At 69.2% G+C, this 57,671-nt stretch carries 46 protein-coding genes and 2 tRNA genes (1 of these 48 running past the window's edge); 8 read left to right on the forward strand and 40 right to left on the reverse strand.

The annotated features are described in order from the left end of the window. Window positions 1–206: 206 nt before the first annotated feature. Window positions 207–2,096, reverse strand: coding sequence for an AMP-dependent synthetase/ligase (locus ACF08M_RS00340; protein WP_392183005.1), 1,890 nt, complete (start codon window positions 2,094–2,096; stop codon window positions 207–209). A 385-nt stretch (window positions 2,097–2,481) separates the two neighbouring features. After that, window positions 2,482–4,356 (reverse strand): translation elongation factor 4, encoded by a 1,875-nt coding sequence (gene lepA, locus ACF08M_RS00345; protein ID WP_392183006.1) that lies wholly within the window; start codon window positions 4,354–4,356, stop codon window positions 2,482–2,484. 215 nt (window positions 4,357–4,571) lie between these two features. Here lepA and rpsT point away from each other — a divergent pair, with 215 nt between their 5' ends. Further along, entirely contained in the window at window positions 4,572–4,838 is a 267-nt protein-coding gene (gene rpsT / locus ACF08M_RS00350) for a 30S ribosomal protein S20 (protein ID WP_392183007.1), read from the forward strand. 260 nt (window positions 4,839–5,098) lie between these two features. On the opposite strand, the gene holA is transcribed toward rpsT, so the two are convergent. Beyond that, window positions 5,099–6,085, reverse strand: a complete 987-nt coding sequence (gene holA / locus ACF08M_RS00355; protein WP_392183008.1) for a DNA polymerase III subunit delta — start codon at window positions 6,083–6,085, stop codon at window positions 5,099–5,101. 77 nt (window positions 6,086–6,162) lie between these two features. Here holA and ACF08M_RS00360 point away from each other — a divergent pair, with 77 nt between their 5' ends. Further along, entirely contained in the window at window positions 6,163–6,408 is a 246-nt protein-coding gene (locus tag ACF08M_RS00360; RefSeq protein WP_392183009.1) for a hypothetical protein, read from the forward strand. A gap of 235 nt (window positions 6,409–6,643) precedes the next feature. On the opposite strand, the gene ACF08M_RS00365 is transcribed toward ACF08M_RS00360, so the two are convergent. The 15 genes from ACF08M_RS00365 to ACF08M_RS00435 form a co-directional block, all read right to left on the reverse strand. Beyond that, window positions 6,644–7,528 carry a YceI family protein gene (locus ACF08M_RS00365; RefSeq protein ID WP_392183010.1) on the reverse strand — a complete coding sequence of 295 codons (885 nt, stop codon included), beginning with the start codon at window positions 7,526–7,528 and terminating at the stop codon, window positions 6,644–6,646. A gap of 232 nt (window positions 7,529–7,760) precedes the next feature. Beyond that, window positions 7,761–10,340, reverse strand: a complete 2,580-nt coding sequence (locus ACF08M_RS00370; protein WP_392183011.1) for a ComEC/Rec2 family competence protein — start codon at window positions 10,338–10,340, stop codon at window positions 7,761–7,763. Next, on the reverse strand, window positions 10,337–10,765 hold the full coding sequence (locus tag ACF08M_RS00375) for a helix-hairpin-helix domain-containing protein (protein ID WP_392183012.1): 429 nt from the start codon (window positions 10,763–10,765) through the stop codon (window positions 10,337–10,339). Before ACF08M_RS00375 ends, ACF08M_RS00370 begins: the two co-directional genes overlap by 4 nt. Before the next feature lie 974 nt (window positions 10,766–11,739). Further along, entirely contained in the window at window positions 11,740–12,585 is an 846-nt protein-coding gene (locus ACF08M_RS00380) for a DegV family protein (RefSeq protein WP_392183013.1), read from the reverse strand. A 108-nt stretch (window positions 12,586–12,693) separates the two neighbouring features. Beyond that, complete coding sequence (locus ACF08M_RS00385) at window positions 12,694–13,467, reverse strand: hypothetical protein (protein ID WP_392183014.1); 774 nt, start codon at window positions 13,465–13,467, stop codon at window positions 12,694–12,696. A 222-nt stretch (window positions 13,468–13,689) separates the two neighbouring features. Then, on the reverse strand, window positions 13,690–16,563 hold the full coding sequence (gene leuS / locus ACF08M_RS00390) for a leucine--tRNA ligase (protein ID WP_392183015.1): 2,874 nt from the start codon (window positions 16,561–16,563) through the stop codon (window positions 13,690–13,692). A 360-nt stretch (window positions 16,564–16,923) separates the two neighbouring features. Continuing rightward, a tRNA-Ala gene (locus tag ACF08M_RS00395) sits at window positions 16,924–16,996 on the reverse strand. Window positions 16,997–17,191: 195 nt separating this feature from the next. Further along, on the reverse strand, window positions 17,192–17,425 hold the full coding sequence (locus ACF08M_RS00400) for a hypothetical protein (RefSeq protein WP_392183016.1): 234 nt from the start codon (window positions 17,423–17,425) through the stop codon (window positions 17,192–17,194). A gap of 818 nt (window positions 17,426–18,243) precedes the next feature. Further along, window positions 18,244–18,316, reverse strand: a tRNA-Ala gene (locus ACF08M_RS00405). 163 nt (window positions 18,317–18,479) lie between these two features. Next, window positions 18,480–19,133 (reverse strand): histidine phosphatase family protein, encoded by a 654-nt coding sequence (locus ACF08M_RS00410; RefSeq protein ID WP_392183431.1) that lies wholly within the window; start codon window positions 19,131–19,133, stop codon window positions 18,480–18,482. After that, a complete protein-coding gene (gene rsfS, locus ACF08M_RS00415; protein ID WP_362194100.1) occupies window positions 19,130–19,561 on the reverse strand; it encodes a ribosome silencing factor in 432 nt (143 codons plus the stop codon). Before rsfS ends, ACF08M_RS00410 begins: the two co-directional genes overlap by 4 nt. Window positions 19,562–19,675: 114 nt before the next feature. Beyond that, the gene (locus ACF08M_RS00420; RefSeq protein ID WP_392183017.1) at window positions 19,676–21,430 is read right to left on the reverse strand and encodes an LCP family protein; all 1,755 of its coding nucleotides are present in this window, start codon (window positions 21,428–21,430) and stop codon (window positions 19,676–19,678) included. Window positions 21,431–21,449: 19 nt separating this feature from the next. After that, complete coding sequence (gene nadD / locus ACF08M_RS00425) at window positions 21,450–22,067, reverse strand: nicotinate-nucleotide adenylyltransferase (RefSeq protein WP_392183018.1); 618 nt, start codon at window positions 22,065–22,067, stop codon at window positions 21,450–21,452. A 38-nt stretch (window positions 22,068–22,105) separates the two neighbouring features. Continuing rightward, window positions 22,106–22,270, reverse strand: a complete 165-nt coding sequence (locus ACF08M_RS00430; protein WP_392183019.1) for a hypothetical protein — start codon at window positions 22,268–22,270, stop codon at window positions 22,106–22,108. Between the two features lie 84 nt (window positions 22,271–22,354). After that, window positions 22,355–22,507 (reverse strand): hypothetical protein, encoded by a 153-nt coding sequence (locus ACF08M_RS00435; protein WP_392183020.1) that lies wholly within the window; start codon window positions 22,505–22,507, stop codon window positions 22,355–22,357. 110 nt (window positions 22,508–22,617) lie between these two features. Between ACF08M_RS00435 and ACF08M_RS00440 the strand changes: the two genes are divergently transcribed. Beyond that, on the forward strand, window positions 22,618–23,775 hold the full coding sequence (locus tag ACF08M_RS00440) for a M48 family metallopeptidase (protein WP_392183021.1): 1,158 nt from the start codon (window positions 22,618–22,620) through the stop codon (window positions 23,773–23,775). Here ACF08M_RS00440 and ACF08M_RS00445 read toward each other — a convergent pair. The 5 genes from ACF08M_RS00445 to proB all read right to left on the reverse strand — a co-directional run bounded on the left by ACF08M_RS00445 (window position 23,699) and on the right by proB (window position 29,164). Further along, on the reverse strand, window positions 23,699–24,847 hold the full coding sequence (locus ACF08M_RS00445; protein ID WP_392183022.1) for a hypothetical protein: 1,149 nt from the start codon (window positions 24,845–24,847) through the stop codon (window positions 23,699–23,701). The two genes, ACF08M_RS00440 and ACF08M_RS00445, sit on opposite strands and share 77 nt — an antisense overlap. Window positions 24,848–25,238: 391 nt before the next feature. Next, window positions 25,239–25,841: a hypothetical protein gene (locus tag ACF08M_RS00450; RefSeq protein WP_392183023.1), complete on the reverse strand. Its 603-nt coding sequence runs from the start codon at window positions 25,839–25,841 to the stop codon at window positions 25,239–25,241. 67 nt (window positions 25,842–25,908) lie between these two features. Then, a complete protein-coding gene (locus ACF08M_RS00455) occupies window positions 25,909–27,192 on the reverse strand; it encodes a glutamate-5-semialdehyde dehydrogenase (RefSeq protein ID WP_392183024.1) in 1,284 nt (427 codons plus the stop codon). A 193-nt stretch (window positions 27,193–27,385) separates the two neighbouring features. Beyond that, entirely contained in the window at window positions 27,386–27,886 is a 501-nt protein-coding gene (locus ACF08M_RS00460) for a hypothetical protein (protein ID WP_392183025.1), read from the reverse strand. 144 nt (window positions 27,887–28,030) lie between these two features. Continuing rightward, complete coding sequence (proB, locus tag ACF08M_RS00465) at window positions 28,031–29,164, reverse strand: glutamate 5-kinase (RefSeq protein WP_392183026.1); 1,134 nt, start codon at window positions 29,162–29,164, stop codon at window positions 28,031–28,033. Between the two features lie 410 nt (window positions 29,165–29,574). Here proB and ACF08M_RS00470 point away from each other — a divergent pair, with 410 nt between their 5' ends. Both ACF08M_RS00470 and rfbC read left to right on the forward strand, forming a co-directional pair. Further along, the gene (locus tag ACF08M_RS00470; RefSeq protein ID WP_392183027.1) at window positions 29,575–31,614 is read left to right on the forward strand and encodes a glycosyltransferase family 2 protein; all 2,040 of its coding nucleotides are present in this window, start codon (window positions 29,575–29,577) and stop codon (window positions 31,612–31,614) included. Window positions 31,615–31,718: 104 nt separating this feature from the next. Next, window positions 31,719–32,318, forward strand: a complete 600-nt coding sequence (gene rfbC / locus ACF08M_RS00475) for a dTDP-4-dehydrorhamnose 3,5-epimerase (protein WP_392183028.1) — start codon at window positions 31,719–31,721, stop codon at window positions 32,316–32,318. 114 nt (window positions 32,319–32,432) lie between these two features. Here rfbC and ACF08M_RS00480 read toward each other — a convergent pair whose 3' ends face one another. The 11 genes from ACF08M_RS00480 to ACF08M_RS00530 form a co-directional block, all read right to left on the reverse strand. Next, window positions 32,433–33,227 carry a class I SAM-dependent methyltransferase gene (locus tag ACF08M_RS00480; protein ID WP_392183432.1) on the reverse strand — a complete coding sequence of 265 codons (795 nt, stop codon included), beginning with the start codon at window positions 33,225–33,227 and terminating at the stop codon, window positions 32,433–32,435. Between the two features lie 157 nt (window positions 33,228–33,384). Beyond that, a complete protein-coding gene (gene rfbD / locus ACF08M_RS00485; protein WP_392183029.1) occupies window positions 33,385–34,269 on the reverse strand; it encodes a dTDP-4-dehydrorhamnose reductase in 885 nt (294 codons plus the stop codon). Then, window positions 34,266–35,252 carry a dTDP-glucose 4,6-dehydratase gene (gene rfbB, locus ACF08M_RS00490; protein WP_392183030.1) on the reverse strand — a complete coding sequence of 329 codons (987 nt, stop codon included), beginning with the start codon at window positions 35,250–35,252 and terminating at the stop codon, window positions 34,266–34,268. Before rfbB ends, rfbD begins: the two co-directional genes overlap by 4 nt. Continuing rightward, on the reverse strand, window positions 35,249–36,319 hold the full coding sequence (locus tag ACF08M_RS00495) for a glucose-1-phosphate thymidylyltransferase (protein ID WP_392183031.1): 1,071 nt from the start codon (window positions 36,317–36,319) through the stop codon (window positions 35,249–35,251). The genes rfbB and ACF08M_RS00495 overlap by 4 nt, the downstream gene beginning before the upstream one ends. A gap of 170 nt (window positions 36,320–36,489) precedes the next feature. Continuing rightward, the gene (locus ACF08M_RS00500; RefSeq protein WP_392183032.1) at window positions 36,490–37,716 is read right to left on the reverse strand and encodes a glycosyltransferase family 2 protein; all 1,227 of its coding nucleotides are present in this window, start codon (window positions 37,714–37,716) and stop codon (window positions 36,490–36,492) included. Between the two features lie 141 nt (window positions 37,717–37,857). Beyond that, window positions 37,858–39,882, reverse strand: a complete 2,025-nt coding sequence (locus ACF08M_RS00505) for a hypothetical protein (protein WP_392183033.1) — start codon at window positions 39,880–39,882, stop codon at window positions 37,858–37,860. 153 nt (window positions 39,883–40,035) lie between these two features. Further along, window positions 40,036–41,535 (reverse strand): D-ribitol-5-phosphate cytidylyltransferase, encoded by a 1,500-nt coding sequence (locus tag ACF08M_RS00510; RefSeq protein ID WP_392183034.1) that lies wholly within the window; start codon window positions 41,533–41,535, stop codon window positions 40,036–40,038. Between the two features lie 332 nt (window positions 41,536–41,867). Further along, window positions 41,868–43,304, reverse strand: a complete 1,437-nt coding sequence (gene obgE / locus ACF08M_RS00515) for a GTPase ObgE (RefSeq protein WP_392183035.1) — start codon at window positions 43,302–43,304, stop codon at window positions 41,868–41,870. Between the two features lie 161 nt (window positions 43,305–43,465). Further along, window positions 43,466–43,723 (reverse strand): 50S ribosomal protein L27, encoded by a 258-nt coding sequence (rpmA, locus tag ACF08M_RS00520; RefSeq protein WP_018103204.1) that lies wholly within the window; start codon window positions 43,721–43,723, stop codon window positions 43,466–43,468. A gap of 14 nt (window positions 43,724–43,737) precedes the next feature. Further along, window positions 43,738–44,058 (reverse strand): 50S ribosomal protein L21, encoded by a 321-nt coding sequence (rplU, locus tag ACF08M_RS00525; protein WP_030921216.1) that lies wholly within the window; start codon window positions 44,056–44,058, stop codon window positions 43,738–43,740. 283 nt (window positions 44,059–44,341) lie between these two features. Continuing rightward, window positions 44,342–44,707, reverse strand: a complete 366-nt coding sequence (locus ACF08M_RS00530; protein ID WP_392183036.1) for a hypothetical protein — start codon at window positions 44,705–44,707, stop codon at window positions 44,342–44,344. A 289-nt stretch (window positions 44,708–44,996) separates the two neighbouring features. On the opposite strand from ACF08M_RS00530, the gene ACF08M_RS00535 reads away from it, so the two are divergent. The 3 genes from ACF08M_RS00535 (at window position 44,997) to ACF08M_RS00545 (ending at window position 49,351) form a co-directional block, all read left to right on the forward strand. Further along, entirely contained in the window at window positions 44,997–45,593 is a 597-nt protein-coding gene (locus ACF08M_RS00535) for an acyltransferase (protein ID WP_392183037.1), read from the forward strand. A gap of 192 nt (window positions 45,594–45,785) precedes the next feature. Further along, entirely contained in the window at window positions 45,786–47,120 is a 1,335-nt protein-coding gene (locus tag ACF08M_RS00540; RefSeq protein WP_392183038.1) for a glycosyltransferase, read from the forward strand. After that, window positions 47,117–49,351: a glycosyltransferase family 4 protein gene (locus ACF08M_RS00545; RefSeq protein ID WP_392183039.1), complete on the forward strand. Its 2,235-nt coding sequence runs from the start codon at window positions 47,117–47,119 to the stop codon at window positions 49,349–49,351. Before ACF08M_RS00540 ends, ACF08M_RS00545 begins: the two co-directional genes overlap by 4 nt. Before the next feature lie 102 nt (window positions 49,352–49,453). Here the strand turns inward: ACF08M_RS00545 and galU are convergent, their stop codons facing one another. The 6 genes from galU to ACF08M_RS00575 all read right to left on the reverse strand — a co-directional run. Further along, the gene (gene galU, locus ACF08M_RS00550) at window positions 49,454–50,347 is read right to left on the reverse strand and encodes a UTP--glucose-1-phosphate uridylyltransferase GalU (protein ID WP_392183040.1); all 894 of its coding nucleotides are present in this window, start codon (window positions 50,345–50,347) and stop codon (window positions 49,454–49,456) included. A gap of 86 nt (window positions 50,348–50,433) precedes the next feature. Further along, the gene (locus tag ACF08M_RS00555) at window positions 50,434–51,717 is read right to left on the reverse strand and encodes a nucleotide sugar dehydrogenase (RefSeq protein ID WP_392183041.1); all 1,284 of its coding nucleotides are present in this window, start codon (window positions 51,715–51,717) and stop codon (window positions 50,434–50,436) included. A 2-nt stretch (window positions 51,718–51,719) separates the two neighbouring features. Then, entirely contained in the window at window positions 51,720–53,366 is a 1,647-nt protein-coding gene (locus ACF08M_RS00560; RefSeq protein WP_392183042.1) for a glycosyltransferase, read from the reverse strand. A 66-nt stretch (window positions 53,367–53,432) separates the two neighbouring features. After that, complete coding sequence (locus ACF08M_RS00565; protein WP_392183043.1) at window positions 53,433–54,452, reverse strand: Gfo/Idh/MocA family protein; 1,020 nt, start codon at window positions 54,450–54,452, stop codon at window positions 53,433–53,435. Then, a complete protein-coding gene (locus ACF08M_RS00570) occupies window positions 54,449–55,567 on the reverse strand; it encodes a DegT/DnrJ/EryC1/StrS family aminotransferase (RefSeq protein WP_392183044.1) in 1,119 nt (372 codons plus the stop codon). Before ACF08M_RS00570 ends, ACF08M_RS00565 begins: the two co-directional genes overlap by 4 nt. A gap of 385 nt (window positions 55,568–55,952) precedes the next feature. Further along, window positions 55,953–57,671, reverse strand: the 3' portion of a protein-coding gene (locus ACF08M_RS00575) for an Rne/Rng family ribonuclease (protein WP_392183045.1). 2,505 nt of this gene lie beyond the right edge of the window; the window shows 1,719 of its 4,224 coding nt (coding positions 2,506–4,224); its start codon lies off the right edge, out of view — the gene reads right to left on this strand; its stop codon occupies window positions 55,953–55,955.

The following is a 57,671-nucleotide window of genomic DNA, read 5'->3' on the forward strand; positions in this document are numbered from 1 at the left end:
CCCGCCGCCCCCCCCCTCGCGGGCGTCGTGGTGTGGTCGTTGTGGGGGGGGGGGGGGGGGGGCGGGGGGGGGGGGGGGGGGCCCCGGGGCCCCCCCCCCCCCCCCCCCCGCCACATGCGCCGACCCGCGCAACGGACTGCCGCACGGCCTGTGCTGACAGCCCGTGGCAACGACCTCGCCCGCGATTCGTAAGCCTCGTACGCCTCTTACGCCTCGCGGGCCCCCGCGTACATGTCGTCGATGAGGCCCTTGTACTCACGCTCGACGACCGGCCGCTTCAGTTTGAGACTGGGCGTCAGTTCGCCGTGCTCGATGTCGAGATCGCGGGGCAGCAGCCGGAACTTCTTGATGGTCTGCCAGCGCTGCAGCCCCTCGTTGAGCCGCTTCACATAGCCCTCGATGAGCTCGACGGCCTGCGGGGAGGCCACTACGTCGGCGTACGACTTCCCGCCCAGGCCGTTCTCGGCGGCCCAGCCGAGGATGGTCGGCTCGTCGAGCGCGATCAGGGCGGTGCAGAAGTTGCGGTCCGCGCCGTGCACCAGGATGTTGGAGACGAACGGGCAGACCGCCTTGAACTGCCCCTCGACCTCCGCCGGGGCGATGTACTTGCCGCCGGACGTCTTGATGAGGTCCTTCTTGCGGTCGGTGATCCGGAGGTAGCCGTCCACGGACAGCTCTCCGATGTCACCGGTGTGGAACCAGCCGTCCGCCTCCAGCACCTCGGCGGTCTTCTCCGGCAGCCCCTGGTAGCCCTCCATCAGGCCGGGGCCGCGCAGCAGGATCTCGCCGTCGTCGGCGATCCGTACCTCGGTGCCGGGGAGCGGCTTGCCGACGGTGCCGGTGCGGTATGCCTCGCCCGGGTTGACGAAGGAGGCGGCGCTGGTCTCGGTGAGGCCGTAGCCCTCCAGGATGTGGATGCCGGCGCCCGCGAAGAAGTAGCCGATGTCGGGGGCGAGCGCCGCGGAGCCGGAGATACAGGCACGCAGCCGACCGCCGAAGGCCTCGCGGATCTTCGCGAAGACGAGGGTGTCGGCGACCTTGTGCTTGGCGCCGAGCGCGAAGGGGACGGAGGCCGTGCCGGTGTGCCGGAAGTTGTCCTGCGAGACGGTCGCGTACTCGCGGGCGACCCCGGCCGCCCACTGAAAGATCTTGTACTTGGCCGCGCCGCCGGCCCGCGCCTTGGCGGCGACGCCGTTGTAGACCTTCTCGAAGATACGGGGGACCGCGGCCATGTACGTCGGCTGGACCACCGGCAGGTTTTCGATGATCTTGTCGACCCGGCCGTCCACGGCGGTGACGTGGCCGACCTCGATCTGGCCGGAGGTGAGGACCTTGCCGAAGACATGGGCGAGCGGCAGCCAGAGGTACTGGACGTCGTCCTTGGTGATCAGCCCGGTCCCGGCGGTGGCCTTGGCCATGTACGACCAGTTGTCGTGCGGCAGGCGTACGCCCTTGGGGCGGCCGGTGGTGCCCGAGGTGTAGATCAGGGTGGCCAGCTGGTCGGCCGTGATCGCGGCGATCCGCTCCTTGACGACGTCGGGGTTCTTCGCCAGGTGCTCGGCGCCGCGGGCCTCCAGGTCGGCGAGGGTGAGCATCCAGCCCTCGGGGTCGCCCTCGGCGGGCCCGGCGCCCTCGGGGTCGATGACGACGACATGGGCGAGGTTCGGCAGCTCGGCGCGGCGCTCACGGGCCTTGGCCAGCTGGCCGGCGTCCTCGGCGATCAGCACCCGGCTCTCGGAGTCGGAGAGGATGAACGCCGATTCCTCGGCGTTGGTCGACGGGTAGATCGTGGTGGTGGCGGCGCCCGCGCACATCACACCGAGGTCGACGAGGATCCATTCCACCCGGGTACTGGCGGCGAGCGCGACCCGCTCCTCCGGCTGCACGCCCAGACCGATCAGCCCGGCCGCGACGGCGTACACCCGCTCGGCGGCCTGCGCCCAGCTCAGCGACCTCCACTCGTCGGGCCCCTCGCCGGCGGCCGAAGGGACCGGGTAGCGGTAGGCCTCCTCGTCCGGGGTGGCCGCCACGCGGTCGGCGAAGAGGTTCGCCACGGAGGGCGGTCGGTTCTCGATCAGGGTCTGTGCGTCGCTCACGACATCCTCCGGGCCTGCGGCAGTGCTTCACGACCGGCTGCTGGTTGCTGCTTGCTGCTTGTTCCTGTGCGTGTTCCTGCGTACGTCTGCGGGTCTGTCCTGTGGAGTCCGGCCCGCGATGCTCGATCCCGCTTGTTTAACTGGCGAGTAACTACGAGGCCGTGATCAGGGTAGAGCGCCCGCGTCCGCCGCGTAAGAGGCAACGGGCCGTCGCTTCATAACGAACGGGCCCCTGTGCCGCAGTGCGCTGCGTCACAAGGGCCCGTTGGGCTACCACCGAGTAGGGTCAAGCCGGAGCCGGGACGGAAGCCGGTCCGGAGCCCCTCGTTCCGCGGCCTCGCGGAAGCCGGCGCGGAACGCGTCCCCCCAGCCTCGCGGCGGCGGGCTACTTCTTGCCCTTGCCGTCCCCGCCCGACTCGTCCGTCGACAGCACGGCGATGAAGGCCTCCTGCGGCACCTCCACATTGCCGACCATCTTCATCCGCTTCTTGCCTTCCTTCTGCTTCTCCAGCAGCTTCCGCTTACGGGAGATGTCACCGCCGTAGCACTTGGCGAGGACATCCTTGCGGATGGCGCGGACGGTCTCACGGGCGATGACCCGGGAGCCGATGGCGGCCTGGATCGGCACCTCGAAGTTCTGCCGCGGGATCAGCTCGCGCAGCTTGGCGACGAGCCGCACGCCGTACGCGTACGCCTTGTCCTTGTGCGTGACCGCGGAGAACGCGTCGACCTTGTCGCCGTGCAGCAGGATGTCGACCTTGACGAGCTGGGCGGACTGCTCGCCGGTGGGCTCGTAGTCGAGGGAGGCGTAGCCCCGGGTCTTGGACTTCAGCTGGTCGAAGAAATCGAAGACGATCTCGGCGAGCGGCAGGGTGTAGCGGATCTCGACCCGGTCCTCGGAGAGGTAGTCCATGCCGAGCAGGGTGCCACGCCGGTTCTGGCAGAGCTCCATGATCGCGCCGATGAACTCGCTGGGTGCCAGGACCGTGGCGCGCACGACGGGCTCGTGCACCTTGTCGATCTTGCCCTCGGGGAATTCGCTCGGATTGGTGACGGTGTGCTCGGTGCCGTCCTCCATATCCACGCGGTAGACCACGTTGGGGGCGGTGGCGATGAGTTCGAGACCGAACTCGCGCTCCAGCCGCTCGCGGATCACATCGAGGTGGAGCAGCCCGAGGAAGCCGACGCGGAAGCCGAAGCCGAGCGCGGCGGAGGTCTCCGGCTCGTACACCAGGGCGGCGTCGTTGAGCTGGAGCTTGTCGAGCGCCTCGCGCAGGTCCGGGTAGTCCGAGCCGTCCAGCGGGTACAGGCCCGAGAACACCATCGGCTTCGGGTCCTTGTAGCCGCCCAGAGCCTCGGTCGCGCCCTTGTTCAGGGAGGTGATGGTGTCACCGACCTTGGACTGCCGGACGTCCTTCACGCCGGTGATGATGTAGCCGACCTCACCCACGCCGAGGCCGTCGGCCGGGGTCATCTCCGGGGAGGAGACCCCGATCTCCAGCAGCTCGTGCGTGGCGCCGGTGGACATCATCCGGATCCGCTCGCGCTTGTTGAGCTGGCCGTCGACGACTCGGACGTACGTGACGACGCCCCGGTAGGAGTCGTAGACCGAGTCGAAGATCATCGCGCGGGCGGGGGCGTCGGCCTTGCCGATCGGGGCCGGAACGTCCTGGACCACCCGGTCGAGCAGGGCGTCCACGCCCATACCGGTCTTCGCCGAGACCTTGAGGACGTCCTCCGGCCGGCAGCCGATGAGGTTGGCCAGTTCCTCGGAGAACTTCTCCGGCTGCGCGGCCGGCAGGTCGATCTTGTTGAGCACCGGGACGATGGTGAGGTCGTTCTCCATCGCCAGGTAGAGGTTGGCCAGCGTCTGGGCCTCGATGCCCTGCGCGGCGTCGACCAGCAGGATCGTGCCCTCGCAAGCGGCGAGCGAACGGGAGACCTCGTAGGTGAAGTCCACGTGGCCCGGGGTGTCGATCATGTTGAGGACATGGGTGCGGCCCTGGTCCTCGCCCGTGTTGGGCGCCCAGGGCAGACGTACCGCCTGGGACTTGATGGTGATGCCGCGCTCGCGCTCGATGTCCATCCGGTCGAGGTACTGAGCGCGCATCTGCCGCTGGTCGACCACGCCCGTCAGCTGAAGCATCCGGTCGGCAAGGGTCGACTTGCCGTGGTCGATGTGCGCGATGATGCAGAAGTTGCGGATCAGCGCCGGGTCGGTACGACTCGGCTCGGGCACGTGGGTAGGAGTCGCGGGCACGCAGGGTCCTGATTCTTGAGACGCCGAACGCCGTGTCTCGGGTCGATGTCGGTTCGGTCGGATCGATACGTAGCCTCCATCGTCCCATGGTTGCGGGGCAGGGACCGGTTTGGGCCGGTCGGAGCGGGACTGGTACCGTTGACAGCTGTGCCTCGCGACCCTCTCGGGCCATGGGGCGCACATCGAAGATCCAACGAACCTGAAAAGGCTCTTTCGTGGCGAACATCAAGTCCCAGATGAAGCGGAACAAGACGAACGAGAAGGCGCGCCTGCGCAACAAGGCCGTCAAGTCCTCGCTCAAGACCGCTATCCGCAAGGCCCGTGAGGCTGCCGTCGCCGGTGACGTCGAGAAGGCCACCACGGCCGCTCGCGACGCCTCCCGTGCGCTGGACAAGGCCGTCTCGAAGGGTGTCATCCACAAGAACGCCGCCGCCAACAAGAAGTCGGCGCTGGCCTCCAAGGTTGCCTCCCTCCAGGGCTGAGCATTCTGATGTGATCGCCGGAACGGACCAGCGGGCCCTCTCTCCCGCCCCTGCCCGGCCCCCGCGCCGCACACCGAACCTGCGTTCGCCACGCGGGTGCGGCGCACCGAGTGTGATCCGAAGGCCCCGGCCGCCGCTCTCCCCAGAGCGAAGGCCGGGGCCTTCGGCGTACTCGCTGTCCGGCCCGTCCGGCACGTGAGGACGCCCCCGAGCCCGCACTCCGTCCGGAGCCCTCGCCCCATCCAGCCGGCGCACCCCTCCTACCGCCCGGACCGCGCCGCCCGCGCCACCGCGACCACGGCCTTCTCCAACGCGTACTCCGGGTCGTCGCCGCCTCCCTTGACCCCCGCGTCCGCATCCGCGACCGCCCGCAGCGCCACGGCCACGCCGTCCGGCGTCCAGCCACGCATCTGCTGGCGTACCCGGTCGATCTTCCACGGCGGCATGCCCAGCTCACGGGCGAGGTCCGCGGGACGGCCCCCGCGGGCCGAGGACAGCTTGCCGATCGCCCGTACACCCTGCGCCAGCGCGCTGGTGATCAGCACGGGCGCCACCCCGGTCGACAGCGACCAGCGCAGCGCCTCAAGCGCTTCCGCCGCCCGCCCCTCCACCGCGCGGTCGGCGACCGTGAAGCTCGACGCCTCGGCGCGGCCCGTGTAGTAGCGGGCGACGACCGCCTCGTCGATCGTGCCCTCGACATCCGCGACGAGCTGCGAGGCCGCACTCGCCAGCTCCCGCAGATCGCTGCCGATGGAATCGACCAGCGCCTGGCACGCCTCGGGGGTCGCCGAGCGCCCCAGCGCCCGGAACTCCGAGCGTACAAACGAGAGCCGCTCGGCCGGTTTGGTCGTCTTCGGACAGGCGACCTCCCGTGCCCCGGCCTTGCGCGCCGCGTCCAGCAGGCCCTTGCCCTTGGCGCCGCCCGCGTGGAGCAGAACGAGGGTGATCTCCTCGACCGGATCGCCGAGGTACGCCTTGACGTCCTTGATCGTGTCGGCGGAGAGATCCTGTGCATTGCGCACGATCACCACCTTGCGCTCGGCGAAGAGCGACGGGCTCGTCAGCTCGGCGAGGGTGCCGGGCTGGAGCTGGTCGGAGGTGAGGTCGCGGACATCCGTGTCGGAGTCGGCGGCACGGGCCGCCGCCACCACCTGTTGCACGGCACGGTCGAGGAGCAGGTCCTCCTGCCCCACGGCGAGCGTGAGGGGGGCGAGCGGATCGTCGGTGGAATTCCTTCTGGTGGCCATCGCCCTCCAGCATCCCACGCGCCACCGACAACCCCGCCGCCGGAGCAACGACGCACGCCGTACGGAAGAATGGGCCGGTGAGCGATGTGAGACATGTGCTGGTGCTGCCCGACCGCGACGCCGCGGAGGAGGTGGCCGGAGAGCTCGGCGACCGCTTCGGGGTCTCCGAGGAACCCCAGCTCGTACGCGACGCACTGGCCGGCGAGGACGACGCCGAGGACGCCCAGTGGCTGGTGGTCGTGGAGGACCCGTCGGGGCGGCTGGACTCCGCTGCGCTCGACGCGTTCGCCGCGGAGTACGACGGGTGGCTCGAAGCGCCCTAAGGGCTGTCCCGTAATCCCTGGTGGATCAGCGCGCGGCGTCAGATGCGGTGCATCGCAAGGCGGAGGAACATCCGCATACTGGATGTATTCGGACGTTCCGACAACGCGGCGAGGATGGAGCCTCCCCTGCTCGAGCGCAGCCGAGAGCTTGGGGAAGTAGCTGTCGTCGTGCGCCCGCCAGGGATTACGGGACATCCCTTAGCGGGGCAGCGGGACAGCGGGACGCCTTGCCGGCTCAGCTCTTGGGGACGATCTGGATGTCCATGTCGATGGAGATGCTGGAGCCGACGGCCGCGATGCCGCGGGCCAGCATGGTCTGCCAGGTCAGGGTGAAGTCCTCGCGGTGCAGCTCCGTGGTGGCCCGGCAGGCGGCGCGGGTCTCGCCCTCCAGGCCGTTGCCCAGGCCGAGATACTGGGTGTCGAGCGTGACCGTGCGGCTGACGCCGTGCAGCGTGAGCGCGCCGGTCACACCCCAGCGCGTGCCGCCGCGGTGGACGAAGCGGTCGCTGTAGAACTCCAGCGTCGGATAGCGGCCCACGTCGAGGAAGTCGCCGGAACGCAGATGGTCGTCGCGCATCTGGACGTTCGTGTCGATCGACGCGGCGTCGATGATCACGTGCATGGCCGAGTTCTCCATGCGGTCGGCGATCCGGACCGCGCCGGCGAAGGTGTTGAACCGGCCGTGGATGCGTGCCATGCCGATGTGCCGGGCCGTGAAGCCGATCTGCGAGTGCATCGGCTCGACTTCCCACTCGCCCGGGTCGGGCAACTGCGGGGGCGCGGAGAGCTGCAGCGTCACGTCACCGAGGCCGGCGTGGCCGCCCTCGACGACCGTGGCCGCACCGTGGAACGGGGTGAACCCCTCGGCCGTGACGGCCACTCGGTACTCGCCGACCGGAACGGTGGCGAGTACGTTGCCGTACGGGTCCGTCTCACCACTGACGACCTTACGGCCCGCGCTGTCCGTGACGACGAACTCGGCCTGCGGCACGATCGCGTTGGCGGGGTCGAGCACCCGGCAACTGAGCACTCCGGCGGTGTGTGGGACCTCCAGCCCGGCGAGGGCGTTGCCGCGCCCGGCATCCGTCGCTCTCCTGCTTCCCAGCCAACGGCCGAACATCTTCTACCTACCCTCGGAGGCGATTCACCTTGGGCCCTGACGGCTGGACGTCCTCGTCGGAGCAGCGGCCCACCGACGAGCATGCATTCGATCACCATTGTGGCGTTCGAGGCAAACGGAGCAGCTCGCAGGGGCTTGAGTAGAGGTGTTACCGATGGTCCGAATTGGCCACCCCACTTTCGGCCGCCATCGGCTCGTGCGTGCTGCCGGTGCCCCACCGACGGAGCGGGGCTCATGAGCTGCCCACCGCTCTCAGTCCCGTCCCGGCACCCGCCACGGCGATCGCACCGTCCGTGTCCGTGCGCAGCACCACCGCTCCGCCGGCTCGGAGCGCGTCGAGGGTGCGCGGGGCCGGGTGACCGTACGGGTTGTCCCTGCCCACGCTCACCAGGGCGAGTCTCGGGTGCGCACTGCGCAGCAGAGCGGGGTCCTGATGGGCGGAGCCATGATGGGCGACCTTGAGAACGTCCACCCGTGGCAGGACGGGATACCTGCGCAACACCCCCTGCTGGGCCGGGGGTTCGAGGTCGCCCAGGAGCAACAGGGTCAACCGGCCCGCCCGGACGTACAGGGTGACGCTGGCATCATTCGGCTCCTGCGGTACGGGACCGTATCCGGCTCCCCGGACCATCGGCGCACCGACCGCCCCCGTGCCGCCCGCGGGCCACAGGACTCGCCAGTCGAGGGGACCGATCCGGCGGCGTTCACCGGGGACGGCCCGCACCAGCGGGACGTCGGCCGCGGCGGCCGTTCTCCGTACGAACGCGACCTGATCCGGCGGTTCGTCCAGGTTCGTCGTCTGGATCGCCCCCACCGCTCTGCCCCGCAGCACACCGGGCAGCCCTCGGACATGGTCCGCGTGGAAGTGCGTGAGGACCAGGAGCGGCACCTCGGTGATGCCCAGCTCGCGCAGGCACCGGTCGGCGAGCCGGGGATCGGGACCGGTGTCGACGACCACACCCTTGCGGCCCCCCGCGGCCAGCACGAGGGAATCGCCCTGACCGACGTCGCACATCGCGAACGCCCAGTCCGGCGGCGGCCATCCGGTCAGTATCCGGGTGAGCGGCACCGGACGCAGCACCACGAGAATCAGCAGCAGCGCGGCGGCCGAGCAGATCCAGGGATGGCGCACGACACGACGCGCGGCCGGCACCACCGCCACCGTCAGCGCGGCGAGCAGGAGCGCGCCCTTCCCGCCGTCGGGCCAGTCGATCTCCGCCCCGGGCAGCGCCGCCCCGGTACGCGCCACCGAGGCGATCCACCCGGCCGGCCACCCCGCGATCCGGGCGAGCAGCTCCGCCACCGGCATGGCCATCGGCGCCAGGGTGAGTACGGCGAACCCGAGGACCGTGGCCGGCGCCACCGCGAACTCGGCCAGCAGATTGCACGGGATCGCCACCAGGCTGACCCGGGAGGCGAGCAGCACGACGACCGGTGCGCACACCGCCTGCGCAGCAGCGGCCGCGGCGAGCGCCTCGGCGATCCGGGGCGGCATTCGGCGCCGTCGCAGTGCGTCGCTCCACTTCGGGGCGATGGTGAGCAGGGCGCCGGTGGCCAGGACGGAGAGGATGAAACCGTAACTGCGCGCCATCCACGGGTCGTACAGCACCAGCAGAAGGACCGCGGCGGCCAGCGCGGGGATCAGTGATCTGCGGCGCCCCGTGCCGATGGCGAGCAGGGTGATCAGTCCGCAGGCCGCGGACCGCAGCACGCTCGGCTCCGGTCGGCAGACGATGACGAAGGCGAGCGTGAGTCCGCCGCCGAGCAATGCGGTCATCCGCAGCGAAATCCCCAACCGGGGTGCCAGACCGCGGCGTTCGACGCGCGTGGCGGTGCCCGGCGGCCCGATCAGGAGAACGAGCAGGATCGCCAGGTTGGCGCCGGAGACCGCCATCAGGTGGGTGAGGTCGGCCGCCTGGAAGGCGTCGTGCAGTTCCGGCGTGACCCGTGACGTGTCGCCGACCACCAGGCCAGGCAGGAGCGCCCGCGCATCGGGATCGAGCCGCTCGGTCGCCTGCCGCAGGCCCCCACGCAGAGCACCCGCCATACGCTGGACCGGCGAAGGGGGACCGGTGATGTGCGGCGGGCCCTTGCCCTCCGGCCGCAGTACGGCGGCATTGCGCTCCCCCTCGTGCAGCGGTGGCGCCAGCCGGCCTCCGACGCGCAGCCGGGTGGAGGGGAGCAACTGCTGCCACCGTGCCATCGATCCGCCGGGCGAGACGATCAGCAGTACTGGCGTATGCAGCCGGGTGACCGCACCATCGGGCCCGGTCAGTCGGGTGATCTCGGCATCCATGAGGAGGGCTGCGGGCGTGCTGTGGTCGCCCCGCACCCGGGGCACGGTCCGCCGGGCGTCGGTCGTCACCGTCACCTCCGCGTCGACCCTCGCGAACCGCTGAGCCAGCTCGCGGACCGGTCCCTGCCGTACATCCGCGCCGTGCCACCCGGCCGAAGCGGCCCCGGCCGCGGCACAGAGCAGCACGGCAGCGGTCGCGGTTGCGGTGGTGTGCGGCCGCCACCGGTTGCGTACCGCACTCTCGTCATCCGCCGCCCCTCCCCCGGCGTCGGCCGACGAACCACGCACTGCACGGGCAGCCGAGACTCCGGACATCGCCAGAAGGACCATGGCGGCGCCGACGCACAGCAGCACGCCCGCCGTGGTCCACCGTCCAGGCGCACTGATCGCGAGCGCCGCTCCGGCCCAGGCCGCCGAGGCCGGTGGAACCAGCCGAAGGTCGAGCGGCCCCTCCTGCCTGGGGTCGGAGGAACCCAGCCGTCGGCCCGAGGCCGCGTGGACATCCAGGTGATTCACGGCCCCACCAGCGGTTGGAGATCGGCGAACCGGCGATCGCCGATCCCGTTGACCTCGCGGAGTTCGTCGACAGAACGGAAACCGCCGTGCTGTGTGCGGTAGTCGACGATGTGCTGGGCGAGGACCGGGCCGACACCGGGCAGGGTGTCGAGTTGTTCGACGGTCGCCAGGTTGAGGCTGACCGGCCCTGCCGCGGGACCGCTGCTGCCGGTGCCGCCCGCAGCGGCTCCTCCCGTGCCGCCGGTGGCTTGAGGGCCCGGGGGAACACCCACCACGATCTGTTCCCCGTCCATGAGCACCCGCGCCCGGTTGAGCCCGGCGAGGTCGGCACCGGGCCGGGCGCCACCGGCGGCCCTGATCGCATCGGCGACCCGTGCGCCGGACGGCAGTTGGTGGATTCCCGGCCTCCGCACCTTCCCGCTCACATCGACGACGATGTGCCCACCCGGCCCTGTCGCGGGTGGCGGCCCCGGTGACGGCTCGGGTGCTCCGGCCATCCCCGGCGTCGGTTCCGATGCCCTGGCGCCCACAGCTTCGTTGACCGGATCGGGAGCTTTTACGGAGTGGGGGCGCGCGGACCAGAAATGCACCGCGGCGAAGACCGCGGCCGCGATCAGGACAACGGTCAGCGCGGCAAGGGTCCTTGGCTCCACTCCGCATCTGAGCTGGAGCCACACCGGAATCCGCTCCCTCAGCGCGGGAACCACCCTCTCCCACAACCCCGGGGCCGATGTCGCACTCGGCGCCGAAACCGGCGTCGAGGCCTGCGCGGAAGCGGTAGCCATCGCCGTGGCTCCGCCAGTGGCCGGGTTCGGGTTCGGTGTCAGGCCCGGAGCCGAGGCCGAAGCCGGAACCGGAGCCGGAATCGAGGCCGAGGCCGAGGCCGGAGCGAACACCGAAAAGGAAGCCGGAGCCGGAGCCGGATCGGGAGCCCGAGCTGGGGCCGGAGCCGGATCGGGAGCCCGAGCTGGGGCCGGAGTGGAATCGGGAACGGGAGCCGAAGCCGGAGCCAGGGCCGGGTCCGGAGTTGCGGCAGCCCCGAGGACAGGCTGCGCGCCCCGTCCGCAGCATGCCCCTCCCATGAGGGCGTCCGCCCGACGACGCGAAACCGCCGCCACGACGTCCGCACGCCCACGCAGGGACCGTCGTCGTCCGGGGCCGAGGCCGGGACCGCTACGAGCACGGCCGGGGCCACTGCCGCTTCCACTGGTTTCACGATGTGATCGGGGAGCCATGCCTCACGACGGTAGGCACATCCGTCCGAACCCGCTGAGCGGACCCGATTCCGGTGGACAACCGACCAGTTGTGGATAACTCGGCCACCTCCAGGAGTGAGATCCGAGGGCCGAGATCCAGGAAGCAAGGGCCGGGACCCAGGAACCAAGGGCCGTGAACCGGCTCAGCGCGGTGAGACCACAGCTCCGAGCAGCCCGGGCCCGGTGTGCGCACCGATCACCGCGCCCACCTCGCTGACGTGCAGATCGACCAGGCCCGGCACCCGCTCGCGCAGCCGCTCGGCGAGTCGCTCGGCCCTCTCGGGTGCCGCCAGGTGATGCACGGCGATGTCCACCTGGTCGAGGCCCGCATGTTCCGCGACGATCTCCTCCAGGCGCGCGATCGCCTTCGAGGCCGTCCGGACCTTCTCCAGCAGTTCGATACGGCCGCCGTCCAGTTGGAGCAGCGGCTTCACGGCGAGCGCCGATCCCAGCAGTGCCTGCGCCGTACCGATGCGACCGCCGCGGCGCAGATAGTCCAGCGTGTCGACGTAGAAGTACGCGGAGGTGCCCGCGGCCCGCTTCTCCGCGGCCGCGACCGCCTCGTCCAGGCTCCCACCCGCCTCCGCCGTCTCCGCCGCCGCCAGGGCGCAGAATCCGAGGGCCATGGCCACCATTCCGGTGTCCACCACCCGTACCGGAATCGGCGCGTCCTTCGCCGCGAGCAGGGCGGCATCGTAGGTGCCCGAGATCTCGGCCGAGAGGTGCAGCGAGACGACGCCGTCTGCTCCGGCCCCGGCCGCCGCCCGGTACGCGGCGGCGAAGACCTCCGGGCTGGGGCGGGAAGTTGTCACGGGACGACGCTTCTGGAGTGCCAGTGCGAGGGAGCGGGCCGAGATCTCGGTGCCGTCCTCCAGCGCCTGATCACCGAGGACGACGGTCAGCGGCACCGTGGCGATGCCGTGCCGTTCCATCGCCTCGGGCGGCAGGTAGGCCGTGGAGTCGGTCACGATCGCGACATGGCGGGACATGAGCGGGAGGTTACCTGGCAAGTCCTCGGCCCGGCAGTCCGACCCCGACCGAATGATCGCTCCGGACCGCTTCGGACCGCATCAGGTCACCGCCGGTCATCGAGCGCCTCAGTTCGTCGCTTCCGGCCGAGCCGCCTTCTGCCACGGGTACGGGGTCTGCTGCAGCGGGTCCGCAGCCGTGATCGCCTGCGCCGTATCGCCGGCGGGCCGGCCTTCCTGCCCCGGCCGGCTCGCCCATCCCTGTTTCTGTCCCTGCCCCGGCGCGGTCTCCCGGCCCTGTCCCTGATCGCGGCCGTCGCCCTGGGGCTGTCCCTGCCCGTGGACCGGTCCGTCCGGCTCCACCGTCCAGTGCCGCAGCGCCCCGGCCTCCACATCGATCTGGGCGTTCAGCGCGTCCAGATCGTCCTCGGTGAACCGCCGCGCCCGGTCCCGGGCGGCCCACCGCAGCGAATCCGCGGAGTGGGTGATCCGCTCCGTACGCTGCTTCAGGCCCGGCAGCATCGAGGCAACCGTCGCACGGTCGGGCTCGCGCTCCAGTCTCTTCAGGTCGTCGTCCAGCTCTCGCCCGTGCACACTCAGCCGCTGGAAGAGGCCCAGTGACTCCGAGAGCGAGGCATCCTCGGCGACTCCCGCCTGCAACGCCTCCTGCGTGGCCCGCATGGATGTGCGCAGCACGAGCCGCAGCTGCGCCAGCTCTCCGCCCACACCCATCTGGCCGTAGCTCTTGGCCCGCAGCGTGGTGTCCTCCACGGTCCGGCGCGCCTGCGTGATCGTACGGTCCACACCCCGCTTCGCCACGCCGATGGCCTTGACGCCCACATACACGCCCAGGGCCACGAACGCGAAAAAGAGCAACCCCAGAATCAGGATCACGGCTTCCATGAGCGCCCCTTGCATGTCGTTTCGGCTGCCGGGTGCCGGCCCCTCCACCGTAAACGGAAAGGGCAGGCCGAGGGTTCCTTCGAAACCCCCAACCTGCCCGTAGGGGAATGCCCCCACACCGTCGTGGGACAGCCGACGGCTGTCCCACGACCGTCACGTGGGGACGCCGGCCGCCCTCGTACGGAGAACGATCAGCGCCTTCGCTCCAAGACGACAGCGCCGTCACGCAGGGACGATGTTGACCAGCTTCGGCGCCCGCACGATCACCTTGCGGATGCCCGCGCCGTCCAGCGCGGCGATCACGGCCGGATCGGCCAGGGCCAGTGCTTCCAGCTCCTCGTCCGCGATCGACGGGGAGATCTCCAGGCGCGCCTTGACCTTGCCCTTGACCTGCACGACACAGGTCACGGTCTCGTCCACGACGTACGCCGGGTCGGCGACGGGGAAGTCCTGGTGCACGACCGACCCGGTGCGGCCCAGCCGACGCCACAGCTCCTCGGCGATGTGCGGCGCCAGCGGCGCCACCAGCAGCACCAGCGACTCGGCGACGCTCCGGGACAGCGGGCCACCCGCCTTGGTCAGGTGATTGTTCAGCTCGGTGACCTTGGCAATGGCCGTGTTGAAACGCATCCCGGCCATGTCCTGGCCGACTCCGTCGATCGCCTTGTGCAGCGCCCGCAGCGTCTCCTCACCGGGCTCGGTGTCGACGACGGTGACCTGGCCGGTCTCCTCGTCGACGACATTGCGCCACAGCCGCTGCAGCAGCCGGTACTGGCCCACGACAGCACGCGTGTCCCACGGCCGCGAGACATCCAGGGGACCCATCGCCATCTCGTACAGGCGCAGCGTGTCCGCCCCGTACTCGGCGCAGATCTCGTCCGGTGTGACGGCGTTCTTCAGGGACTTGCCCATCTTGCCCAGGACGCGGCTGACCTTCTCGCCCTGGTGGTAGAACTGTCCGTCGCGCTCCTCGACCTCGGCCGCCGGGACCGCGATCCCGCGGCTGTCCCGGTAGACGAACGCCTGGATCATGCCCTGGTTGTACAGCTTGTGGAACGGCTCGGTGGACGAGATGTGTCCCAGGTCGTGCAGCACCTTGGACCAGAAGCGGGCGTACAGCAGGTGCAGGACGGCGTGCTCGGCGCCGCCGACGTACAGGTCGACACCGCCGGCCGGCTGCCCCTCGCGCGGGCCCATCCAGTACTGCTCGATCGCCGGGTCGACCAGCTTCCGGTCGTTGTTCGGGTCCAGATAGCGCAGCTCGTACCAGCAGGAGCCGGCCCAGTTGGGCATGGTGTTGGTCTCGCGGCGGTACTTCCTGGGACCGTTTCCGTCGCCCAGGTCCAGGGTGACGTTGACCCAGTCGGCGTTCCGGGACAGCGGGGTCTCGGGCTGGGTGTCGGCGTCGTCGGGGTCGAAGGTACGCGGCGAGTAGTCGTCGACCTCCGGCAGCTCCAGAGGCAGCATCGACTCGGGCAGCGGGTGCGCGATGCCGTCCTCGTCGTAGACGATCGGGAAGGGCTCGCCCCAGTAGCGCTGACGGCTGAACAGCCAGTCCCGCAGCCGGAAGTTGACGGTGCCCTCACCGACGCCGTGCTCCTTCAGCCACTCGGTGATCTTCGTCTTGGCGTCCACGACGCCCAGACCGTTCAGCGAGATCTCGTCATTGGCGGAGTTGACCAGCTTCGCCTCGTACGAGGAGAAGGCGTCGTCCCACGTCGAGGGGTCCGTACCACGGTCGTCCGACGGCTGGACCACGCAGCGCATCGGCAGCTCGAAGGCGCGCGCGAAGGCGAAGTCGCGTGCGTCGTGCGCCGGCACGGCCATGATCGCGCCGGTGCCGTAACCCATCAGGACGTAGTCGGCGATGAAGACGGGCACCTTCTCGCCGCTGACCGGGTTGGTCGCGTACGCACCGGTGAAGACCCCGGTCTTGTCCTTGGCCTCGGCCTGCCGCTCCACGTCGGACTTGGCGGCGGCCAGCTTGCGGTACGCGGTGACGGCCTCGGCCGGGGACGCGTGTCCACCGGTCCACACCGGGTGGGTGCCCTCGGGCCAGGCGGCCGGAATGATCCGCTCGACCAGCTCGTGCTCGGGTGCCAGCACCATGTAGGTGGCACCGAACAGGGTGTCCTGGCGGGTGGTGAAGACCGTGACGGCACCGGCGCCGTCGACCGGGAAGTCGACCCGCGCGCCCTCGGAACGCCCGATCCAGTTGCGCTGCTGCAGCTTGATGGCCTCGGGCCAGTCCAGCCCGTCCAGGTCGTTCAGCAGCCGGTCGGCGTAGGCCGTGATGCGCATGTTCCACTGGCGCAGCTTGGCCTTGAAGACGGGGAAATTGCCGCGCTCGGAGCGGCCGTCGGCCGTCACCTCTTCATTGGCCAGTACCGTACCCAGGCCCGGCGACCAGTTGACGGGCGCATCGGAGGCGTACGCCAGGCGGTACTCGCTCAGGACGTCCGCGCGCTCGACGGCGCTCAGGGCGCTCCAGTCACGGCCGTCCGGGGTGGCACGCGAACCGCTCTCGAACTGCGCGACCAGCTCACCGATCGGGCGGGCCCGGTCGGCCTCGGCGTCGTACCAGGAGTTGAAGATCTGCAGGAAGATCCACTGAGTCCACTTGTAGTACTCCGACTCGATCGTGGCGAACGAGCGGCGCTTGTCGTGACCCAGGCCCAGCCGGCGCAGCTGGGCAGTCATGTTCTCGATGTTGGCCTCGGTGGAGACCCGCGGGTGCGTGCCGGTCTGCACGGCGTACTGCTCCGCGGGCAGGCCGAAGGCGTCGAAGCCCAGGGTGTGCAGCACATTGTGCCCGGTCATCCGCTGGTGGCGGGCGAAGACGTCGGTGGCGATGTAGCCCAGCGGGTGACCGACGTGCAGGCCCGCACCCGAGGGGTACGGGAACATGTCCATGATGAACTTCTTCGGCTTGGCGGCCAGATCCGGATCGCCTGCCAGGTCACCGGTCGGATTCGGCGCCTCGTACGTGCCCTCGGCGTCCCAGAAGTCCTGCCAGCGTGCCTCGATGTCGGCGGCCATCGCCGCCGTGTAGCGGTGCGGCGCAGCCGTCTCGGCTGCGGAATTCGTCTCGCTCATGATCCTCAAAGCTCCATCGATCGTCATCTGCCGGCGCCCACGTCTACGGACACGCGTCTACGGAAACGAAAAATCCCCTCGCACAGGAGGGGACGCCGCGCCGATTCCGACCAGGCATTCTCACCGGTCGGGACTGATCAGCGCGGCTCGCTAAGCAGAAGGCGTACGGCACGCATGGCGCCAGGGTACCGCACGGGTCCGGAGCCGGTCAGGACACGGCCGATCCATGGACGGGGCAACGAGTGTGACCGTACGGCGGAGCCCCCGCGAAACAATCGACGTCGACGCGGATGCAGTCGACACGGAGACATGAAAAACGAGACACCCTGTATGGATGACCCGTTTCCCACTTCTTCACTGTGGAGCTAAGGAGAATTGAACTCCTGACCTCCTGCATGCCATGCAGGCGCTCTACCAACTGAGCTATAGCCCCGTGTTGTGTGTCACCCGGTTTCGCTTGCCCCTGGCGACATCGAGAACATTACCGGTGACCCCGCCCGTCCACCAAATCGTTTCCCGCCTGCCCGCATTTGACCGATTTCGCGGCACCTCGGTCAGGGGCGACGCACGGGCGCACGGGGGCACCGTGAGCACCGGGAGCACATGGAATACGGGAGCGTGCCTGGGCTCATGCAGTGGCGAAGGAGTAGAAGCGCTTGAGCGTGCAGTGCTCCTCCAGCAGGCGCCCGTAGATCGGCTCCCCTTCGAGTTCCCGGTAGGTCTCGATCGGGTCGCCCTTTATGACCAGCGCCCGCGCACACTCCTCGCACCAGTACTGGTACTCGGGATTGACCGGATCCATGTCCCTGACGATGGGCGTACCACTGCCGCACCAGTCACATTTCCGCCTGTGCGCACCCATGAATCAGCTCCGGCTTCGGCCACGGGCAGTGCACACGCGGGAGACTCCACCGTTCCCGCCGAGCACGTGGGTGGCACGGAACGGACCACCGTCAAGGCGAACGGCGCGGGCGTGGCGTTCGGGGACAAGGAGCAGGTCCGGGACCTCGTGGCGACTCGCATGCATCGCGCGCTCCCTCCCGTTCGGTCCGTCGCCCCCTCCGGCGTTCCGATTCTGCCATGACCCCGCAAGGGGGTCAGCCCGGTGGATATCCGGTCGATCGCCGATGCCGCACGAGACCCGCCGACGCACCCGTCGGTGCGGCCACCGACAACGCGGGAGCACGTGCTCACACCGCGGGCCCCGGCCCCTGCACCCCGGCGCAGCAAGGCGGTTGGGACGGATCCTGCCGAGCGGCGAGACGCCCACGCGAAGAGGAGGCCGCGTCGACCGCCATCACCACGAGAACCCGCAACACCGCCCGAGCGGCACCCCGTTGACGGATCCGACTGCCGGAGCCCGCGGAACGGCAGGCTGTGAAGCATGAGTTCACGGCCCGTCTCCGGCTGACGTCGGCGTACCCGATGGTGTTGGTCAACCAGGAATCGTCCGCCCGATCGGGAGCGGCGGCCGTTCGCCGGGAAAAGCCAGTCGCGTCCACCTCGGCGGGCAGAGGCGGTCTGCTCGGCCCCGGAGAGGGACCCGTCACGGATCCCCGCCTGCGAATACCGGAGCACCGGGAGGCGTGAGCGCGCGCACGGCCGGCGGGAACGTGTCGGAGGAAACGGTCAGGGAGAACACAAAGATCCCGCCCTCTGATGAGGACGGGATCTTGATTGTGGAGCTAAGGAGAATTGAACTCCTGACCTCCTGCATGCCATGCAGGCGCTCTACCAACTGAGCTATAGCCCCGCTGTTCGCTGTGTTTCCCTGCGTTTCCGCCCCGCGAACAAGAAGAACTTTAGCCTGTGACCAGCCAGAAAGTGAAATCCGGCCGACACCGCCCCGCAGGCGGCCCAAACACTCTCGCCACCCCGGTGCTCGCAGGTGCTGTCACAGCTGGGGCTGGGGGCCCTTAGGTGTCGTCGCCGAGCACCGGCTCGGGCAGCGTGCCTGCGTTGTGCTCCAGCAGGCGCCAGCCGCGCGCGCCCTCCCCCAGCACCGACCAGCAGCAGTTGGAGAGCCCGCCGAGCCCTTCCCAGTGGTGCGACTCCAGGCCCAGCAGCCGACCGATGGTGGTGCGGATGGTGCCGCCGTGGCTGACCACGACGAGCGTGCCGCTGTCGGGCAGCTTGTCGGCATGTCCGAGCACGACCGGGGCGGCCCGGTCGGCGACCTCGGTCTCCAACTCGCCGCCGCCGCGCCGCACGGGCTCGCCGCGCTTCCACGCGGCGTACTGCTCGCCGTACTGCCCGACGATCTCCTCATGAGTGAGGCCCTGCCAGGCGCCGGCGTAGGTCTCCCGCAGCCCCTCGTCGTGCGCGACTTCGAGGCCGGTGATCGCGGCGAGCTCGGCAGCCGTTGCGGCCGCCCGCTGCAGATCGGAGGCGACGATCGCGTCCGGCCTCAGCGAGGCGAGCAGCCGGGCGGCCCGCTGGGCCTGCCCGATACCGGCGTCGGTGAGCGCGATGTCCGTGGAGCCCTGGAACCGGCGCTCCAGATTCCATGCCGTCTGGCCGTGTCGCCAGAGAACGATCCGGCGGCCCCTGCCGCTTCCGCTGCCGTTCAGCTCTGCTCACCGTCCGTGCTGCCGGTGAGCTGGGCGTGCTCCGCGGCCTTGCCGCGGGTCTTGACGGCGTCCTCGGGGAGCGCGATCTCGGGGCAGTCCTTCCAGAGACGCTCCAGCGCGTAGAAGACGCGCTCCTCGCTGTGCTGGACGTGAATGACGATGTCGACGTAGTCGAGGAGGATCCAGCGCGCGTCGCGGTCGCCCTCACGGCGTACCGGCTTCGCGCCGAGCTCCTTCTGGAGCCGCTCCTCGATCTCGTCGACGATCGACTTGACCTGGCGGTCATTGGGGGCCGAGGCCAGCAGGAAGGCGTCCGTGATCGACAGCACATCGCTGACGTCGTACGCAATGATGTCGTGCGCGAGCCGGTCGGCGGCCGCCTGGGCGGCGGCGTTGATGAGCTCGATGGAGCGGTCCGTGGCGGTCACAAGCAGGCTTTCGTCGGCGGTCAGATCAACCCCTAGGGTCTCACGGACCGCCGACAGCCCACGCAGCGAACGCTCGGAGGCCGAGCCGGCGTCATCCGGGCGGCGCGGCCCCGGTCACTTGACCTTGTAGTTCTGGCCGAGCACGACGGACACATCCGCGTTCGCGGCGGGCTTGCCCTGCTTCACCGCGCTCGTCGGCAGGCCCAGGGTCTTGGCGACCTGCACCGCCTTCTCCTTGTCCGCCGCGGTCCCGTAGAGGACTTCGGAGAGAGCCGCGGGGTCGGCCGTACCACCACCGACGAAGGCATAGCCTCCGTTGACCAGCTTGATCCGGGCGGACTCGGCACCGTCCTTGTCCCCGGTGGCGTTCTTGACTCCGACCCGCACCGTCGCGTCGGCCGCCGGAGCCTTCAGCGTGCCGCCCAGGACGTCCTTGACGACGCTCTCGGTGGCCGCCTCGGTGAGTGTGCCGTCGGGCTGCACCGGCAGCAGTGTGGTCTTGTAGTCGCCGATCTTGGCGCGCTGGGCAAGCTTCGCCAGGGAGGCGCCCAGGTCCTTCTCGGGGAGCGACGGGTCGAGGATCTGCGCCATCGTCTGGACGGTGACCGTGGCGGCCTTCGGATCGTCCGAGATCTTCCGCAGAACACCCCGCAGGACCTCCCCGAACCGCGTGAGCTGCTTCGCCTCGTTCTCACCGGGCGCCCGGTAGGTGGCGTACGCGACGGCCATCTGACCGCTGAGGGTCTGCGCCTCGCCCTTCTTCACCAGGGGGGAAACACCCTTCTTCGTATCGGGCACCTCGGTGTCGGTGTCGACCTCGATGCTGCCGACCAGATCGACAAGAGTCTCCAGGTAAGGGGTATCCAGCCGCCACGTGCCGCTGATCCTGGTGCCGAGCAGTGTGTCGATGGACTCGCGGGTGCCGGTGGTGCCATCGTCCTCGACGGACTTGCCGAGGGTCGTCGTGGCACCCCCGTCGTCGGAGACCCCGAGCGAGTTGGGGAGCAGAACCGTGGTCCCCTGCTTGGTCGTCGCATTGTCGACGAGCAGCGCCGTGGAGGTGCCGCCCTTCTTGGTGTCGTGCAGGTGGATCACAATGACGTCCCGCTGCTGCGGGCCCGTCGACGCCGTGTTGTCCTTCTCCGAACCGGAGAGGCCGGGGATCTTTCCGGCGGACCAGAGGTAGCCGACACCGCCGACCACCACCAGGACCACCACGACTATCAGCGCGACCACGCGGTTGCGTCCGCGGCGCCGTGCCTCCTCGCGCCGCTCGCTGCGGCTTTCGGTGAACTTCAGCCAGTCGATGACGTCTTCGGAGTCCTCGTCGGGCTCCTCGATGAAGGAGAACTGCTCGGTGCGGTAGTCGGCGCGGCGCTGCCCGGGAACGGCCGGTTCCGGCTCGGCCCCGGCGTCGGTCTCCGGCCGGGATTCCTGCGTGACCGGCGCGGGGGCGGGAGGGGGCGAGGGCTGCGAGGAGGCCTGCTGCGGGACGTTCCACTGCTGGGCGGTGTCGACCGCGGCGGGCTGCTGGCCGGTGTCGTAGCCGTAGCCGTCGTAGCCACCGTAGGCCTGCTGGGGCTGCTGTTGCGGTTGCGGTTGCTGGTGAGGCTGAGAGCCGTATGGGGCGTACGCCTGCGGGTGTGCTTGCTGCGGCTGCTGGGACGAGGCGTACGGGTCGTATCCGTACCCCTGGTCGGCCTGATACGGCTGCTGCTGAAGCTGCTGGAGCTGCTGCGGCTGCTGAGGCGCGTACGGGTCGTACGCCTGCTGTCCGGCCTGCTGGTACACCGGCTGCCCGTACTCGTCGTAGCCGATGATCTGCGGCTGCTGGTAGTACGGGTCATACGGGTTCTGTCGGTCGTTCACCGGGGCCCCTCTGCGTGGCTCATTCGCCGCGGTACAGCTGGCGCTTGTCGATGTAGCGGACCACACCGTCCGGCACCAAGTACCAGACCGGTTCCCCCTGCGCGACCCTCTGGCGGCAGTCCGTGGACGAGATCGCGAGCGCGGGCACTTCCACGAGGGAGACACCGCCCTCCGGGAGGCCCGGGTCCGTGAGTGCATGCCCCGGCCGCGTCACACCGATGAAGTGGGAGAGCGAGAAGAGTTCGTCGGCGTTCCGCCAGGTGAGGATCTGGGCGAGCGCGTCGGCGCCGGTGATGAAGAAGAGGTCCGCGTCGCCGTGGATCGCGCGCAGGTCGCGCAGCGTATCGATGGTGTAGGTCGGCCCGCTCCGGTCGATGTCGCTCCGGCTGACCGAGAACTGCGGGTTGGAGGCCGTAGCGATGACCGTCATCAGGTAGCGGTCCTCGGCCGGGGAGACGTGCTTGTGGCTCTTCTGCCACGGCTGCCCGGTCGGAACGAAGATCACCTCGTCGAGGTGGAACTGGGCGGCCACTTCACTGGCCGCCACCAGGTGTCCATGATGAATCGGGTCAAATGTCCCGCCCATCACGCCGATTCGGCGCTTTCCGCGACCGGTAGGCACTTCCTGCTCTCCCATGCGTGCAGAGCCTACTGGCACAGCTGTACGCCTCCGCCTCAGCGGTCGCGGTTGAAGCGGGTGGTGATCCACAGCAGGAGCAGCAGCACGACGAACGCACCGCCCCCGGTGACAATCGGGCTGAGGCTTTCGTGGTTGCCACCGTGCTCGCCGCCCTCGGCGGCGAGGGTGACCAGCTGGTGTGCGGTGCTCGTGAGGCTCATCTTCGGCAGGACCTATCGATCGGGAGTCGGAAGGAAGACGTCGCGCACATCGTATGCGGGAGCCCCGGGCACGCTCACGCCGACTCAGTCGTTGTCGTCTTCGTTGCGGTATCCGCGGAGCAGGAACCAGCCGAGCAGGACAGCTCCGACGAGCGAGACGAGCAGCACGACACGGAGTGTGTTGCCGGGTCCCTGGTCCTCGGATGCGGCGGCGAGCAGAGCAACGGTATGCGGCATGTCGGGCGTCTCCTCAGTTATCCACAGCCCCCCGCACACCGTAGCCCCAGCACCTACGCTGGGAATTGTCAGGGGGCGAGCGACATCTCGTACGAACAGGGGGCCCATTCATGACCGACCGCAGCCACGAGAACCACGAGAACGTGCCGAGCAGGCAGCGCAGGCGCTTCGCCGGGATCTCGTCCCGGGCCTACGAACACCCGGCGGACCGTTCGGCCCTGGTGGCCCTGCGCAAGCTGAGCGGTTTCGACACCGTGTTCAAGACACTGAGCGGTCTGCTGCCCGAGCGCAGCCTGCGACTGCTCTTCCTCTCCGACTCCGTCCGGGTGAGCGACGCGCAGTTCGTCCATCTCAACGAGATGCTGCGGGACGCCTGTTACATCCTGGACCTGGAGAAGGTCCCGCCCATGTACGTCAATCAGGACCCGCAGCCCAATGCCATGTGCATCGGCCTCGACGAGCCGATCATCGTGGTGACGACGGGGCTGGTGGAGCTGCTCGACGAGGAGGAGATGCGGGCCGTCATCGGCCACGAGGTGGGACACGCCCTCTCCGGCCACGCCGTGTACCGCACGATCCTGTTGTTCCTCACCAATATCGCGTTGAAGGTCGCCTGGATCCCGCTCGGCAATGTCGCGATCATGGCGATCGTCACGGCACTGCGCGAGTGGTTCCGCAAGTCGGAGCTGTCGGCCGACCGGGCGGGACTGCTCGTCGGACAGGATCTGCAGGCATCGATGCGCGGTCTGATGAAGATCGCGGGCGGCAATCATCTGCACGAGATGAATGTGGACGCCTTCCTCGCCCAGGCCGACGAGTACGAGAAGGGCGGCGATCTGCGCGACTCGGTGCTCAAGATCCTCAATCTGCTGCCCCGTTCGCACCCCTTCACCACGGTACGTGCGGCCGAGCTGAAGAAGTGGTCCGAGACCCGGGACTACCAGCGGATCATGGACGGCCACTACCCGCGACGCGACGAGGACAAGGACACCTCGGTGACGGACTCGTTCCGGGAGTCCGCGACGCACTACGCGGACGCGGTGCGCAGCAGCAAGGACCCGCTGATGAAGCTGGTCGGCGACATAGCGGGCGGCGCCGGGGACCTGGGAGGCAAGCTCCGCGACAAGTTCACCGGCCAGGGCGGGGGCACGGGCGGCAGGAGCGGTGCTGCGGACAGCACCAGGGGTGGTGCTACGGGCGGCTCCGGGGGCTCTGCGCGACCGGAGGAGCCTGGGGACCCTGACGGGCCGGGGACTGCGGGGAGCTGACCGGCTGCGGGGAGCCGGCCGCAAGCGTTCCGCAGAGTGCCGCCGTGGGCCGGCCCGTCGCGTACGGGTCGGTGCCCGCGGGGCCGTGGGAGACGGCTCGCTGCCCGGCGAGCAGCGGCCGCAGCGCACCAGTGGTGTCCGTCGGGCACGCCTGCGGTCCGGCCAGGACATAGCTGGTGCGAAGCTCCAGCCGGTGCAGCCGCAGGTCTTCCCGGTCGAAGCGGAAGTGCAGCTCGCGCCGTACGGTGAAGAGCGAGGCACCCCCTGCCCGTTGGGACCCCGAGGCGGCCGGGCGGAGCGTGTAGGTGAAGGTGTGGTCCGACGCCACCTCCAGGGTGTCGGATCCCGCCTCGGTGTAGCTCAGGGTGCCCCGGACCCGGATGTCCGGACCGGCCAGTGCCACCTTCGCCGGGTCGAACCGCACCAGCCAGCCGGCCGCGGCGTGCTGTCCGTCGTCGTCCGGTCGGTTCATGCTGCGGTCGAACTGAGCCGTCTGGTCCGGGTCGAGCAGCAGTTCCACCGGTCGCACCGCGCGGCCGGTGAGGACGTCCGGGTCGAGCGAGGACGCCACCAGATAGTCCTTGACCGTGGTCAGGGCCGTCTCCACCTGGCTGCCCGAGAAGTTGTCCGTGCCCCGGATCGCCGGCAGATTGATGCCTTCGGCGCCTTTGGCGAACTGCGCGGCCGGGCTCCTCGCGAGGAGCCCGGCGGCCGAACCGCCGGGTACGGCGCCCTGGGGGGCCAGGGGTACGACGGTCGATCTGAGGGCCTCGGCCCGTCTGCCGACGGGCGCCGGGTAGGGGTGGCGGAAGCCCATGTACACGGCAGTCGCAAAGGCCAGGGCGATCAGGAGGACCAGGGCGATGGCGGCTCTGGAGCCGGCTCGGAAGCTTCGGGGCGGGAGGCTGCGTACGGCGCGCGCGTGGTCCCCCATGCGCTCCTGGGCCGAGAATTCCTTCAGCCGTGCAGCACGTACGAACGACTCGTCGAAGACGAGTGACCGGTATTCGTCCTCACCACCGCCCGGCGCGTTCTCGGGCGGGCCTTCCGGTGGTTCTCCACGGTCTGCCATGACTTCTCCCGACTCCACGTCACCGACCGGGGCCGAAACGCTTCGCTCTGCTTCGGCCGAGTGGCTTCGGACAGGGCCTGCCCGTCATGAGTCCGCATGACATCGCATGTACGGGCGAGTGAGAAGCCCCCTCGTAGAGAGGGGTCACACCTTCAGGGTAGGTCGATTACGACCGAGGTAAACGCCGAGCCGCGAGGAGAACCACGCGAGAGTTGCCCCGGAGCCCGGAGAACCACCCTCAGGACGCGCGCGGGATGCTCTCGGAACCTGATCGGGGTGGATCGGAACGCGTGGCTGCGCGCCCTCGCACGAGGTGCGGTCACCGCGGGGCAGCAGGCGCGTGCGCTCCGCACAGCGCGCCGGTCGCACGGTCCGGTCCGGTCCGGCGGCGTCAGCCCATGCGCGGGACCGCCGAGACCGTGGGGCGGAGGTGGCCGGCCGAGGCCGACGGGACGGCGCTGGGGATGGGGCCGGGCGCGCTGTCCACCCCGGTGGTGGCGGGCGGCGGGGCGGGATCCTGGCGGTTGCCCGAACTGTTGCGGTAGACGGCGCTGAAGGCCAGTGCGACCATTCCGATGCCCATCAGCACGGCCAGCAGCCAGGCCACCGGCCGGTGCCAGCGTGCCGCGCCCCGGTACGGGCGCAGGACGCCGCCGTGGCGCCCGTAGGGGCTGCTGCCGTACGCGCCGCCATCGGGGTCCAGCGGGTCGCCGTCGGCATTCCCGTGGCCGTATACGCCGCCCGGCCCGTATCCCTCGTCGGGGAGCTCGTCGTCCAGCGGGCCGCCGCCCGCCCGCGCCCGGGACGCCTCGGCCTCGGCGCGCGCCTGCGCGGCCGCGAGCAATCGCTCGACCGCAGTCGGTTCATGGATCTCGGCGGCCCGTACGAAGTCCTCGTCGAATACCACGGAGGCGAAGTCCTCGTCCGCGCCCCCGCGGTCGTCGTCGGGCTCCCAGCCGTCCGGGAACGGCCTGCCCCCCACGTCGTCCGGCACGGCTCCAGACTAGCCCCGCCGGGTCGTTCTGGGCAGGGAGCCCGCAACATTCACCGGCCTCGGACGGTCACCTCACGTGGCCGTCGCCCGTGACGATGTACTTCGTCGAGGTCAGCTCCGGCAGCCCCATCGGCCCCCTGGCGTGCAGCTTCTGCGTGGAGATGCCGATCTCGGCGCCGAAGCCGAACTGGCCGCCGTCGGTGAAGCGTGTGGACGCGTTCACGGCCACCGTCGTGGAGTCCACCAATTGGGTGAAGCGACGGGCCGCGGCCTGGGAGGTGGTCACGATCGCCTCGGTGTGGCCGGAGGACCAGAGCCGGATGTGCGCAACGGCCGCGTCCAGCGACTCCACGACGGCCGCGGCGATGTCGTACGAGAGGTACTCGGTCTCCCAGTCCTCGGGCGTCGCCGCCACCACGGTGGCCTTGGACCCCTCGGCGTATTCGAGGACCCGCTCGTCGCCGTGCACGGTCACTCCGGCGCCGGCCAGCGCCGCCAGGGCGCGCGGCAGGAAGTCCGCGGCGACGTCCTTGTGGACCAGGAGCGTCTCGGCGGCGTTGCAGACGCTCGGGCGCTGCGCCTTGGAGTTGATCAGGATGTCGACGGCCATGTCCAGGTCGGTCTGCGCGTCCACGTACACATGGCAGTTGCCGGTGCCGGTCTCGATGACCGGGACGGTGGATTCCTCGACCACCGTGCGGATCAGCGAGGCCCCGCCGCGCGGAATGAGGACATCGACGAGGCCGCGGGCCCGCATCAGTTCCCGTACCGAGTCGCGGCTCTCGCCCGGTACCAGCTGCACTGCGTCGGCCGGAAGACCGGATCCTCCGACCGCGTCGCGCAGCACCCGTACCAGTGCGACGTTCGAGGCGTACGCGGAGGACGAGCCGCGGAGCAGGACGGCGTTGCCCGACTTCAGGCAGAGGGCCGCGGCGTCGACCGTCACATTGGGACGGGCCTCGTAGATGATTCCGACGACGCCGAGCGGCACCCGGACCTGTCGCAGGTCGATGCCGTTGGGCAGGGTCGAGCCGCGGACGACCTCGCCGACCGGATCCGGCAGCGCCGCCACGTCCCGCACATCGGCGGCGATGGCGCGGATCCGCTCCGGGGTGAGGGTGAGCCGGTCGACGATCGCCTCGCTGGTCCCGGCCTCGCGGGCACGGGCGACGTCCTCGGCGTTGGCCGCGACGATCTCGCTCGTCCGCACCTCCAGCGCGTCCGCGATCGCCAGCAGCGCGTCGTCCTTCGCCGCGCGCGGCAGCGGCGCGAGGTCGGCGGCGGCGGAACGTGCCCGGTAGGCGGCCTGGGCGACCGGGGACATGTTGTCGTACGGCGAGAGCGTGGTCATGCCCGCAGAGTAGTGCGCACACTGCGGGCATCCATCACGTATCCCGTGATGCGAGACAACTGCCCCGCAGCCGTTTCCGTGATGCGAGACGACCGCCCCGGGACCGCTCGCGCGACACGGGACACGGGACGACCACCCCGGAGCCGCTCCCGCAGCACGGGGCTGCTGATCCGCTCCGGGGCCGTCGCCGTGCTCAGTACGGGTGGACGCCGACCGGGGCGGCCGGGGGCGGTCCGTATCCCTCGGCGACGCGCTGGTGGTACGTCTCGCGGTCGATGACCTCCAGACCGACGATCTCCCAGGGCGGAAGCTTGGCGGTGGAGCGGTGCTCGCCCCAGAGCCGCAGCGCGACGGCCGCCGCGTCGTGCAGATCCCGGGCCTCCTCCCAGTAGCGGATCTCCGCGTGGTCGTCGGCGTACCGGCTGGTCAGCAGGAAGGGGTGGTCGTGCGCGAGCTGTTCGAGCCCGCGTCTGACCTCCTTCAGCGGAATAGCGCCGCCCGAGACGCTGAGCGTGACATGCCAGAGTCTCGACGGGGTGCGCTCCTCCCGCACCATCGCCGGCTCGGACCCCGTGGTCCGGTCGTCGGCACGGTCCGTGGACCGTCTCTCGTCGAAGCCGGCACCTGCTCCGACACTGGTCAGGGCCCGGCCACCCGTTCCTCGGGGCGGCGCCCCCGGGCGCGCTCGTTTCACCGGCGGCCTCCTGTGAATGCGTTTGCTGTGCTGTACCCCGCTGTGTCCCCGTTACAAAGTTGACCAGTCCGAGGCCGGGGATGGGGCGGTTTTCGTGAAGGTCTCCGCCCTGAGGCTGGACTTTCAACCGTTTCAGGGGGTCTGTCAGGGGTGCAGGAGGACAAGATCGTCCCTATGTACGACCTCGCGCTCATAGGCCGGACCGAGTTCCCGCGCCAGGTCGCGGGTGGAGCGGCCGAGCAGCTGCGGGATCTCCCTGGCGTCGAAGTTGACGAGCCCGCGGGCCACGGAACGGCCTTCGAGGTCGCGCAGTTCCACCGGGTCGCCCGCGGTGAACTCGCCCTCGACGGCGGCGATCCCGGCGGGCAGCAGCGAGCTGTGCCGTTCGACGACCGCCCGCACGGCCCCGTCGTCGAGGGTCAGCGAGCCCTGCGGGGTGGAGGCGTGGGCGAGCCAGAGCAACCGGTCCGCCGACCGTCGTCCGGTGCGGTGGAAGTACGTACCGGTGTCGCGTCCGGCCAGGGCGTCGGCGGCCCGGCTCGCCGAGGTGAGGACGACGGGGACTCCGGCGGCCGTGGCGATCCGGGCGGCCTCGACCTTGGTGACCATGCCGCCCGTGCCGACGCCGGCCTTCCCGGCGCTGCCGATGGTGATGCCCACGAGGTCCTCGGGGCCGGTCACTTCGGCGACCCGCGACGTTCCCGGGGTACTGGGGTCGCCGTCGTACAGCCCGTCCACGTCCGAGAGAAGGACCAGCAGATCGGCCCGGACGAGATGGGCGACCAGCGCGGCGAGCCGGTCGTTGTCGCCGAACCTGATCTCGTCGGTGGCGACGGTGTCGTTCTCGTTGACGACCGGGAGCGCGCCCATGTCCAGGAGCTGGTCGAGGGTGCGGTAGGCGTTGCGGTAGTGGACGCGGCGGCTGGTGTCGTTGCTGGTGAGCAGCACCTGGCCGACGCGTACGCCGTACCGTGCGAAGGAGGCGGTGTAGCGGGCCACGAGCAGTCCCTGGCCGACACTGGCCGCAGCCTGCTGTCTGGCCAGGTCCTTGGGCCGGCGGTGCAGGCCGAGCGGGGCGAGCCCGGCCGCGATGGCGCCACTGGAGACGAGCACGATCTCGCGCTCCCCACCGCTCCTCACCTTGGCGAGTACGTCCACGAGCGCGTCGACGCGATCGGCGTCGAGGCCACCGGACGCGGTGGTGAGGGAGGAGGAACCGACCTTGACCACGATCCTGCGGGCCTCTGCGACGCCCTGCCTTGCCCCTGACACGACCATCCCCAATGATTCGGCTCCGCCCGGTCCTTGCAATCTACGCGAGCGGCGGGGCGGGCGCCCACGTGTTCCGTCCCGTGGACGCGTGGGCGGCTGCACGGCCCGTCCGCACCCGGCGTCCGCGCCGACGAGTCCCCGACCGGCCTCTCCCGTCGATGAGGCCGACAGCCGCGTCGGCGCCCACATTCATTACGCCTATCAAATGATCAATTTCTCGGCGCAACTCATCGGCATCGGGCGAAACAGGGAAGAAAACTCATACCCTCCGGCCGGTGCAACCATCGGAACGTCTCACTCATCCAACAACAGATAGGGTGCGTGACGGCGGCCCCTCCCCCCATTTTCGGCAGTGGCAGTGTCGGCCCCGCATCCGCCGCCATCTCCAGGGACCTACCAGACATGGGACAGCAGCGATGCCAGTCAAAGTAAGTGTCGTCATTCCGGTTTACAACCCCGGCAAGTACATCGACCCCTGCATCGAGTCACTTCTGAAGCAGACTCTCCCCGCAGCGGAGTTCGAAGTTCTCTTCGTGAACGACGGGTCCACGGACGACACTCCCGAACGGCTCGAAAAGCTGGCAGTGGAACACCCTCATTTCCGGGTGATCACCATCCCCAACTCCGGATGGCCCGGAAAGCCCCGCAACATCGGTGTGGCCGAGGCGAAGGGCGAATACGTCCAGTTCGTCGACCAGGACGACCATCTCGCCTCCGATGCCCTGCGCCGGCTCTACGAGATGGGCCACCGCAACGGTTCCGACATCGTCATCGGCAAAGTGGCCAGCAACTTCCGCGGTGTCCCGCACGGCGTGTTCAAGAAGAACCGCGAGAAGTGCACCCTGCGCGACGCGCCCCTGTACGACAGTCTCACCCCGCACAAGATGTTCCGTACGGGGTTCCTCCGCGAGAACGGCATCGCCTACCCCGAGGGCAAGCGCCGGCTGGAGGACCAGCTCTACATGATGCAGGCGTACTTCCCCGCCGAGGTCGTCTCGGTCCTCGGCAACTACACCTGCTACTTCTACTCCCGGCGCGACGACGGCAAGAACGCGGGATCCACCAGGATCGTCCCGGCCCAGTACTACGGAAACCTCCGTGAGGTCCTGGACGTCGTCGTGGCCAACACCGAACCGGGCGCGTTCCGGGATCTGCTGCTCCGCCGCTTCTACCGCGTCGAGATGCTGAGCCGGCTCAGCGAACCCGCGGTGATGAAGTACCAGCCCGAGTTCTTCGAGGAGATGTGCGACGCGATCAGGCCGCTGGCCATCGACTTCATGGGCGACGGGGTGCACGACGGTCTCGGTCCGCTGCTGCGGATCCGGTCGACGCTCCTGCGCAGGGACGACCGGGAGGGCCTGCTCCGGATCGCCCGGTTCGCCGGGTCCGTCAAGGCGTCGGCCCGACTGGAGGAGTTCGCCTGGCAGCCGGACGGCCGGGTCGCTCTCACCGTGACCGCCCGGCTGGTCCACGGCGACGACGGGGAGCCGGTGAAACTGCTGCGCCGGGACGGCCGGTACTTCCTGCACCCGGACACCGGCGGCGGGCTGCCGGCGGAGGACGAACTCCTCGATGTCACCGATGACTTCGGCGGATTCTCCGCCGAACTGTCGCTGCGCAATCGCGAGACGGCCGTCGAGTGGCCCTGCCCCGCGACGTTCACCATGCAGACCGATGAACTCGGCGACGGGGCCTGCGAGATCGTGCTGCGCGGCAGTGGGTATGTGACCTCGGAGGCGGTCAAGGGCCGCGGCCGGGTCTCCCGCGGCTTCTGGGACGTCTGGGTGCCGCTGCGCGGCCTGGGACTGGTCCGCAAGGCACGGCTGGGCGCCGACCGCGCCCCGGGGGTGGACGCCGCCTGCCTGCCCGCGTCACTCGGGTCGCCGGCCCGTGCCGTCATCCCGTACTTCACCGATCCGTACGGCAACCTCACGCTCGATGTGGGCCGCCGTGGCAAGAAGCTCGCCACCTATCTGGACGGCCGTCCGGTGCTGCGGACCCCGGGCCGTCGGCCCGAACTCCGGCTGGAGCTCTTCACGGCCACCACCACCGTCGTGTCCGACGCCCAACTGGTCCTGAGCCCGGCCGACGGAGCGGACTCGGCCGTGCACACGCTGCGTACCAAGCTGCACCCGGCGGAGGGCCGGGCCCATCTCATCGTGCCCCGCCGCGCCCCCGGCGTCGCGGCGGGTGCCTGGAAGCTCTCCGTCCGGCTGGACGGGGAGAAGGGCCCCGCACTGAGCCTCTGCGACGTCACCATCGGCGGGGGCGGCCGGATCCAGCTGGATCCGGAGCTGCCCGCGGCCGCGGACACGATCATGGTCGGCCTGGTCGCGCAGCGCCGGAAGGCGGCCCTGCACCGGGCGCTGCGCACCGTCGGCGGCCCCCTCGTGCGCAGGCTCCCCCCGCAGGGCCGCAAGCGCGCACGCCGCGTCGCCGCCCGGCTCACCGGCTGATCCGGCCCCGCGGATCAGCCGTCTCCCCGGGCGAGACGGTCCCGCCAACACCCGGCACCAACAACGACATCACCACCAGCACACCGGAACAAGGACGTGATCGCATGCGGCAGCTCTCCATCGCGGGCGCCTGGGTGCATGAGCCCAAGGTCTTCCCGGACAGCCGCGGCAGCTTCCACGAGTGGTTCAAGGCGTCGGAGCTCAGCGAGGCCGTCGGACACACGCTGCGGCTCGCACAGGCCAACTTCTCCCTCTCCAGCCGGGGAACCCTGCGCGGTGTCCACTTCGCCGACGTGCCGCCGAGTCAGGCCAAGTACGTCACGTGCGTACGCGGCGCCGTGCTCGACGTCATCGTGGACATCCGGGTCGGCTCTCCCACGTACAAGCGGTGGGAGGCCGTCCGCCTCGACAACGCGAACCATCACGCCGTCTATCTCGCCGAAGGTCTCGGCCACGCGTTCATGGCCCTGACGGACGACACATCGGTCGTCTATCTGTGCTCCGAGGGCTACGCGCCCGGCCGCGAGCACGGAATCAACCCGCTCGATCCCGAGCTGGGCATCGAGTGGCCGGCGGAGATCATCCCGCTGCTGTCCGACAAGGACGCCGCGGCCCCCTCGCTGGCCGAGGCCGAGGAGCAGGGCCTGCTGCCGTCGCACGAGGCCTGCCAGGCGTACTACGCCCAGTTGCGCACCCGCGGCTGAACTCCCCGGGCGGGAACGCCGAAGCCCCCGTGGTCCGTACGGATCACGGGGGCTTCGTACGGGTCCCGGACCGGTCGGCCCGGTGCCCGACAGGTCAGAGCCCGTCGGGTGACCTCAGCCGGTCACGGCCTCGATGCGCTTGCGCAAGGGGGCGAACGCCGAGCGCGGGCGGCGCAGGTTGCGGGCGCGGGAGAGGGCCGGCCAGAAGTCGGCGCCGAGCAGCGCCTCGGGCTGGACGGCGTTCTTCCGCACCAGCACCTCTTCGGGCACGTCCTGCGGATCGGGTACGACGTACTCCTCGATGATCTTGTCGTACGCGTTCTTCAGGATGTTGCTCTCCGGGTTGGCGCCGAACACCGCGACCACACCGGTCGGTGCCGTGTCCACCTCGACGACCACCAGGTCGGGCCGGAAGCGGCGCAGCACCTGCACCACCTTGTACACATCACCGGTCCAGAACTTGGTGTGCCGGTCGCGGGCCGCCTCGTCGACATCGCGCGGCAGCATGTCGTCCAGCACGATCACGCTCGACCAGCGGGTGTGCTTCTCGACGTTCATGAAGTCGCGCAGCGCGTATTCGAAGAGGTGCATGCCGTCGATGAAGGCGAGCTCCAACTTCGGGTCCCCGCCCATCACATTGAGCGGATCGCGGCGGGCCAGGGCGCGGAACGGGTTGCGGCCGTTGCGCAGGTGCAGGAGCGGGTCCTTGCGGGCGAAGAAGTCGTCGCTCGTCGCCTTGACCAGGTGGACGTCGCAGCTGATGTCCGTCACCACGCGGAATGCGGGGTCGACGGCGACGGACGGCACTCGCGAGAGAGCCAGACTTCTGCCGTCGTTGACCCCGATCTCCAAATAGTTCCGAGGACGGTAGACACGGTGCAAATTGCGCAGAAAGCCATGGCGGTTCACGCGGAGCAGCCCTTCGAAGGAAACCAACTGGTCGGGTCCTCGGCGAAGTTACCTCATGAACGCGCGGTGGTGTAAGCGTTCTTCCGCCAGGTAAACCTTCGGTGTTCAGATCTTTGAAATTCGATGGGATTCGATCACCGCTACGATCATTCGACGATCATGAACGCTCTGTTGCGAGAAGCACCGGAAATGCCTCTTCCAGCGCCGTCCGCCAGTTCCGGATCGGTTCGATACCGGCCGCCGCCCAGCGGTCGTGCCCCAGCACGCCGAATGCGGGCCGGGGAGCCGGCCGCACGAAGGCCTCGCTGGTCGTGGGGCGGACGCGTGCCGGGTCGGCGCCGAGCAGCCGGAAGATCTCCTGCGTGAAGCCGAACCAGGTCGTCTCGCCGCCGCTGGTGCCGTGGTAGACGCCCGCGGGAGCGGTGCCCGCGCGGGCGGCCTGTCCCAGCCGGACCAGCCGGTCCGCCAGATCGACGGTCCAGGTGGGCTGTCCGCGCTGGTCGTCCACCACGTCGAGGGTGTCCTTGACACCCTCCAGCTTGATCATCGTACGGACGAAGTTCCCGCCGCCCGCGCCGTACAGCCAGGCCGTACGCACCACGTACCCGGTGTCCGGCAGGGTGTCCAGCACGGCGCGTTCGCCGGCCAGTTTGGTGCGGCCGTAGGCGCTGTGCGGCCCGGTGGGGCCGTCCTCGGCGTACGGCTTCTCGCCGTCCCCGGCGAAGACGTAGTCGGTGGAGACCTGGAGGAGGACGGCGCCCTGTTCGCGGCAGGCCGCGGCAAGGACCTCCGGGCCCGTGCCGTTGACCCGCAGCGCGGCGTCCTCCTGGGACTCGGCGTCGTCGACGGCGGTCCAGGCGGCGCAGTTCACCACGACGGCGGGGCGGTGCTCGTCGAAGCCCGCGCGCACCGATCCGGGGTCCGCGACGTCGATGGCCGCACGGTCCGCGGCGACCGCCGTGACGTCCTCACCGGCGAGCCGGGCCAGGACGTCCCGGCCCAGCATCCCGGCGGCCCCGGTGACCAGCCAGACGGCGCTCACAGCGCGGCCCGGTCCTTCAGCGGCTCCCACCAGGCGCGGTTGTCGCGGTACCACTGCACGGTCTCGGCGAGGCCGGTGCGGAAGTCCTTGCGGGGCTCGTAGCCGAGCTCCTCGCGGATCTTGGTGCAGTCCACCGAGTAGCGGCGGTCGTGGCCCTTTCGGTCCTCGACATGGGTGACGCGGGTGTCCCAGTCGGCCCCGCAGGCGTCCAGCAGCAGACCGGTGAGCTCCTTGTTGGAGAGCTCGGTGCCGCCGCCGATGTTGTAGACCTCGCCGGCCCGGCCCTTCGTACGGACCAGTTCGATGCCCTGGACATGGTCGTCGATGTGGAGCCAGTCGCGGACGTTGGCGCCGTCGCCGTACAGCGGAACCGTCTTTCCGTCCAGCAGGTTGGTGACGAACAGCGGGATGACCTTCTCGGGGAAGTGGTGATGCCCGTAGTTGTTGGAGCAGCGGGTCACCCGCACGTCGAGGCCGTGGGTGCGGTGGTACGAGAGCGCGATCAGGTCGCTGGACGCCTTGGCCGCCGAGTACGGCGAGTTGGGCGCGAGCGGATCGGTCTCGGGCCAGGAGCCCTCGTCGATGGAGCCGTAGACCTCGTCGGTGGAGATGTGCACGAAGGTCTTGACGCCGGCCAGATGCGCGGCGTGGATCAGGGTGTGGGTGCCCACGACGTTCGTACGGACGAATTCGGCGCCGCCGTCGATGGAGCGGTCCACATGGGACTCGGCGGCGAAGTGCACCACCTGGTCGTGCTCGGCCATCAGCTCGGAGACCAGCTCGGTGTCGCAGATGTCGCCCCGCACGAACCCGAAGCCGGGGTGGTCGCGCACCTCGTCGAGGTTGGCCGGGTTGCCCGCGTAGGTGAGCTTGTCGAGCACGGTGACGGCGATGTCACCGGGACCCTCGGGGCCGAGCACCGTACGGACGTAGTGCGAGCCGATGAAACCGGCGCCGCCGGTCACCAGAATGTTGGTGGTCATGAGGAGATCTGCACCTTGCTGTGGTCGCCGAGCACGAGTCGGTGGGCGGACGGGGAACGGGGCGCGGGCGTCACTTCGACATCGCGGCCGATGAGCGACGCCTCCACGCGGCGGACACCGGCGACGGAGGCACCCCGCAGGACGATGGAGTACTCGATCTCGCTGTCCTCGATCCGGCAGTCCTCCGAGACCGAGGTGAACGGGCCGACGTACGCGCCGCTGATCAACGACCGGGCGCCGATGATCGCGGGCCCGACGATGCGACTGCCGCTGACCTTGGCGCCCGCCTCGATCCGCACCCGGCCGATGATCTCGCTCTCCTCGTCGACCTCGGCCCCCTCCTGGGACGGCTCGATGGTCTCCAGCACGGTCCGGTTGACCTCCAGCATGTCGGTGACGTTGCCGGTGTCCTTCCAGTACCCGCGGATCGTGGTGGAGCGGACGTCACGCCTCTGGTCGATCAGCCACTGGATGGCGTGGGTGATCTCCAGCTCACCGCGCCAGGAGGGCTCGATCGAGCGAACGGCCTCGTGGATCGCGGGGGTGAAGAGGTAGACGCCGACGAGCGCCAGATCGCTCTTGGGCTTCTTCGGCTTCTCCTCCAGCGCCGCCACCCGGCCTTCGGCGTCGAGTTCCGCGACGCCGAAGGAGGTGGGATCGGGCACCTGGGTCAGCAGGATCTGCGCATCGGGCCGGTCGGTGCGGAACTCCTCCACCAGAGCGGTGATCCCGCCGACGATGAAGTTGTCACCGAGGTACATGACGAAGTCGTCGTCCCCCAGGAAGTCACGGGCGATCAGCACCGCGTGGGCAAGGCCGAGCGGCTCGTCCTGCGGAATGTACGTGACCTGGATGCCCAGCCGGGAACCGTCGCCGACAGCCTCGCGGATCTCCTGGGCGGTGTCGCCCACGATGATGCCGACCTCGGTGATGCCGGCTTCCGCGATGGCTTCCAGCCCGTAGAACAGCACGGGCTTGTTCGCCACGGGCACCAGTTGCTTGGCCGAAGTATGAGTGATGGGACGCAGGCGGGTGCCGGCCCCTCCGGACAGTACGAGAGCCTTCACGTGACCAGTCCTCAGTCTGAGATATCGGTCCTGTCGCAGCTGCGACCTGCTGGGCGACTTTACTGAGGATTGCTGCGCGATTCTTCGTGCGTCAACTCCGTGAACGAAATTGCGTCAACTCTGTGAACGAAATATGGACACACTTCCGGATCCGGGGCGGGCGGGCCCGCTCACTTCGCGCTGAGCCGCGACTTCCAGCGCCGTACGTCGCGCCGCATGCGCCGGGCGACGCGCCGCGACAGTGACATTCTGCGGGCCACGGCCTTGGGCTTCTCGATGCGCTTGCCGTCGTGCCAGTCGGGCACGGTGACCTCGAAATCGGAGTCCGAGAGACCACTCGAACGGTCCCGGAAGTGCGGGTACGCGAGGAAGAGCTTGTCACCCTTCCGTGAACGGACCACATCCGGAACGGACTTTGCCCGCACATACGTCAGCTGGTCCGCCAGGACGTCGGACCGGTCACGCGCGACAGCGGCCAGCCGCAGCCTCTCGGCGACCTTGATCAGACGCGCCACGCCGTCGCTCCAGTACGTCTCCATGAGAGGCGCCGCGAGTTCCATCTTGTGGCGCCGGACCTCTTCCGAGTCCCGGAGGAATACGGGTCCGAACTGCTGCAGCATCCCGACCGTGAAGGGGCGGACCATCAGAAAGTCGCGCTTCGGTCCGGCGGGTTCGAGCCGGTGTATGAGCGCCATCATCGCCCGCATGGAATCGAAGCGCCACATATAGGTGCCGCTCTTGGTGACGTGCTTTCCGTCGTCCCGTCCGACCAGGTGATAGCAGGTGTAATTGGATATGACGGAGATCCCGGCGCCGCGCAGATATACCTCCATGGTGAAGAGCGCGTCCTCACCGGTCTTGAGTTCCTCGTCGAATCTCAGACCGAGCCGCTCCAGCAGTTCACGTCGGAAGAGTTTCTGCGCACTCAGTGTGTAAATGACCTTGGAGTTGTATACATTGACACGGTCCTTGGTGGCCGTCCACATCGACTGGGGCGCCCCGCGGTTGACCCCGACCACTTTGCCGAGCACCACGTCGGTGCGTGCCCGGTCCGCCATCTCGACCATCCGCTCCAGGGCCTCGTCCCCGAAGTAGTCGTCCGCGTCGAGGAAGAAGACATAGCGACCCCGGGCCAGGCCGAGACCGACGTTCCGCGGCCCGCTGGGGCCTCCTGAATTCGCCTGCCTGACCACTCTGGTCGGAACCGCGGACCGGGCCGCGAACTCCTCCAGGTACTCGCCGGTTCCATCGGTCGAACCGTCATCGACCGCCACGATCTCGATCCGGTCGGCTCCGATGGTCTGCGTCTCCACCGATTCGAGACAGCGTATGAGGTACGGCATCGCCTCGTATGCGCCGACGATCACGGTTACGTCAGGAGTTGGCTTCTCGTTCACACCAACAGAAGACAGTCACCCCGGAGCGTTGGTTGCCCAATACTGCACACCGAAAGAGTGAGCCTCATCACAAAGGCCCGGCACAACCCTTTCAGGGCTATGCCGGGCCTGGAGGCTCGTGTTAACGGACCAGGTGGGCGGTCACCCGCTCACGCGTTCGGCGAGGTTTCTCGCCAGGCCCTCGTTCCGGGCCTCGGACTTGGCCGCGAGTGCCTTCACGGCCCTGTCGAACTGCACGATCGAGGTGGGCTCGTCCGGGCCGAGGAGATACTCCTTCAGCTCACGCCGGTCGGCCGCCATGGTGTCCGCCGCGGGGTCCACCACCGCCTTGAGCAGGGCGTCCAGCTCGGTCGCGGCATTGGACAGGATGACCGCGGCACGGACCGCGGTGTTCTGCCGCCGGAATTCGTCCTCGCCCAGCTCCGCCGAGTCGGTGACCGCGTACGGCTTGCCGCTCGCGATGAAGTCCGACACCACGCTGGAGATGTCCGAGACCATGGCGTCCGACTCGTTGAAGCAGTCGTACAGCCGCATCCGGGCGCCCGTGATGACCTTGTGCTCCCACCAGCCGAGCGCACGCCAGGAAGCTGCGTTCCACTCGTCCTTGAGCCGCGCGATCTCGGCCTCGCGCGCCGGGTCGGCCAGTGAGTCGCGGGACATCTCGGCCTCGTCCCCGGCGACGTGGCCGCCGCTCGACAGCACCGCGAGCCGCGCCTCGACACGGGCCAGTTCGGCCCGGGCCGCGGCCCGCACCTGCTGGAGCTCCGCCGACTCCTTCGCCCAGCGGGGATCGGCGGCGCGCTCGACGACGGCCTTCTCGATCATCGCGGTGATCCGCTGGTGCACGGCCTTGGCCCGGGCGCTGCGGGTTCCGGTGAAGGGGTGCGGCTTGTAGACCAGCCGGACCGGCTTCTCCGAGTTCAGCAGCCGCCTCACGATGTTCTCGCCGGCCAGCAGCAGCGAGGTGTTGCCCGGGTTGTCGTCCCAGCCTTCCCAGGTGGGGGCGTAGAGCACGGTCGGGATCGGGTTCTTCGGCGCGCCGGACCACGGCTGGATGGTGGCCAGCTGCGGGCGGCCCACCTCGACGATGTCCTCGTCCCGCACACCGACGTCGGCCAGCGCGTAACGGTCCCGGCCGGCCCGGCCGGCGGTCCACACCTCGTCGTAGGCCTTGCTGTACGGGTTGACGCTGGCGAGCTTGTCGCTGTCGCCGTGCCCGATGAAGACGTGCTTCATCGTCGGCACCCTGAGCAGGTGGATGTTCTTGCCGACATTGGCCGCGTACAGCGCGACCCGCACCGACGAGAGGTTCAGGTTCATCAGGTGCACGCCGCCCGGCACACAGATCACCGGCACCGCGGTCGTGTTCAGCTGAGGCAGTATCGTGCGCTCACGCAGCAGGATCAGCGGGCGCTCGTCGAGCTGCGCCATGGTCTCCAGCCACATGTTGACCTGGTAGGCCGAATCCTTGGAGCCGGAGAAGTAGAGGACCACGGTCGGCTTGTACTCGCGCAGCCAGGTGCCCACGGCGCCCAGCACCTTGGAATCGGGCCCCACCTGCCGGCCCGGACGAAGGTACGGGAGGAGCACCACCAGGTAGCAGAGCCCGAGAACCAGCGTGATGGCGAGGCCGACGTAGGCGAAGCGGTTCACCTCGGTCTCTATGGCGACCAGCACACCCACCATCGCGAAGACATCCAGGTGGAGCATCTTCTCCGCGGAGCGGTTCAGCAGCAGCGGCGAGGGGGCGTCGGGAATCCTTACCTGCTCCAGGTCGACGTTGCGCGTGATCACCGGGAGCCTGCGCCGGAGCCTGATGAGGGTGGCCGTGGCACTCTGCAGTACCTGGAGGGCGTAGAAGCCCAGCAGACAGGCGACCGTCACGTAGAACAGCGTCTGTTCCCCGTACCCCAGGCGGGAGACGAGCAGGATCAACAACAGCTGGCGGACCAGGAAGCGGATCGAGAGCCCTGCGCGGACCGCGGCGAGCCGGTTGATGAGGTAGCTGCCGCAGCGATGCAGATACTGGTCGGCCACGTATGTCACCGCGGCGGCGGCGGCGAAGAACCAGAGATTGGGGATTATCGCCGCGACCATGACGCATGGGAACCCCAGAGCCATGAGGAGAGCGGCGGCCAGCTCCGAACCACTGCCCACACGAGCCATGCGAATGGCTTTCGAAATCACGAAGTACCGCTCCCGAGAATGCCGACTGATTACCTTGCGAGGGAAATGTGAAGCCGGAGCTTCACGAATTCGGACCCCTGCAGTTCGCTCGCGGCGTCTGCAGGGGTCCGAATAGTCGATTGTCAAGCAGTATTACACATCGGCCTGTCGATCCAGGACAGCGGCCAGCGCCTGCTCGAATCCCGATGCCTCCGAGGCACCGCGCGTCGGGTCCTGCTGACGTACGTCGATGACATGGCCGGTCATCTCGGAGAGCAGGACGTCGAGGGAGGTCCGGGCGACCGCTTCGGAGGAGAGCAGCGTACCCGCGGGCTCGTCACCGAACGCCTTGGTGCGCATCGGGGTGGCGGTGCGTTCCGGGTTCACGCAGTTGACCCGTACCCCGTCGCCCGCCCATTCGTCCGAGAGCGCCTGGGTGAGGTTGACCATGGCGGCCTTGGTCGACGAGTAGAGGCTGTACTCCGCACGGCCCCGGGTGTAGCTGCTGGAGGTGTAGAGCAGCAGCTGGCCCTTGGTCTCGGCGAGGTACTTGTGCGAGGCGCGGGCGATCTGCACCGGCGCCAGGTAGTTGACGTTCAGCGCTTCCTGGATGGTCGTGTTGTCCGTCTCGGCCAGCTTGCCGATGCGGAGCACGCCCGCGGTGTTGATCACGTAGTCGATGCGGCCGGTGTCCGCGTACGCCTTGGAGAGCGCGTCGTCGACGTGCTCCGGGTTCTCCACGTGCGTACCGGTGGTGGAGCGGCCCAGGGCGTAGACGGTGGCGCCGTAGGACTCGGCGAGCGTCGCGATGTCCGCGCCGATGCCGTAGGAGCCGCCGAAGACGACGAGGGTCTTGCCGGCGAGCAGTTCGCGGTAGGCGGCGGCGTCGGTCGGCTGCGGGACCGCCGTGGAGGCCAGTTGGAAGAGCTTGTCGGCGATGAAGACGTCGACCGGCTGCGTGACCTTCATGTTGTACTCGTCGCCCGCGACGACGTAGATCGGCACGTCGGGGAGGTACTTCAGGACGACCGAGCAGTCGTCGGTGGCCTGGAAGTTCGGATCGCCCGCTGCGACCTCGTACGCCCGGCGGATCGTGGACAGCTTGAAGGCCTGCGGGGTCTGGCCGCGGCGCAGCCGGGAGCGGTCGGGGACGTCGGTGATGAACTCGCCGTCGCCGCCGTGGGTACGGGTCACGATGATCGTGTCCGCCGACGGGATGGCGACGTCGACCGCCTGGTAGCGGTCCAGGGCGTCGACGCAGTCCTGGATGACACGCTGCGAGAGCAGGGGGCGCACGGCGTCGTGGAAGAGGACGTTGCGGTCCTCGCCCTCGGCCAGGCCCTCGCCGAGGGCCGCGATGGCGCGCTCGGTGGTCTCGTTGCGGGTGGCGCCGCCCTCGATCACTGCGGTGACCTTGGTGAGCCCCGCCTTGGCGACGATCTTCTCCACGTCGGGCACATAGCCCGGAGCCATCAGCACGATGATGTCGTCGATGGAGTCGGCCTGCTGGAAGATCGACAGCGTGTGCTCGATGACAGCCTTGCCTGCGATCTTCAGCAGTTGCTTGGGGATGGAGAGTCCCACGCGCTGGCCGGTGCCGCCGGCGAGCACGACTGCTGTGGTTCGGGCTTTGGCTATGTGCTGAGCTGACACAGACGACCTACCTTGCGAGGGCTGGGAGATAGAGCGATGGTTGCACTCTCCGTTACCGTCTCGCAAGGTGGACGTCGGCCGCCGCACGCCGTGCGGAAACCTTGTGTTGCCCTTGCGATCAGGGCGGATGCCGGAATTGACGCCTCCGGGCCGGGTGACCGACACCACAGGGTTGAGCAGCATGAATCACCCTTGAGCGGGTTTCGGCTCCGCCCATGGTGACGCGGAGGCGATGGGCGGTCACCGGACCGGGGCAGGGGCCGGACCCGTCCGTCGGCATCGGCGGCGGACGGGTCCGGCCCCTGCCGGCAGGCTTTGCCCCGTCGCGGAGGCTAGAACGGGTTGAAGTCGTCGAACTCGCGCTGCGCCTCGTCGCGTTCCGCCTCCCGGTCGCGCCGGCGCTGCGCCGCCGGGCGCTGCGCTTCGAGACGGTGGTCCTCGCCACGCCGGCCGAGCATCTCCGCGCCCGTCGCCAGGGTCGGCTCCCAGTCGAAGACGACCGCGTTGTCCTCGGCGCCGATCGCCACGCCGTCGCCCGCGCGTGCACCGGCCTTCATCAGCTCGTCCTCGACCCCGAGCCGGTTGAGCCGGTCGGCCAGGTAGCCGACGGCCTCGTCGTTGTTGAAGTCGGTCTGCCGGACCCAGCGCTCCGGCTTCTCGCCGCGCACCCGGTAGAGGCCGTCCTCCTCCTTGGTGACGGTGAAGCCCGCGTCGTCGACGGCCTTCGGGCGGATGACGATACGGGTCGCCACCTCCACGGGCTTGGCCGCGCGCGCCTCGGCGATGACGCCCGCGAGCGCGAAGGAGAGCTCCTTCAGGCCGGTACGAGCGACGGCGGACACCTCGAAGACGCGGTAGCCGCGCGCTTCCAGGTCCGGGCGGATCATGTCGGCGAGGTCCTGGCCGTCCGGGATGTCGATCTTGTTGAGGACGACGATGCGGGGCCGGTCCTCCAGGCCGCCGTACTGCTTCAGCTCCTCCTCGATCACATCGAGGTCGGAGACCGGGTCGCGGTCGGATTCCAGCGTCGCGGTGTCCAGTACGTGCACGAGCACCGAGCAGCGCTCCACGTGCCGCAGGAACTCCAGACCGAGGCCCCGGCCCTGGCTGGCGCCCGGGATCAGACCGGGGACGTCGGCGATGGTGTAGACGGTGCTGCCCGCGGTGACCACGCCGAGGTTCGGGACGAGGGTCGTGAACGGGTAGTCGGCGATCTTCGGCTTGGCCGCCGACAGGACGGAGATCAGCGAGGACTTGCCGGCGCTCGGGTAGCCCACCAGCGCGACGTCCGCGACGGTCTTGAGCTCCAGGACGATGTCCCGGGCCTCGCCGGGCTCGCCGAGCAGCGCGAAGCCGGGGGCCTTGCGGCGGGCGGAGGCCAGTGCGGCGTTGCCGAGGCCGCCGCGGCCGCCCTGTCCGGCGACGAACGTGGTGCCCTGGCCGATCAGGTCGGCGAGCACGTTGCCGTTCCTGTCGAGCACGACCGTGCCGTCGGGCACGGGCAGGACCAGGTCCTGGCCGTCCTTGCCGGCCCGGTGGTCACCCGCGCCGGGCTGGCCGTTGGTGGCCTTGCGGTGGGGGTGGTGGTGGTAGTCGAGGAGCGTGGTGATCGCCTGGTCGACGACCAGGGTCACATCGCCCCCACGGCCGCCGTTGCCGCCGTCCGGACCGCCGAGCGGCTTGAACTTCTCACGGTGTACGGAGGCACAGCCGTGGCCCCCGTTACCCGCGGCGGCATGCAGCTCGACGCGGTCCACGAAGGTGGTCATGGTTGGAACCTCCAGTTACATACGTACAGAAATGTCTCACTCGTGCCGTCTCCCCCAGGAGAAAGCCGTCTCTCATGGGAGAAACACGCGAAAGGCGGACCCGCTTCCCGTACGGGAAGTGAGGTCCGCCTCCGCAGAAACCGCTCGACGAGCGCCGAAAATCAGCCGGCGATCGGAACGATGTTCACGACCTTGCGGCCACGGTGCGTGCCGAACTCGACCGCACCGGCGGCGAGAGCGAACAGCGTGTCGTCGCCGCCACGGCCGACGCCCGTGCCCGGGTGGAAGTGGGTGCCGCGCTGGCGGACCAGGATCTCACCGGCGTTGACGGCCTGGCCGCCGAAGCGCTTCACGCCGAGCCGCTGAGCATTGGAATCGCGCCCGTTCCGGGTGGACGATGCGCCCTTCTTGTGTGCCATGTCTCCTCAGTCCCTTACTTCGCAGCCGCGGGGATACCGGTGACCTTGATCGCCGTGTACTGCTGACGGTGACCCTGGCGACGGCGGTAGCCGGTCTTGTTCTTGTAGCGAAGGATGTCGATCTTCGCGCCCTTGTGGTGGTCCACGACCTCGGCCTGGACCTTGATCCCGGCCAGCACCCACGGGTCGCTGGTCACGGCGTCGCCGTCGACCACGAGCAGGGTCGAGAGCTCGACCGTGTCGCCAACCTGGGCAGTGGAAATCTTGTCAACCTCAACGATGTCACCGACAGCAACCTTGTGCTGGCGGCCACCGCTGCGCACGATGGCGTACACGCGGATCTCTCTCTCGCTCGGAACGGATCCCCTGATGCCAGCCGCCCGCACGGGCCGAAGCCCGCGACGGTCCGGAAGGACGAGCGGCCTCTCCTGACGGACGAGCCGCCGGGAGGAATGTGCTCAGGGGTGGGCGCGCATGGAAACACGCCGATGGACAAGGTTACGGGGCGGCCCACAGGGGGTCAAACCGGGGCCGGCCGCGCCCGTCCGGCACACGAACGGACACCGCAGCCACCCCAGCCCCGCCCGGCGGATGGCCGCCGCACCCCGCTCATCTGTTTCACGGCTTGCTCCGCCTCTCCGTAGTGGAACCGACACGGTCAGGAGCGACCGGGCAGCCACGCTGCACCGCGCGCACACCAGCCTCGAACCGGCTGCGGGCAACCCCGCGATCGAGCAGCTCCTCGCTCAAAGGGCGCGAGGCATCGATCGCCGCCTCCGTGAGCACGGCGGCGGGGGCGAACGACAGGACCTTCTCCCTCGTGCTGTGCGTCAACGCGACCAAGCGGTCGCGTGTCCGGTCGGGCCCGATGAGCTGCTCGACGCCCGGCCGGCTCGCCTCAGGAGCCAATTCGGCGTGTTCCGCGGCCAGTTGAGTCGCCGCCGCCCTCGACGCGTCCAGCCGTTGCTGCTGAGACCACGTCACCGGGGCTCCCTTTCGGGAACGCCGCTCGTGCCACCTGCGCCGTCTCCGCCGGGGTCTCCCCAGACCCCTCCGGCTGCATCGACATCCGCACCCACCCCGTACGACAACATCGGCATTCAAGACCACAACCGGGTCGTGAATGCGACGTCACGCAAGGCCCCGAATCAACCAACAGCATCCGCACCGCGGGACGGGGCCGCCCTCTGCGCTCCAGCGGTACCAACTACGGCGGGCGCGGCACGGGATCGTATGCTCGCCGGACAAGCCCGCTCTTCGGAAGGCATCACACGTGAACTACAGGGTTCAGCCCACCGCCCAGGTCGACGACAGCGCCGAGATCGGTGCCGGCAGCAGTGTGTGGGAGCTCGCTCAGATCCGCGAGGGAGCCAAGCTCGGCGAAGGCTGCGTGGTGGGACGTGGCGCCTATGTGGGCACCGGTGTGCAGATCGGTGACAACGTCAAGCTGCAGAATTACGCCCTGGTGTACGAGCCGGCAGAACTTGGTGACGGCGTCTTCGTCGGTCCCGCCGTGGTCCTCACCAATGACCACAACCCGCGCTCCGTCGACCCGGAGGGCAAGCAGAAGCGCGGCGGCGACTGGGAGGCCGTCGGCGTCAAGGTCGCCGAGGGCGCTTCGCTCGGTGCGCGTTCCGTATGTGTGGCACCCGTGCGGATCGGCCGCTGGGCCATGGTGGCAGCGGGCGCGGTCGTCACCAAGGACGTGGCGGACTTCGCGCTGGTTGTCGGCGTACCGGCACGGAGGGTCGGCTGGGTCGGCCGGTCGGGAGTGAAGCTGGTCGAGCGCGTCGGGACGCCCGGCATGTGGGAGTGCCCGAAGACGGGCGCGCTGTACGAGGAGGAGAACGGCGTTCTCAGCGAGCGCTGATCCTCCGCGCCCTGCCGTGGCTCATCTGCCGGCCCCGGGGCAAGCGATATGTCACACGCTCTCTACAGCAGTGCAACAATTCGCAAACAAGCCTGCCGGTAAACCCAACGCGGCCACGTCACCAGGAAAAGGGAGATTACGGCTCGGGTAAGCTTATCGCCGCAGCATCTCGAGGAAAGGTCTCCCACAGCCATGTCGCCAGGATCACGCGAACGCCGACCACGCGTTCTCTACCTCGCGTATTATTTCCCGCCCAGCCGAGCGAGTGGGGTCTTCCGGGCCAGAGCAACGGCGAACCACTTCGCCGAAGCCGGCTGGGACGTGACTGTCTACACGGCTCCCCGTGAATTCTTCGAGACCTACCTCGAAAATGCCTGCGACCCCTCCCTGGAGGGCACGGTCGACCCTCGCGTCAATGTGGTCCGACCGCCTATGTCCTATTACGCATGGGAAAAGGACATCCGGCAGTTCGGCACATTGCGCCGAAACTTCCCGACCGTGGCCGCGAGTCTGTACAAGTTGCTCCAGAGCAAGGCGTTCCCGGAACATTACCTGACCTGGATCCCCGGAGTTCTCTCCAGTGCCGTGAAAGCGCACTTCAGGGAGAAGTTCGACCTCATCATAGCCACGGGAAACCCTTTCGTCTCGTTCGCGGCGGCGCAGGCACTTGGGCGGCTGCTGAGAATCCCCTATGCGGTCGACTACCGGGATTCATGGACCTTCAATCAGTTCACCGAGGAATTGAAGTTCAAGGAGGGCAGCAAGGCATTCGAGTGGGAGGCCAAAGTCCTCCGCAGCGCATCCGAGATCGTTTTCGTGAACGATGGGATGCGGCAGTGGCACGTGGATCGCTATCCGTACGCCGCTGAGCGCATGACCGTGGTGCCGAACGGCTGGGAACCCGAACTTCTCGGCGAAGCCGAATATCACCCTCCGGCCGAAGACCGTCCGCTGCGCTTCGGCTACCTGGGAACAGTCACCTCCTACTTGCCGCTCGAAGAGTTGTTCGATGGCTGGCGACTTGCCCGCGCCCATCCGCTGCTCCGGGACGCCGAGCTCAACATCCATGGTCACCTCGGCTTCTTTCCCAGTGACGTGGCACCTCTGATGGAGCGGCTGCCGCTGGAGGAGAACATCGGTGTGAACTACCGCGGCGCCTTCAGCAAGACGGAGGGCAAGGATCTGTACGCGCAGACCGATGCTCTGGTCTTCTGCGTTCCGGGCGCACGCTACGTCACCTCCGGCAAGGTCTTCGAGTACATGGCGTCGGGCAAGCCGATCGTCTCGGTTCACCGGCCCGACATCGCAGCGGCCGAGGTCCTGGAGGGCTATCCCCTCTGGTTCCACGGCAGCGAGTTGACTGCCGAGCATGTCGCCAAGTCGTTCATCGCGGCGGCCGAGGCCGCCCGCGGGGTGGACCGCAGCCAGTACACACATGCGGTGAAGCACGCTCACTCGTACACCCGCTCAGCCACCCTCGGTCCGTGGGAAAACCGCATGCGCACGTTGGTGGAGGGATCCCGATGAGCACGAACACCCATGTCCTCTATCTCGCGCTCGGCACCTACCGCATACGAGCCACGCGGGAGCATGTCGAGACCCTGGCCGCCGAGGGACGCAACGTCGTCCTGGTGATCACCGATCACGAGGACTGGAACGACCTTCCCGAGATCCCCGGGGTCCGGGTCATCCGGGCGGCGCGGAACAAGAAGGACTCCGCCTGGCGCACTGCGCGCAGCATCGTCCTGTCCAGAAAGGGCCCCCTGCGGGATGCCAGTCTGCTCGTCGCAGGTGACGCACAGGCTCTCCCGGTGGCGTGGGCCGCCCTCCGACGGCGTCCGGGCCTCGAATTCCGCCTGGAACCGTACGAGAACGCGGGCCGGGTGACCGAGCCGGCCGACCTGGCCGTCCTGTCGCCCTGGTACCCGTCACCGAACAACCCCTTCGCCGGGTCGTTCGTGCAGGCGGCGACCGAGGCGGTCGCCGACACCTACGAGCGCGTCTCGATCTTCCACCCCGAGGACTGGGCGGGTACCGCGAACGCGTTTCTCGAGGATGCCATCAAGGTCACGGCGGACCGGTTCCTGGAACGCCGTGATCTGATCCCCGTGCTCGACACCCCGGAAGGCGTAGTCACCCGCGTCCCCGTTCCGCTGACCACCCGCCGCCGCTACGCGAGTTGGGTCGGGGTGCAAACGGAGGCACTGCGCAAGGCGCTGCCGACCGGTCAGATCGAGGCCCCCGTCATCCACGCGCACACCGCGATCTACGGCGGAGTGCTGGCCATGCGCCTGGGCCGTCCCGACGCACGCATCGTGGTGACCGAGCACTCCACCTTTCTCGCGAAGATCTTCAAGCAGCCGGCCGCGCGCAAGCTGTACGACGAGGTGCTGCACCGCGCGGACGAGTTCCTGTGCGTGGGCAGCTACCTGCGCGACCAGATCGCCCAGGAGTACCCGCACCACGCCGGAAAGATCCGGATCGTGCCGAACGTCATCAACTTCGAGCAGTTCACTCCCGAGGCGAAGCCGTCTCAGAAGCTGCTCAAGTGGCTCTACCTGGGCCGACTGATCCCGCACAAGGGTGTACGCACACTGCTCGAAGCCTTCGCGCTGGTCGCCGCCGACGAACCGGAAGCCACGCTCACCATGGTCGGCTCGGGACACTTGGAGGCGGATCTGCTCGCCCGGTCCCAGGAGCTCGGCCTGGGCGACCGGTTCCGGATCCTGCCGCCAGTGCGTCCCGAGGAGGTCAACGGGCTGATGCACCAGTACGACCTCCTGGTGCACCCCAGCCACTTCGAGACCTTCGGCATGACGATCGTCGAGGCCAACGCGGCAGGGCTGCCCGTTCTCGTCACACGCAGCCACGGCCCCGAGGAGACCCTGGACGGCATCGAGGATCTCGCCGGCGCGCTCATGGACGTGAGCGAGGACCCGCAGGTGATCATCACCGCCTACCGGGAGCTGCGGGAGCGCTACGCAGAGCTCGACCTGCCGAAGGCGCGCTCGGTGCTCTTCGCGAAGTACAGCCGTGAGGTTGTCGGCAACCAGCTCGTGGACGTGTACGAGGGCCGGGCGCCGGCCATCGAACCGGTGGTGGCCGAGCAGGAGTCGAGGTCCGCAACAGCAACGGCGTCCGAGACGGCGGTCGTTGCGAACGCATCCGAGGTGCCCGCCGCACCCGGCCGGGTCGTCATACTCGCCTTCACTCCGGGACGGCCGCGTCGGATCGCGGAGTTCGCGAACTTCCTCGTCGCACGCGGGGTGGAGGTCGACCTGGTGACCGCTCGGGAGAGTGCCTGGGTGCGTGCCGCACTCGACAGCCGGGTGACTGTGCTGAACATCGAATCCTCCGAACAGCGGCTCGTGATTCCCCGAGGAGAGCGGTTCGTGGTCTACCGCGCGCCGCGTGCCGTCCTCCGGAGGGCCGACCGGCTGGCCAGGAACCGTCGGGACAAGGCCGCGCCGGAGGTCGCCGTGAGAACCGCCCGGCGTGCCCACAACAAGGTCGCCCACGGTTTCCACAAGAAGGTGTTCCAGCCCGGTTACAAGATGATGCGTCCGCGTATCTTCGCCAAGATCGCGCAACGCGACGCCGTGCCGCAGTTGCGGCTCGACCAGACGGACCATGTGTTCCTCTGCGACACGAACGCAACGGCCGCCGCGTGGCGGATAGCCCAGGCGCACCCTCACCTGAACGTCACCAGCAATCTGGCCCGCGCCCCGTTCGAGCACCTTCCGGTTCTCGATTCCTGACGTCAGGACAGCCCTACGAGGCCGGTGGCCGGTTCTCTCTCCCTCTGGTGAGGGAACCGGCCACCAGTGGCAGGCGCAGGGCACGCCGCTCCGGACGGGCGGTCAGTCCACCAGCTCTTCGGCGACGTACCGCCGCAGCCAGTCCCGGAAGCCCTCTCCCAGGTCCTCGCGCTCGCACGCCAGGCTGACGATGGCCCGCAGGTAGTCACCGCGGTCGCCGGTGTCGTAGCGACGCCCCTTGAAGATCACGCCGTGCACCGGACCGCCCAGGGACGTGTCGGCCGCCATCCTCTGCAGGGCGTCCGTCAGCTGGATCTCTCCACCGCGCCCCGGCCCGGTGCCCCGCAGCACGTCGAAGACCGCAGGATCGAGCACGTAGCGGCCGATGATCGCGTAGTTGCTGGGCGCCTCGTGCGCGGATGGCTTCTCGACCAGGCCAGTGACCGCGACCACGCCGTTCTCCACGGGTTCGGGTGCGACGGCGGCACAGCCGTAGAGATGCACCTGAGCCGGCTCGACCTCCATCAGCGCGACCACGCTGCCGCCGTGGCGTTCGTGTACCTCGGCCATGTGAGCGAGCAGCGGGTCCCGGGGATCTATCAGGTCGTCGCCGAGCAGCACCGCGAACGGTTCGTCCCCCACGTGCGGCTCGGCGCACAGCACCGCGTGCCCCAGCCCCTTCGGGTCGCCCTGGCGCACGTAGTGCATCGTGGCGAGCTCGCTGGACTCCTGGACCCTCAGCAGTCGCTCGGCGTCGCCCTTGCGGGCGAGTGCCGACTCCAGCTCGTGGTTCCGGTCGAAGTGGTCCTCCAGCGGGCGCTTGTTGCGGCCCGTGATCATCAACACGTCGGACAGGCCGGCCGCCGCCGCCTCCTCGACGACGTACTGAATCGCCGGCTTGTCCACGACCGGGAGCATTTCCTTCGGCGTGGCCTTGGTGGCCGGCAGGAAGCGGGTTCCCAGACCCGCCGCGGGGATAACAGCCTTTTTGATCATTGCCGTCCGAGTCTCGTTCCTGACACAACACGAGACCCCGAGGGCAAGCCGTCGGGGTCTCGTACGGTTCTCAAAGCGCGGGCCGGTCAGCCGCCGATGACGACGCGGCGGACACCTTCCCAGCGGGCCGGGTCCGTCGTGCGGCGGCCGTCGACCAGGACGCGGACGTCCGGGAGGTCGGCGGCGGACAGCTCGCGGTACTCGGCGTGGTCGGCCTGGAGGATCGCGGCGGTGACGGTCTGGCCCTCGTGCGGGACGAGACCGTGCGCGGCCAGTTCCTCGGCCGTGTACATCGGGTCGGAGACGAACGGCACCGCGCCGCGCGCCTTCAGCGCCTCGACGGTCGGGAAGACTCCGGAGAAGGCCGTCTCCTTCACGCCGCCGCGATAGGCCGCGCCCAGCACCAGAACGCCCACCCCGTCCAGGTCGCCGTAGGCCGCGGCGAGCAGGTCGACGGCGTACTCGGGCATGGCCGCGTTGGCCTCGCGCGCCGAACGCACCACGGTCGCCGAGGGGTCGTTCCACAGGTACATCCGCGGGTAGATCGGGATGCAGTGGCCGCCGACGGCGATGCCGGGCTGGTGGATGTGGCTGTACGGCTGGGAGTTGCAGGCCTCGATGACCTTGAGGACGTCGATGTTCTGCTGGTCGGCGAAGCGCGCGAACTGGTTCGCCAGACCGATGTTGACATCCCGGTAGGTCGTCTCGGCGAGCTTGGCCAGCTCGGACGCCTCCGAAGTTCCAAGGTCCCAGACGCCGTTGGGCCGCGGCAGATCCGTACGGTCGTCGAAGTCCAGGACGGACTCGTAGAACGACACGCCGTGCGCGGCCGATGCCTCGTCGATCCCGCCGACCAGCTTCGGGTAGCGGCGCAGGTCCGCGAAGACCCGGCCGGTGAGCACCCGCTCCGGGGAGAACACCAGGTGGAAGTCGTCGCCGGCCTTGAGGCCGGAGCCTTCTTCGAGCATCGGCGCCCAGCGGGTGCGGGTGGTGCCGACCGGCAGCGTGGTCTCGTAGCTGACCAGGGTGCCCGGCTTGAGCCCGGCGGCGATCGCCTCGGTCGCGGAGTCCATCCATCCGAAGTCCGGCGTGCCCTCGGCGTCCACGAAGAGGGGGACGACGACCACGACGGCCTCGGACTGCGCGACGGCGGCCGTGGTGTCGGTGGTCGCGGTCAGCAGGCCCGCCTCGACGGTCTCCTTGAGCTTGATGTCGAGATCGTGCTCGCCGGGGAACGGCTCGACGCCGGCGTTGACCAGCTCGACGACCTTCTCGTTGACGTCGGCGCCGATCACCCGGTGGCCCTTGGCGGCGAACTGCACGGCGAGCGGCAGGCCGATCTTGCCCAGGGCGACTACACAGATGTTCATGGTTACTTCCTCTTGGAGCGTTTGGCGCGGGTCAACAGGGATCGCAGCCGCGAGCCCAGCGGTTTCTTGGGCGGATGGAGCGGGCCGGTTCTGACGACCATGCGCCCCTTCGGATTCACCCGGGCCGAGACGCGGTAGGGGGTGTCGGCGGCCCAGAGCCGGGCAAGCGGCATGGGGTGGCCCTTGCCGCGTACCGGAATCTCGTAGGTCCGGCCTCCCACGTCGACCGAGACCCGAAGCCCCAGCTCAGCCTGCTTCCTCTGGAGCGGGATCCGGGCGGTGATCAGGGTGGCTTCGCCGTCCGGCGCGGCGGTACGAGCGAAATCGCCCACCGGGGAGGACAGTTGCTCGTCCTTGCCGAGGCGGCGGGCGTTCGCGGCGTCCGTGGACTTGGGCAACCGGTCCGAAGTCAGCCGGACTCGCAGCGACTCCGTATCGCCCAGCACTGGGACCCGGACAGCCACATCGAATGCGAACCCGTCGCCGTCCTGACACCAGTCGGCGGACTGGAGTTCGGTACCGGAGCCGAGCCGCCCCACTATCGTGCCTCTCAGCTCGAAGCTGCTGTCGGGCAGGGAGTGAAGGCTGTCGCGGAAGCCCGGGTAGCGGGCATACGCGTGATCGTCTTCCAGCACGGTCGGGGGCATCGCGCCCGATATATCCATGCGGACCAGCTCGGTCAGCTCGTCCACCCGGCCCGCGAACACCCATCGGAAGCGAAGCCGCTCGGGGACGGTGAGGCGGTGTTCCATGGAGTCGAAGGAGGTTCCGTAGTAGTCCTCCATGACCTGCCCGGTGGCGCGCACGCATTCGGCGCGTCTCTCCGGCGTCATGGCCAGGAAGTTGGCGCCGAAGACCCAGGCGAGGTCGACCTTGAGCAGCCGTATCGCGAAAGCGTCGTAGAGGTCGCCGGGGCCCGCCAGTTCGAGGAGCTTGTCGAGCGCGTACGCGCAGACCTTCAGGCGGTTCTCGAAGCGCGCCCGGTAGGTGATGTTGCTGTCGTCGTCCCGCCTGACCGCGTAGTAGCAGTCGTAGTCGGCGACCACCGAGACGGTCTTGGCCCGGACATACATTTCCAGTGTGAACGGCATGTCGCAGCTGACCGGCAAGTCCTCCGCGTACCGGATGCCGTGCTCCTCGATGAGGGCACGCTTGTACATCTTGGTGTTGGAGATCGCGTAGAGCGCCCCGGAACCGATCAGCGGTACGTTCGCCTCGGTGGAGCGGAAGATGGCCCGGGGAACCGACCGGTCGCCGACGGCCACCATCTTGCCGAGCACGACGTCCGAGTCGTTCGCATCGGCCATGGCGACCATGCGCTCCAGCGCCTCGGGGCCGAGGTAGTCGTCGGAGCCCACGAAGAAGACGTAGCGGCCGGTAGCGTTGGCGAGCGCAACGTTGTTCGGCCGGGCCGGCCCCCCGGAATTCTCCTGGTGGATCACCTTGAAGGTATTGGGGAACCGCTCGGCGAATCGGTCGAGTTCCTTACCGCTGCCATCGGTGGACCCGTCGTCCACGGCAACGACCTCGATGCGATCGAGTCCAATGCTCTGTCCGACGAGAGACTCCAGACACTCGGTCAGGGCAGGCATCGTGTTGTAGACCGCCACGACGACAGTTACATCGGGGACATGTGGTCTGCCGGTCACACGGTCACCTCAGCGGCTCTCTCGACGGACGTGCGCGTACTTCCGGGAAACAGCCTCGCGCTGTTCTCAGGTTCCATGTGCGGCCGGCTCCTCCGCGGCGGTCGTGATGGTGCGCCCTGTCCTCGCCGATTCCAGTACCGCTGCGGCCACTTCCACGGTGCGGAGCCCTTCCCGCAGCGTGCAGATGTCCTTCGATATGCCGCGCACCGCGTCCCGGAAGAGCTCGTGCTCGACCAGCAGCGGCTCGCGCTTGGGTATGGCGTAGCGGACCATGTCGCCCTCGGAGACACCGCGGAAGGCCTGGAGTGCCTCCCACTCGGTGGCCACCGCGGCGTTCGAGTGGAAGGTGAGGTCGGCGGTGAGGGTGTCGGCGATGTAGGTGCCGCGCTCGCCGGTGACGGAGGTGAAACGCTCCTTCAGCGGGCTCAGCCAGTTGACCAGGTGGTTGACCATGGTGCCGTCGGAGAGCTGGCCCAAGACGGAGACCATGTCCTCGTGCGGCCGGCCGGACTTCGACACGGTGTGGGCGGAGATCGACGTGTACGTCCGACCCGTCACCCAGCCGGTCAGGTCGATGTCATGGGTGGCGAGGTCCTTGACCACGCCGACATCGGCGATGCGGTGCGGGAACGGGCCCTGACGGCGGGTGACCACCTGGAAGACCTCGCCCAGCTCCCCCGCCTCCAGCCGGCTGCGCAGCGACCGCAGCGCGGGGTTGCAGCGCTCGATGTGGCCGACGCCCGCCACCAGGCCGCGCGACTCGAAGGCTTCGACCAGCCGTCGGGCGCCTTCCACGGTGTCGGCGACCGGCTTCTCGACCAGGGCGCAGACACCGGCCTCGGCGAGCCGCAGGCCGACTTCCTCGTGCAGCGCGGTGGGGCAGGCCACCACCGCGTAGTCGACGCCGAGGGCGATCAGTTCGTCGACCGTGGACAGCACGGGGGCGCCCTGCGCCCAGCCGTTCCTGTCTCCCATCGGGTCGACCACGCCGACCAGCTTCACGTCTTCCAGGCCGGCCAGCACACGGGCGTGGTGGCGGCCCATCGAGCCGAGGCCGATCAGGCCGGCCCTCAGTCCTGCGGTCACTGCATGTCTCCCAGCGAGTTCACGGCGCCGACGATGCGGTCCAGGTCGTCCTGTGACAGCGAAGGATGCACGGGCAGCGAGACGACCTCGGCGGCGGCCCGCTCGGTCTCCGGCAGATCCCAGGTCCGGCCCGCCTTCTGGTCGGGCTCCCAGTACGGCTTCAGCCGGTGGATCGGAGTCGGGTAGTACACGGCGTTGCCGATACCCGCCTCGCTCAGCCTGGCCATGGCGGCGTCCCGGTCACCCTGCACCCGAATGGTGTACTGGTGGTAAACGTGGCGTGCACCGTCGGCGACGGGCGGAACGACAACGTTGGGCGCGCTGATGTGCTCGTCGAGGTAGGCGGCGTTGGCGCGACGCTGTTCGGTCCAGCCGTGGACCTTTCCGAGCTGTACGCGCCCGACGGCGGCGGACACGTCCGTCATGCGCATGTTGGCGCCGACGATCTCGTTGGCGTACCGCTGTTCCATGCCCTGATTGCGCAGGAGCCTGAGGGTGCGTGCGACTTCGGCGTCGGCGGTGGTCACCATGCCGCCCTCGAGGGAGTGCATGTTCTTGGTGGGGTAGAAGCTGAAGGTTCCGCCGGAGCCGAAGGCGCCGACCGGCGTCCCGCCCAGTGCGGCGGTGTGCGCCTGACAGGCGTCCTCGACCACGGCCAGCTTGTGCTTCTCGGCGATGGGTATGAGCGCGTCCATCGCGGCCGGGTGACCGTACAGGTGCACCGGCATGATCGCGGCGGTACGCGGCGTGACGGCGGCCTCGACCGCGGCCGGGTCCAGGCCGAAGCTGCCCGGCTCGATGTCCGCGAAGACGACGTCGGCACCGGCCAGGCGGACCGCGTTGGCGGAGGCCGCGAAGGAGAAGGAGGGGACGACGACCTCGTCACCGGGCCCGATCCCGAGGGCGAGCAACAGGAGGTGAAGGGCCGAGGTGCCCGAGTTCACCGCGACACAGTGACGCCCGTCGACGAGCTCCGAGAAGCCCTCCTCGAAGGCCGCGACCTCCGGGCCCTGCACGACACGGCCGCTGCGCAGTACGCGTACTACGGCCTCGATCTCGTCGTCACCGATCACCGGCCGGGCAGCAGGGATCGCTTCCCTGTTTTCGCTCGACATGGACATCCTCCTTGAACACCACAACAGCTGTGACCGACGACAGCTTCAGAGACGTGCGAATCTCGGACGAGGTTCCGCCGCCCCGGCTCATAGCCGATTCTGTACCAATACATTGTGCGCAAATCGCCCTTTTACCCCGGGTGATACACCCAGGGCACAAAGGATTTTTTGTCCTGCCTGAAGCGGGCCGACGCGCCGATGGGCATTCTCAGGAATGGCGTTCTCAGCGTCAGCCGCGTCACATTATCAGGGTTCTCACAGGCAGCTTCGTTGAGGTTACGAGCAAAGAGACGCAGCCCACTCGCTCCTGGCCGGTGCCCTCATGCAAAAGAAGTGCGGCCCCCTCCGAGGGGGCCGCACCTCTCCCATCGCTGTCCGGCCTCGGTCAGCTCTCCGCGCCGGCCGAGACGGAAGGCTGCGGCGACTGCTCCGCGGCGACAGCCTTCTTCACCGCTTTCTTCGCCGTCGCCTTCTTGGCCGTCGTCTTCTTCGCGGCGGTCTTCTTGGCAGCCGTCTTCTTCGTGGCTGCCTTCTTGGCGGTGGCCTTCTTGGCGGCCTTGCGGGCCGTCTTCTTGGCCGGGGCCTCCGCTTCCGCGGGTTCCGGGGCTTCGGCGGATTCCGGCGCCTCCGCGGATGCCGGGGCTTCGGCCGGCACGGTGCCGGGCTTCGGCTCCGGGGAGCCGGTCACCACGACGACCTCCGCCGCGTCCGCACCGGCGGGCGAGCCCGCGGGGGCGGTGACCTTGCGGGTCACCCGGCGGCGAGCACGCGGCGGGGCGGCCTCGGGGACCACCTCTTCGGGTGCCGCCTCGGGCTGCGGGGCCTCGGCTACGACCGGGGCCTCGGCAACCAGGGGCTCGACCGGGGCCGGGACCTCGGCGACCGGGGCCTCGGCAGGAGCCGGGGCCTCGGCAACCGGAGCTTCCGCGGCCGCGGCGGCCGGGGAGCCGGCCGGTGCGGTCGCCTTGCGGGTGGCGCGACGGCGCGTACGGCCCTGGGGGGCCTCCGCGACCACCGGGGGCTCGACGGCCGGTTCCTGCTCCGCCACCACCGGCTCGGGCTCCGCGACCACGACCGGCTCCGGCTCGGCCACCGGGGCCGGGACGGGAGCCGCCGCGGCCTTCGGGGCACCGGCCGGTGCCGAGACCTTACGGGTCGCGCGGCGTCGGCCACGGCCGCGCGAGGCAGCGGCCTCGGCCTCGGCCGCACTGCTGTAAAGCTCCTCGTCCGGGACGAACTCCGGCTCGGGCAGCGCCACCGGGGCGGCCACCTCGGCAGCCACCTCGGCCTCGGTCTCGACCTCGGCCTCGGCCACGTGCTCGTGTTCCTGGCCCGCACCGACCCGGCCGCGCTTCTTGGCACGCTTGCCGCCGCCACCGACCGAGGCCGGCTGCTCCATGTGCACGATCACGCCGCGCCCGTTGCAGTGGACACAGGTCTCGGAGAAGGACTCCAGCAGCCCCTGGCCCACCCGCTTACGGGTCATCTGGACCAGGCCCAGCGACGTGACTTCGGCGACCTGGTGCTTCGTACGGTCGCGTCCCAGGCACTCCAGCAGGCGCCGCAGCACCAGGTCCCGGTTGGACTCCAGCACCATGTCGATGAAGTCGACGACGACGATGCCACCGAGGTCGCGCAGCCGCAGCTGACGCACGATCTCCTCGGCCGCCTCCAGGTTGTTCTTGGTGACGGTCTCCTCGAGGTTGCCGCCCTGACCGGTGAACTTCCCGGTGTTGACGTCGACGACGACCATCGCCTCGGTCTTGTCGATCACCAGTGAGCCGCCGCTCGGCAGGTAGACCTTCCGGTCCAGCGCCTTCATGAGCTGCTCGTCGATCCGGTACGTCGCGAAGATGTCGACCTCGGAGGTCCATCGCGACAGGCGGTCCGTCAGATCGGGTGCCACCTGCGAGACGTAGCCGTAGATGGTCTCCCACGCGTCGTCGCCGCTGACGATGACCTTGGAGAAGTCCTCGTTGAAGATGTCGCGGACGACCCGGACGGTCATGTCCGGCTCGCCGTAGAGCAGCGTCGGCGCGTTGGAGCTGCCGGTGCTCTTCGCCTTCTTCTGGATGTCCTCCCACTGCTGCTGCAGCCGCTCGAC

This window comes from Streptomyces sp. NPDC015032 (assembly GCF_043080425.1).
Taxonomy (GTDB): domain Bacteria; phylum Actinomycetota; class Actinomycetes; order Streptomycetales; family Streptomycetaceae; genus Streptomyces.

Excerpts from the sequence above, each read along its gene's own strand:
- holA (WP_392183008.1), bottom strand. The coding sequence starts at position 6,085 with ATGGCCACCAGAAGGAATTCCACCGACGATCCGCTCGCCCCCCTCACG.
- ACF08M_RS00365 (WP_392183010.1), bottom strand. The coding sequence starts at position 7,528 with ATGTTCGGCCGTTGGCTGGGAAGCAGGAGAGCGACGGATGCCGGGCGC.
- ACF08M_RS00380 (WP_392183013.1), bottom strand. The coding sequence starts at position 12,585 with ATGTCCCGCCATGTCGCGATCGTGACCGACTCCACGGCCTACCTGCCG.
- ACF08M_RS00385 (WP_392183014.1), bottom strand. The coding sequence starts at position 13,467 with ATGGAAGCCGTGATCCTGATTCTGGGGTTGCTCTTTTTCGCGTTCGTG.
- leuS (WP_392183015.1), bottom strand. The coding sequence starts at position 16,563 with ATGAGCGAGACGAATTCCGCAGCCGAGACGGCTGCGCCGCACCGCTAC.
- ACF08M_RS00400 (WP_392183016.1), bottom strand. The coding sequence starts at position 17,425 with ATGGGTGCGCACAGGCGGAAATGTGACTGGTGCGGCAGTGGTACGCCC.
- nadD (WP_392183018.1), bottom strand. The coding sequence starts at position 22,067 with ATGGGAGAGCAGGAAGTGCCTACCGGTCGCGGAAAGCGCCGAATCGGC.
- ACF08M_RS00430 (WP_392183019.1), bottom strand. The coding sequence starts at position 22,270 with ATGAGCCTCACGAGCACCGCACACCAGCTGGTCACCCTCGCCGCCGAG.
- ACF08M_RS00435 (WP_392183020.1), bottom strand. The coding sequence starts at position 22,507 with ATGCCGCATACCGTTGCTCTGCTCGCCGCCGCATCCGAGGACCAGGGA.
- ACF08M_RS00440 (WP_392183021.1), top strand. The coding sequence starts at position 22,618 with ATGACCGACCGCAGCCACGAGAACCACGAGAACGTGCCGAGCAGGCAG.
- ACF08M_RS00445 (WP_392183022.1), bottom strand. The coding sequence starts at position 24,847 with ATGGCAGACCGTGGAGAACCACCGGAAGGCCCGCCCGAGAACGCGCCG.
- ACF08M_RS00455 (WP_392183024.1), bottom strand. The coding sequence starts at position 27,192 with ATGACCACGCTCTCGCCGTACGACAACATGTCCCCGGTCGCCCAGGCC.
- proB (WP_392183026.1), bottom strand. The coding sequence starts at position 29,164 with ATGGTCGTGTCAGGGGCAAGGCAGGGCGTCGCAGAGGCCCGCAGGATC.
- ACF08M_RS00470 (WP_392183027.1), top strand. The coding sequence starts at position 29,575 with ATGCCAGTCAAAGTAAGTGTCGTCATTCCGGTTTACAACCCCGGCAAG.
- rfbC (WP_392183028.1), top strand. The coding sequence starts at position 31,719 with ATGCGGCAGCTCTCCATCGCGGGCGCCTGGGTGCATGAGCCCAAGGTC.
- rfbB (WP_392183030.1), bottom strand. The coding sequence starts at position 35,252 with ATGACCACCAACATTCTGGTGACCGGCGGCGCCGGTTTCATCGGCTCG.
- ACF08M_RS00505 (WP_392183033.1), bottom strand. The coding sequence starts at position 39,882 with ATGGCTCGTGTGGGCAGTGGTTCGGAGCTGGCCGCCGCTCTCCTCATG.
- obgE (WP_392183035.1), bottom strand. The coding sequence starts at position 43,304 with ATGACCACCTTCGTGGACCGCGTCGAGCTGCATGCCGCCGCGGGTAAC.
- rpmA (WP_018103204.1), bottom strand. The coding sequence starts at position 43,723 with ATGGCACACAAGAAGGGCGCATCGTCCACCCGGAACGGGCGCGATTCC.
- ACF08M_RS00540 (WP_392183038.1), top strand. The coding sequence starts at position 45,786 with ATGTCGCCAGGATCACGCGAACGCCGACCACGCGTTCTCTACCTCGCG.
- ACF08M_RS00545 (WP_392183039.1), top strand. The coding sequence starts at position 47,117 with ATGAGCACGAACACCCATGTCCTCTATCTCGCGCTCGGCACCTACCGC.
- galU (WP_392183040.1), bottom strand. The coding sequence starts at position 50,347 with ATGATCAAAAAGGCTGTTATCCCCGCGGCGGGTCTGGGAACCCGCTTC.
- ACF08M_RS00555 (WP_392183041.1), bottom strand. The coding sequence starts at position 51,717 with ATGAACATCTGTGTAGTCGCCCTGGGCAAGATCGGCCTGCCGCTCGCC.
- ACF08M_RS00570 (WP_392183044.1), bottom strand. The coding sequence starts at position 55,567 with ATGTCGAGCGAAAACAGGGAAGCGATCCCTGCTGCCCGGCCGGTGATC.